Genomic DNA, 57,671 nt, shown 5'->3' on the forward strand with positions numbered 1-57,671 from the left:
AGCGGGTCGCCAATGCCCGCCACGACTTCCAGCACAAGCTCTCTCGACAGATCGTTGACGACAACCAAGCGGTGATCGTCGAGACGCTGAAGGTCGGCAACATGATGAAAAACGCCAGACTCGCCAAGCACATCGGCGATGCGTCCTGGCATGCCTTGACCACCAAGCTGGACTACAAGGCCAAGGAGCAGGGCAAGCATCTGGTCAAGATCGACCCGTGGTTTGCCAGCTCCAAAACCTGCCATGTCTGCCAGCACAAGAGGGACGCCATGCCGTTGAACGTCCGGTCGTGGGAATGCCCGACCTGCCACACACAACATGACCGGGATATCAACGCGGCGCTGAACATCAAGCATCAAGGCATAGTAAAGTTGAAGGCGGAAGGGCTGTCCGTCTCTGCCCATGGAGGCTTGCGTAAGTCCGGCACATCGCCGGCTGCTGCCTGAGAAGTGGGAAGCCTCGCCCGTGGCGCGTCAGCGCTTAGGGCGGGGAGCAGTCACGGATCTCTTTGGCATTGACCCCGAAGATGTCAAGGACAACATCGACCGTATGTTTGAGGTGGTACATCCCGACGATATCGAGCGGCTGGTACACAGTGTCCAGGTGTCGGAACGCACCCAGACATTCTGGAGCATTGATTATCGGGTTTGCCTCAATGGTGAAGTACGCTGGTTGCATGGACAATCCACCCCGGAACGCACCCTGGAGGGGGGCACCCTCTGGCACGGTTTGATCATGGATATCACCCGCCAGAAGCAACTGGAACATGAACTGCGGGAAATCAGTATCCGTGATGCCCTGACCGGCCTGTTCAACCGGCGCTACTTCTTTGAGGTGGTATCCCGGGAACTGGATCGGTTTGGCAGGACGGCCTCGCCGTTCTGTCTGATCATGATGGACCTGGATAAATTCAAGGCCATCAACGACGGCTATGGCCATGCCAAGGGTGACGAGACCCTGATCAGCTTTTCCGGTGTGTTGAAGAGACGTCTGCGCCGCACGGATGTCCCGGCCCGTCTGGGGGGGGGAGGAGTTCGTGGTCTTCCTGCCGGATACCTGGCTGGATCAGGCCTTCTGGCTGGCGGAGGAAATCCGGGCAGACCTTGCAACCATCCGCCTCACCAGCGAGGAAGGCATCCCCTTTGGTATCACGGCCAGCTTTGGCCTGACCCAGTGTCAAACTGCGGATCAATATCCCGATGACCTGCTGCGGCGGGCGGATTCAGCCCTGTATCAGGCCAAGCATCAGGGCCGAAACCGGGTCATCAGCATCCCCACCGCTGCCGCCCAAAAGACCTGAGGCTCACGGGGTCTGCCGGAGCAGTGCCTCCAGTCGAGCCACTTCGGTCTGGGCATTCACCAGGTCGGTGACGTCGTACTGCACACCCAGGAAGTAGATCAGTTTGCCGGAGGCATCAAACAGGGGGCGGATACTCAGACGATTATGAAACAGGGTGCCATCCTTGCGGTAATTGCGCAGGGTGACTTCCACCTCCCGCCGCTCCGACAGGGCCTGGCGAATCTCGTCGATGGCCGGCTGTTCCCGGTCTTCTCCCTGCAGGAAACGACAATTGTGACCGAGGATTTCCCGACGGGAATAGCCGGTCATCTGCTCGAAGACCGCATTGGCGTAGACAATCGGGTTATCCGGCAGATCCGGGTCCGAGAGGGTCACGCCGTTGACGCAGGTATCCAGGATCTGGGCCAGTACGGAAGGGATCAGGCCGGAGGCATCTTTTTCGGGGATGAAATCCATGGGCGATGACTCTGAAGGTTGAACGGGGCGGGTTTCAGGCTGCGGAGGGGGATGGCGGCTCGATCTCCGCCTCCACCAGTCCCTTGAGGTTGCGTACCGTGCGTTCGGTACCTTCCTGTACCGCCAGACGGATGAGCTTTTCGAAGGGGCGCAGGGGCAGACTCAGCTTCCCCATCTCGAAGCTGAAATGCAGTTCGGTATGCTGGTCCCTGGGTTCGAACTGGTAGTCGATGCGGTAAGGGTCGTTCACGCCACGAAAGGTGACCTGCCGCCCCGGCTCCAGTGCGATCACCCGAAAGTCGGATTCCGTGCGCCGGCCCTGGTCCACCCGCACCTGATGCCCAGTCCAGCCCACCTGCAAGGGGCCGCGGGTGAGCACCCGCAGGCTTTTCACCTCGGGAGACCAGCGGGGATAGTTGGTGACAAAGTCTTCCACCACAAAACGAAAGACCTGTTCCAGCGGGCGTTTTATCAGCGTGCGTGTCTGGGCCTTGACCATGGCCGGGGGTCTCCGGAAACCCGTATCGAGTTTGAGTATAGCGGCTGTGATGGGAACTGCCATCCCCACTGCCGGCACTTGCCCCCATGAGCGGCGATGGGCAGCGGAATATTACCCGGTGCGCCGCAAGGTCCAGAGCAACCACCCGCCAAAGCTGAGGGTCACGGCCAGCGCACCCAGATAGGCGTACCAGCCCAGGCCGTGATACAAAAATCCCGGCAGGAACGACCCGGTGGTACCGCCGGCATAGTAAAACGCAAGATACAGTCCGTTGACTACCCCCCGCTGCTCACCGTTGGCCTGATTGAGCACACCCGGCGCCAGAGAATGGATCAGGAACATGCCGGCGCACAGCACGAACATGCCCACGAACATCACCCACACCTGGGCACCGGTGAAGAACAGCAAAGCGGCCAGAAACACCGCACTGCCCAGCAACATGGCATTCACCGCGCCACCGATATGGGCGGCAATGCGCAGGGAGAGCAGGGAGGTGACCACCCCCATCAGGTAACCTGCATACATGAAGGCAATCCCGGTCTCGCTCAGTCCGGTACCCAGCTCCACCAGGCGGAAAGGCAGGAAATTGAGCAGCGAGGCAAAGGCACCGAAGGCGCAGAACACCACCAGGTAAAGGCGCAGGAAGCTGGGTTGCCGCAGCACCTGCAGGATGGTCCGCGGGTCCAGGCGCTGGAAGCTCACCGGCGGGTCGGCCTTCAGGCGTTGCAGCAGCAGGGCGCACAGGGCGATGGCCACGGCCAGGAACAGGAATGACCAGCGCCAGCCGAACTGGGTGGAGATCAGCCCGGAGATCATGCGCCCCAGAAAGCCTCCCAGCACGCTGGCGGCAATGTAGATGGCCATCACCCGGGCGATCTGTCCCGGCGGGGCGCTGGCGGCCAGGTAGGTCATCAGGGAAGTGAGCATGGCGGGAATGATCAGCCCCTGGGCCAGGCGAAGGGCCAGCAGCAGTTCAAAGCTGGTGACCAGATACACCGCCACCTGGGTGACGGCCAGCAGCCAGGTGGCGCCGATCAGCAGGCGCCTGGCCGACAGTCTCTGCAGCAGGAAACCATAGGCCACCGGCGCGATGGCCAGGGGCAGCAGGGCCACGGTGATCAGCAGCGAGGCCCTGGCCTCGCTGACGGCAAATGCCTCCGCCAGCACGGGCAGCAGGGGCTGGGGGGCATAGAGGGATGAAAAGACCAGAATCGCGCAATACTGCACGATGAGAAGATGACTGATGTGCAAGGGAGTGCTCCTGACGCAGGCGCAAGGCTGCGGGGCGGGGCGATGAACGTGAAGAACGGTATTGTACTGCCCCAAGGCTTGCCACACAGGATAAAACAGGACTCGCGTCCCGATCCCGGTGGCGCTAGAATCGAGAAGCAGGATCGTGGCGCCGGCACTGCAAAGCCGGGCAGTTCATCCACCCCAAGAGGAAGGAAGCACGCACATGGGAATTTCTCTCCAGAAAGGCGGCAATATCAGTTTGTCCAAGACCGACCCGAGCCTCAACAATGTGTTGATCGGGCTGGGTTGGGATGCCCGTTCCACCGATGGCGCGGATTTTGATCTGGATGCAAGCCTGTTCATGCTTAAATCCGATGGCAAGGTGCGCAGCGATGCCGACTTCATTTTTTACAACCAGTTACGATCCCCCTGCGGCTCGGTGGAGCATACCGGGGACAACCGCACCGGCGATGGTGACGGAGATGACGAAGCCATCAAGGTCAACCTGTCCAAGGTACCTGCCGATGTCCAGCGCCTGGTGGTCACGGTGACCATCCATGATGCAGACACCCTGCGCCAGAACTTCGGCATGGTGCACAATGCCTTCATCCGTATCGTCAACTCGGATACCGGCACTGAAGTGACCCGCTTTGATCTGGGGGAAGATGCCTCCACGGAGACCGCCATGGTCTTTGGCGAGATCTACCGTCACAACGGAGAATGGAAGTTCAAGGCCATCGGCCAGGGCTATGCCGGCGGCCTGCGGGCGCTGGCCATTCAGCACGGTCTGCAAGTCTGAGTACCCGTCACTGCCCCAACAGGGTTATGGCAACGGGCCATGTCCCGTTGCCATGGCCTGATGGATTTTTCAACAGATTATCCGTGGGGATGGGGCAAAAGCCTCCCGTGATTGGTGTCCCTTACCGGGCAGAGCCTCACGGCCCAGTGGGTGGAAAGCCCGCACCTATTCCGGCGGTTGCAATATCGTAGCCCCCATCCCTCCCCGCCCTAAAGGACGGGGTTTTCGCGGAGGCACTGATGATCATCACCCGCGGCATGCGCCTTCCTCTGTCCCAACTCACCCACCAATCTGCCTGGGAAGTGGGGATCACCATTCGTGGTATTGATACCGACATTGCCCTGTTTGGCCTGGATGCCGCAGGCCGGCTCTCCGACGACCGCTACATGGTGTTCTACAATCAGCCCCGCACCCCCTGTGGCGGTGCTGCAATCATGGTCCCTGCCGGAGATCAGGCCGGTTTTACCCTGGATACTTCCCGCTTGCCCGCCACTATTCATCGGCTGGTGATCACCGCTACAGTGGATGGTCCAGGCACCATGGGCAATATTCAGGACGGCTACCTGCGCATGCTGGAGCAGGGACGGGAACTGGGGCGCTTTGCCTTCACCCGAGAAGACTTTGGCGCCGAAAAAGCCATCATGCTCGGTGAGTTTTATCGCAAGGCAGGCACCTGGCGGCTGGCGGCTGTCGGGCAAGGGTTCAATGGCGGACTGGAAGCTCTGGTCAAGCACTTTGGGGGCGAGGTCATCGCCCCCACCACACCACCGCCCTCTCCTGCGGTTGATCTGAGCAAAATCACCCTGCGAAAGAAACACCAGTCGGTCAGTCTGGAAAAAAAAGCGGGTGCTGCCCATGGAGAAATCAAGGTTAACTTGAACTGGAATCGAACCGGCAGCATGTATGGGATGGACCTTGACCTGGGCTGCCTGTTCACCCTGGCTGACCGGCAACCGGGTGCCGTGCAGGCCCTGGGCAACCATTTTGGCAGCTACACCCATCGCCCCTGGATCGAATTGATGGAGGATGATCGCACCGGCGCCTCCAGCGACGGAGAAAATCTGCACATCAATGGCCGGCACTGGGGAGAGATTCAACGGGTTTTGATTTATGCCTCGATTTACGATGGCGCGGTCAACTGGGCCTCTACCGATGGGGTAGTCACCATTTCCCTGCCGGGTCAACCTGCTGTAGTGGTCGAACTCGACGAACACGACCACCAGCAACGATTATGTGCGGTAGCCATGCTGGAAAACGATGCAGGAAACATCCGCGTCACCCGACTGGTCACCTATCACGGTAACGAGGAAATGGTAGACCGGGCCTATGGATTCGGTTTGCGCTGGCGGCCCGGTTCCAAGGACTGAGCTTGCCCTGTCATAGCCGACAGGATGGAAATGTACCCACTTTCACTGGAGAAAACGGTCATGGGTGTGAATCTTGAAAAAGGTCAGAGAATTTCCCTGGATAAGGAAGCCGGCGGCACCCTGACCCGAATCCGTATGGGATTGGGTTGGGATGGTGTTGAGTCCGGCTCCGGGGGATTGCTCGGCATGCTGGGGCTGGGAAGCCGTCCCAAGGATATCGACCTGGACGCCTCCTGCATCCTGTTTGATGGCAAAAACGTGGTAGATGTCGTCTGGTTCCGTCAGTTGCGCTCCAGGGATGGCAGCATTGTTCACTCCGGAGATAACCGGACCGGTGCAGGTGAAGGGGATGATGAAACCATCACCGTAGACCTGGCTGCGGTTCCGGCCAATATCTCTACCCTGGTATTTACCGTCAACAGCTTCACCGGGCAGACCTTCAATGATGTGAAAAATGCCTATTGTCGTCTGGTTGATGACCGTACCAATCAAGAAGTCGCCAAATACAACCTCTCCGCCCAAGGCTCTCACACCGGCCAGATCATGGCCAGAATTTACCGTCACAATGGTGAATGGAAAATGCATGCCATCGGTGAAAACGGTCACGGTCGCACCGTGGACGACATGGTGCCCCAGATCATTCCCATGTTGTAAAGGGGCAGAGCCTTGCGGCCCTGTGGGTGGAAGGCCCACACCCTTTTTCGGCGACTGCAAGACCGCAGCCGCAATTCCTCCCGCGATTGAAATCGCGGGTTTCCTTGCGGAGAGATTATGAAAGTCAATTTCAAAGGCTTGACAGACGACGAGATTCAGGCCTCAAAGCTGAAATTCGGCGACAACAGCATTACCCAACAGGAGGGAGACACCTTTCTCTCCAAACTCATGGATAACCTCAAGGACCCCACCATTTTGGTCTTGGTGGCGGCCCTGGTGATGATTTCGGTTCTGGCCATTTTCGGACATGCAGAATGGTACGAAGGTGTGGGCATCTTCCTTGCCGTGGTGATCGCTACCGGCGTGGCCACGTTCTCCGAACACAAGAACGAATCTGCTTTCCAACGTCTGCTGGAGGAGGCCAGCCGGGTCAAGATCAGGGCCTACCGCAACGGTGAAAGCCGCTATGTGGCTCTGGATGATCTGGTGGTGGGTGATCTGGTGATTCTTGCACCTGGAGACAAGGTGCCCGCTGATGGGGTGATCATCCAGGGTGACCTGATGGTGGATCAGGCTTCCCTCACTGGAGAGGCAGATCATATTCACAAGGTCAGTCTGGCAGACCCGGAGCAGATACCCGATGCCAGTGCCCTCACCCCCCAGCATCCCTCCTCGGTGCTGCGCGGCAGCGTGGTGGTGGATGGTGAAGCAGTGGTGCATCTGCTCAGCGTGGGCGACCGGTCCATGTACGGCCAACTGGCCCAGGACATGCAAAGTGCCGACCGGGATTCCCCGCTCAAGGCCAAGTTGGGAGTTCTGGCGGAAAATATCGGTAAATTCGGCCTGATCGCCGCTATTTTGGTGGCTTTGGCCTTTTTGTTCATGAAATTGTTCATGGAACGCGGGCTGACCCTGACCACCTTGATGCCCTATTTTCTCGACAGCGCCAACTGGGGTGCCTTGCTCGGGGACATCATCACCGCCGTCATCCTGGCGGCCATCATTCTGGTAGTGGCTGTGCCCGAAGGGTTACCCATGATGATTGCCATTGTGCTGGCACTCAACATGAAAAAACTCCTCAGCGGCAATGTGCTGGTCAGAAAGCTCATGGGCATTGAAGCCGCCGGCAGCATGAACATCCTGTTCACCGACAAAACCGGCACCCTGACCCGGGGCATACTTCAGGTCTCCACAGTGGTCCGGGGTGATGGAGACAAAAAGGAAGACTATGCCAGTCTGCCACCGGCCCTGGGAAATATTCTGGTGGATGCCCTCAAGCACAATACCACGGCGGTACTGGAGTCTGATGCCGCCGGTAGGGTACGGGTGGTTGGTGGCGATCGGACCGAAAAGGCGCTGCTGGCCTTCATTGACCCGGCACTGCGGGAATCCGTTGAAGGGTTCCCCATCGTTGATTTCATCCCCTTCAATTCCGAACGCAAATTTTCTGCGGTGCAGGTTGAAGGTCGGCCTGGCGCCCCGGTGCTGGTCAAGGGGGCACCGGAACTGATTATCGACCGCTGTCGGTATTATTACGACGCAGAAGGCAAACCGGTTGACATCGGTCATGGAGAAGCCGTCAGAGCCACGATGGATGCACTGGCCCGCCAGTCCATGCGCCTGCTGGCCATTGCGACTGCGGCCACGCCTCTGGCAGAAGACCGGAGCATGCCCGAGGAAATGACCCTGGTGGCCATCATTGGGCTACGGGACGAATTACGCCCGGAATCTCGTGAATCCGTTGAGAGTGCGCAAAATGCCGGCATCCAGGTGGTGATGGTGACCGGAGACCGGCGGGAAACAGCAGAAGCCATTGGCCGGGATGTGGGCCTGATCCATTCCGACGGGGATCTCATCCTCAGCGCCGATGAACTGGAGCGCATGAGCGACGAGGAAGTCAAGGCTGTTCTGCCGACACTACGGATTGTGGCCAGGGCCTTTCCTCATCAAAAGGCCCGTCTGGTCCGGCTGGCCCAGGAACTGGGCATGGTGGTCGGCATGACCGGGGATGGGGTCAATGATGCTTCTGCCCTGAAGCGGGCTGATGTAGGTTTTGCCATGGGATCGGGCACCGAACTGGCCAAGGATGCGGGAGATATTGTCATTATGGATGACAATTTCTCATCCCTGACCCGGTCGGTGCTGTATGGCAGAACCTTGTTCAGATCCATTCGCAAGTTCCTGGTCTTTCAGTTGACCGTCAACCTGTCGGCCATTCTTTTGATGTTTTTGGGGCCGCTTTTTGGTTTTGAACTGCCGTTGACCATGATTCAGCTGCTGTGGATCAACCTGATCATGGATACCTTGGCGGCCCTGGCCTTCTCCGGCGAGGCGGCAATGCGCCGTTACATGGATGCTCGCCCCATTGAACGCACCGCTCCCCTGATCTCCAGTGATATGTGGTCTTCCATACTGGTGAATGGTGTCATCATTGCCATACTGAGCATCCTGTTCCTGACCTCTGCATTTGTCGAAGGGCTGTTCAGGAACGAGGCGGTTTTCCTCACGGCGTTCTTTGCCTTTTTTGTATTCATTCACAACTTCAACAAGTTCAATGCCAGGACAGAGCGTTTGAATATTCTGGAAAACATTCTGCAAAACCGGGGTTTTCTGGGTATTGTCGGACTGATTTTCCTGGTACAGATCCTGTTTACCTATCTGGGAGGAGATATTCTCAGGACTGTAGGACTGACGTTCCAGGAATGGCTGTATGTCGTGCTGTTCTCCCTGGTGATCATTCCCATTGATATGGCCAGAAAATTGATCCGTGACAAGGTCACTGGCGCCACACCTGCCTGACGGCAGAAGATGGAAGTGAGGATCAAGGTTGGTATTGGCCTGGGGTGTACCCCAGGCCTGTCCTTGCGTGTCATGATGATTGCTGTGCATCGGGCGCTGCATGAGGTGGGTCTTGGACCGGATGCGGTTATTGGCCTGGGTACCATCATGCAACGTCGTGACGAACCGGCTATCGTCCTCACGGCGCGCCATCATGGCTGGAACATTCAGGCGTTTTCCGCCGAAGCCCTGTCCCGGGTGCCCGTACCCAATCCTTCCGAGCGTGTCAGGCAGGTGATGGGCACACCGGCGGTGGCCGAGGCGGCGGCCCTGCTTGTGGTTGGAACACGGGATCCAAAGCACCTGCTGCTGGAAAAACTGATTCACCGCGACGGCGAGCGCAAGGCCGCCACGGTTTCCATTGCCCGTTGTCCTACGGATAACAATTAAAAGCTTCTCGCGCAACACGGGTGATTTTTACCCCGCGCCCATCACCGGCCACGCTCGCTGTGGCCACATCCCGATCAGGGTATTCATCCGAAGTTCCTTCCCAAGGACAGCCCCGATCTCCCCTCGGGGACTGCCAATCCCTGGATGGACTCGGGTTCCAGCTCGCTCCCCCTGCCCCCCCTGGTGTGCTCGGCCAGTGACTACCAGCAGCGTCGCGTTCTTTGCTGATCTTCTGCTTTCGGAAGCGAAAGCTTGCTGGCAGATTTTCCTCTTTATCTTTCCCAGACCTTTTTTGATATTTTCAATTTTTCCTTTTTAATCATTTGCAAGCATTTGTTTTTATTAAAAATTAATAATTTAATGCGTAGGAATTCCGGGTTAAGTGCGCAGGGATTCCTTAACGCGAGCCGGCTTTTCCGCTAGCACTCCAAAGCCGGCTGATTATAAAGAAAAGGAATCCAGATGCCACACGTGATGCCAACATTTGACTCCCTGATGAATCCGCTTCTTGAAGCACTGTTCGAGCTGGGGGGATCAGGATCTATTGATGAGATTTATGAAAAAATCATCGAAATGCAGAAAATTGATGATGAGCTGGCCTCAATTCCGCATAACCCAGAAAAAAGCAACCTGACCGAAATCGGTTATCGGATGGCTTGGGCGCGAACATATCTGAAGAAATATGGGTTTCTGGAGAACTCGAATCGGGGAGTCTGGGCGCTGACTCCGCTTGCCCGTGAGAAACGGAAAATTAATCCGAAGGATGTCGTGAAAAAGGTACGGGAAGCCGATAAAGAAGCTTCCCGAAAAAAGTTACGGAAAACTAGCCGTGAAGATGAAATTGAGCTGGCAGATAATGCAGAAATTGACAATGATTCCTGGCGAGAAAACCTTTATCAACTACTGACCAATGAAATAGCACCGGATGCTTTTGAACGACTAACCCAACGTCTCTTGAGAGAGTCGGGTTTTATCCATGTTGAGGTTACAGGTCGAACTGGAGATGGTGGTATTGATGGGAAGGGCATTGCCAGAATTCACGGATTTATGAGCTTTCATGTCATTTTTCAATGCAAAAAGTATCAGGGATCAGTTTCTGCGGGAGATATTCGTGATTTTCGAGGCGCAATGGTTGGACGCGCTGACAAAGGTCTTTTCATTACAACTGGAACTTTTACGCCAGCTGCAATCAAGGAGGCTACTCGTGACGGGGCGCCTCCAATTGATTTGGTAGATGGTGAACATCTTGCAGAAAAGCTTAAGGAGTTCGGTCTCGGAATCCAAACTGAGATGATCGAAAAGGTTACAGTGGACAAGCAATGGTTTCGAAATCTTTGAGCCGAATTTGGCCTAAAAATCTCAACTATCGACTGGATCAATACCGACCTTGACGCCCTCCCCGCCCTGAATGTCGCCTTCCAGATTCCTGCTTCATGGTCCGTTGCTCTTTGGGATTGCCCGCAGAGGCTTACACAGACTCCACAGGCTTAACCTCCCGTGCGCCCCACGGTAGTTTTCTCGTGCTCTGGCAGCTTGTCGGCTCCGGCCAGAATGGCCTTGCCTGCTTTAAGGATGTTCTTTGCAGCGTTCACATCGCGGTCGTCAGTCATAGGACCAGTACAGGCCCGTCAGGGCTGCCAGCAGATAGAGGGGCAACACCTAGGTACCCACCACCCCGTGCATGCTGGAGACGAACCCGCGCCCCGAGCGGCGAACACTGAAGGTGAACCAGCCAGCCAGTGCCTTCCAGGACCGGGGCCAGCGCAGGTAGATGCCCGACAGCACCAGGATGATCAGCATGATGGTGGCCGCCCCGGTGATCTGCTTGCCCACATCCCCCATCAGCAGCCAGCGATGCAGGCGCTGCAGAGTGCGGAAGAAGGCCTGCCCCTTGAGTTCGGCGCCGATCAGTTCACCCGTGTAGGGATTGAAGTAGTGATTGACCCCGCGGCGTGCCTGCGGCCCATCACCGGCCACGTTCACGGTGGCCGCATCCCGGGGATCGGAGGACAGGCTCAGGGCATTGATCTGCCGTTCCGGCAGGGCCTGCTGCGCCTGTCGCAGCAGGGCCTCCGGAGACAGGCGCTGAGCGTCCAAAGGCTCCACCCGCAGGACATCACTGTTGATGGCGCGGATGATCTCGCGCTCGAAGGTCAGCATTCCCCCGGTCACGCCGAGGATGATCAGCACGACACCGACCGTGATGCCCATGAACCAGTGAAGCTGGAACCAGAGTTTGCGTAGCATGGGGCGCCTCAGAAGTCGTAGGTGGCGGATAGCCACAGACTCCGACGGTCCAGATACACCCCGCTGGTGGCGGCGGCGGTCTGGGTGTACCGGTAGGCGTGGTAGGTCTGGCCATCGTGGACATAGCTGTCCGATTTGCCGAAATCCTTGTCCAGCAGGTTGTAGACGGTGCCGGTCAGGCGCACCCGGTCGGACATGCGATAGGTGGCACCCAGATTGAACACGGCGTAGCTGTCCAGCTTGTTACCCAATTGCTGATACAGGGAAAGGTTCTGACCGGAGGTGGGCAGCCCGCCGCTAAAGCGTTCACGGGAGGAATAGAACTCCCCGTCCAGGCGGGTCGACAGTCGGTTGCTGACGTCCCACAACAGTCGGGTGGTCAGGGCGTGCTCCGGCGTGTTGGTCAGCAGCAGGCCCTTCTGGTCACCGGAGCGGATCTCGGTGTCCGTGTAGGTATAGCCGCCACTGATCTCCCAGGCCGGGGCAAAGCGATAACGGGCGCTCAGTTCCACGCCCTGGGAAATGGCGCGGTCGATGTTCACCGACTGGGAGAACTCTTCCTGCTCGGTGAAGTTACCGATGCTCAGACAGCCCGGTATCCCGGCATGGGGCTGGTTGCCGTTCCCATCCACATACTGGCAGTTGAGGATCCCTTCACCACTGGCAATCCGATCCGTGAAGCGGGTATGGAAGAGCGTGACATCCGCGGACAGTCCGGTCCGGTTGTCAAAGCCCGCGCCCAGCTCATAGTTGGTGGTCTTTTCCGGCTTGAGATGGGGAGAACCGATGGTAATCGTCCGCCCCTGGTTGGTGAAACCGGTAATGCCGTCATGGAGCTGGTTCAGGGTGGGGGTCTTGTAACCCCGGCCGACACCACCCTTCAGGGTCCACTGATCATCAGCCTTCCAGACCAGATAGGCGCGGGGGCTGAAGTGTCCGTCAAAGGCATCATGGTTTTCATAGCGGGCACCCAGGGTGAGGGCCAGATCATGTCTGAGCCACCACTCGTCCTCGACAAAGACTGACCAGTTGCTCTGCTCGAAGGCCTGACTGCCTGCCGCGCCGTCTTCCAGCCTGGAATCCACATACTGTCCACCCAGGGTTAGCATGTGATCACCGGTGGGCATCACCCATTTGCCATCCACCACCAGGTCACGGTTCTCCAACAGCCGGGGTTCGCCACCCACGGCTTCATAGCCGTAGTCCGGCGCACTGCCCGCAGGCAGGGTGCGGCCAAGGGTTTCCGTGGTGATGCGGGTCACGCTGCCTTCCAGGGTGCCGGCCTCGAAATGACCGCGATAACCCAGCACGGCCTGATCCCGGTTGAAGCGCAGTTCATCCTCATAGCCCCAAACCGTGCCGGGCTGGGGGGCGCAGGTGTTGCGGTTGGTGCCATCCAGAGTGCCCAGACGGCAGTTGTCATTGGAATAGGTCTGCCGGGCACGTTCCAGATCCAGCCAGACCTGCTGATCGTCCACGGGGGTCAGGGTCAGACGACCGCCCAGGGAGTGGATCCGCGCCTCCGGCGGGCGGGGATCACGCCCGGCACTGTTTTCGATCAACCGGTCCGAGGCATCCCGGTCGAACAGGCGCCCACGCACCTGCAGACCCAACCGGTCTTCCACCAGCGGTCCGGTGGTGAAAACGCTGATGCTGGAGCTGTTGCCGGCACTGCGATCTTCCTGGAAGGTGTTTTCCACCGTGACGCTGCCCCCCCACTGTCGGCTGACCGGGCGGGTGATGATGTTGATCACCCCGCCCATGGCATCCGATCCATACAGGGTGGACATGGGGCCACGGATTACCTCAATGCGCTCAATGGCCGACAGCGGCGGCAGGAAGCTGGTGGAGGTCTCGCCGAAGCCATTGGGGGTGACATTGCCGGAGGTGTTCTGGCGGCGACCATCGATCAGGATCAGGGTGTATTCACTGGGCAGACCGCGGATGCCGATGTTCAGTCCGCCGGTTTTGCCGGTGCCCGCTCGCACATCCACCCCCGGCACATCCGCCAGGGCCTCGGCCAGGTTGGAAAAACGCTTCTGCTCCAGATCCTCCCGGGTCACCACCGAGATGCTGGCGGGAGCATCCCGCAGCGCCTGCTCAAAACCCGCGGCACTGATGACGTTGATCTCATCCAGCCGGAGGGTTTCCGAAGCCAGGACGGAACTGACCACACTCCCCAGGGCCAGGGCCACGGCGGTCTTGAGCATCAGGGGGCGAAGGATCAGGCATGAAGATGCCGACGGTTGGACAGGTGAAACCATGACGTGAAAACTCCCATTTCATACGGATTGAACAGCTCTGCCCCGACCTGGAAGCCTCCCGCTTTAGCGGTAGAACTGGCTGGGGCAACAAGAGGTATAAATAATAGCGTTAATGTTAATCAATATTAATTAATATTATAAGCGCCCATTTTTCTTCCACCAACACAGGGGGCGGATCAGCGTCTGTCTGCCGCTGACCAGGCCGTGACCGGCGGGTTGTTTCCCTTGATCACTCCACCACACCCTGCTCCGGCAACAGGCGATAGCGCCGTGTGCCGTCCGGGTATGCCGACTCCAGCAGCATGACGGTATCACCCACTGCGGGCAGACGACCCAGACCCTGGACCCGGGTTTCCTCGCCGGTTTCCAGACGGACCCGCAGGGTCACCAGGGTGACGGACTGACCGGAGCGCAGTCCGGTGGCGGTGCCTTCGTTGACCTCCAGCACCGTCGCGCTCACCTGTCCCGTGACCGGGGCACCCTGGGGCAGCAACCACAGCCCGGCCACCAGGGCAAACCCCATGACCACCACCAGAAACCTCAGGCGATTGCTCACATAGCGAAATCCATCCAGCATGATCACCGCCTCCGGGCACTACCAGAACATGAAGATCAGGAATGCCCCCAGCAGCAGCCGGTAGACGACGAAGGGCAAAAAGCTCATGCGGGCCAGCAACTTGAGGAACAGGTGAATGCACAGATAGGCGCTGACCCCAGCCACCAGGGCGCCGATCAGAATCATCGACCAGGCGACGTTTTCCTCCGGGGCCTGGATGAGCCCCCAGGTCTCATAGCCACCCGCCAGGGCGATGATGGGAATGGAAAGCAGGAAGGAGTAGCGGGCTGCCGCCTGACGGTTGAACCCCATGAACAGGGCGGCGGTCATGGTGGCACCGGAGCGGGAGACTCCGGGGATCAGCGCCAGGGCCTGGGCCAGGCCAATCACCAGCACATCCAGCCAGCCGATCTGGTATTCATCCCGGCGCCGCCGACCCACCCAGTCCGCCAGCCCCAGCAGCAGGGCGAAGATGATGGTGGTGAAGATGATCACCTCCACCGAACGCAGGCTGGTGGAGATCACATCGTGGAACAAAAGTCCCGCCAGACCCGCCGGAATGGTCCCCAGACCCACGGCCCAGGCCAGCTTGGCATCCGGGGTAAAGCCCCGCCCCACCAACGAACCGGCCCAGTGGGTGGCCATGCGGCGTAATTCCGCCCGAAAGTAGACGATCACGGCCACCAGACTGCCCACATGGGTGGCCACGTCGAAGGTGAGCCCCTGATCCTCCCAGGCGGTGAGCTCGGGCACCAGGATCAGGTGGGCAGCGCTGGAAATGGGAAGAAATTCCGTCAGCCCCTGTACCAGGGCAAGGACCAGGGTCTGGAAGAGATCCAAGGTAAGGCTCCGTTCATCAGTTCCGGGGGCACATTATGGCGAAATCATGCGTCCCCACGACACCCCGGACCGCTGATCCGACTTCTGCCACCGGTCTGGGGGGTCACCTGGATGCGGGTGGCAATGCGTTCCTTGAGTGCGGATACATGGGAGATCAGGCCGATCAGCTTGCCCTCTTCCCGCAGCCCCGCCAGGGTCTGCAGGGCCGTATCCAGGGCGTCGTCGTCCAGGGTGCCGAACCCTTCGTCCAGGAACAGGGAATCCACCCGTACCTGGCGCCCCGCCATACGGGACAAGCCCAGGGCCAGGGCCAGACTGACGATGAACCCCTCGCCGCCGGAGAGGTTCTTGGTGGAACGGATCTCGCCCCCCTGGTAGCTGTCGATCACGTTCAACTCCAGCGGCTGGGCCTGGTCGCGGATCAGCAGATAACGGTCCGTCATGTTCTGCAACTGCTGGTTGGCGTGGCCGATCATCAGGTCAAAAGTCAGCCCCTGGGCAAAGTTGCGGTATTTCTTGCCGTCGGCGGACCCGATGAGTTCATGCAGCTGATCCCAGCGGTCACACTCTCTTTGCTGTGCTTCGATGGCTGCTGTCTGCGCCCGGTAATGATGCCGCAGGGTGTCATTGTCTGTCAGGCGCTGACGCAGTCCGCCAATGGCCTGCTGTACCGATTGATGCTCATGTTCCTGTACCGTCAACTGTTCCTGCAACACCGCCAGGGGCTGATGGGTCAAGGCCTGTTTCCGGGCCGCTGCCAGCAGACGGCGGGTGTCCTCGGCACGGGCATTCAGCGCCGCCTGCGCCGCCTCCAGTGCCTGGGCCTGCAGGGTCAGTGCCCGGCGCTCGGGCTCCGGCAGACAGGCGGCCTGAAAATCAGCCTCATCCGCCAGACCCAGCGCCTCCAGGCGTTGCCGGAAGGCCGTCTCCGCCGCCTGTAGCCGGGGTTCCCGCTCTGCCAGGGTGTTGTGCAGATCCTCCAGCCGGATTCGCCACTGCCGACATTCATCCTCCATCCGCCGGACCTGTTCCCGAGCTGACTCCAGGGTTGCTTCCGCCGCTTCCACGGCGGCTTCCAGCTGTTGCTGTTCCGTCTCTGGCGCCTGTCCGACCTGCAACTGCTGGCGCTCGGCCCGAAGGGTCTGGATTGACTGGTTCAGGTCGTCACTTTGAATGGACCACCGACCCACGTCTTCGGCGCTGTCCTGAATCTGTCGGGCACGGTGGGTCATGCCGATCTCCAGAACCTTGAGTTCTCCCTCCAGGGTGGTCAAGGCCTGCCGCCGGGACTGCCATTGGCCATGACGCCGTTGAAGCTGTTCCAGCAGTGCGGGCAGATCCAAAGCAGTTCCTTCCCATGGCCCCCATCCGTCTGAAGCCGCCGCTGACTGATCCCTTCCGTGGGAAAGGAACTCCTGTCGTTTCCGGTCGATCTGTTCCAGATCCTTCCCCAGTTGCCCCCGGCAGATCTGCAAATCCGTAGCCTGTTGCCGCAGGGCTTTCAGTGTAGCCCTGACCTCTTCAAGGGTTTCCTGGGTCTGATCCACCGCAGGCACATTGCCTCGGGCATAGGGGTGATCCAGGGCGCCGCACAGGGGGCAAGGTTCACCATCCTGCAACTGGTCACGGGCCGATTCCAGATCCTTGATACGCTGCAACAGATTCTGCTGGGTTTCCAGCAATGTCGCTTTTTCCTCCAGCCCGCAGAGCCGCTGGGACAAGACTCCGGCCTCCCGGTTCAGGCGCTCAAGCCCTGCGGACAAGTCCTGTTCTTCCTGTTCCAGGGTCGCCCGCTGGGCACGAACCCGATCCCGACCCGCCTGCAACCGCCCCTCGACCCCGGTCTGCTCCGAGCGCAGCGCTTCCAGACGCTGCCTTGCAAGGGTCAATGTCTTGTCGGATTGAACCAGGGCAGTGTGGCGGTCGATGATCCGCACATCCAGTTCCCGCGCCTTCAACAGTACCGGCAGACTCATCTGCAGGGTCTGGCGGGCTTTGTCCCGTTGTGCCTGCGCCTGCCTTTGGGCATCTGCTGCCTGTTGTGCCCTGACCTCGATGGCCGGTAACCGGGTCTCGGCGGCAGCCTGCTGTGCCCGATCCCTGGCCTGAGCCTGGCGCAGCTGGATCAGGGCGGCATGATCCCCCGCCAACTCCAGAGCCTGCCGTGCCCGGTGCAGCCGCTGCTGATCCGGAGCAAAGGCCTGGATACGGGCCTCAAGATCCCCGGCTTCCTTTTCGATATGTCCCTGAGCCAGCTCCAGCTTTTCGATGCCCTCCAGCCAGGAGACGGCCTGGCGCTGCTGCTCCAGCCAGGTGCGCAACGCCGTCTCCCGGGCCTGATGTGCTGCCAGTTCCACTGACAACTGCTGCTCTTCCTCGGGACTGAGCAGACACAGACCTTCCAGCGCCGATTGCAGATGCTCAAGAATGCGGCGGGCCTCGCCGCGACGCTCATGCACAGCCATGGAGATGCGGCTGTAGATTTCCGTGCCGGTGATTTGCTCCAGGATCGGTGCGCGCTCATCCGGTGGCGCCTGCAAAAAGGCCGCAAAATCGCCCTGGGCCAGCAGCATGGAACGGGTAAACCGCTGAAAATCCATGCCCGTGGCCTGTTCGATCTGTTCCGCCACCCCCCGAAGCCGGGTCTCGAAGATCTCCCCGGTGTCCGCGTTGGCGATTTCATGGCGGGGCGCCTGCAACTCTCCGCCAGGTCGCCGCCGTGCCCGATGCTGGCTCCAATGACAACGATAGCGTCCTGTCGGCGTTTCGAAGGTGACTTCGGCAAAACACTCCCCCGTGTGCCGAGACATGACCTCGTTGCCGCTGCGGTTGACCCGGTGCAGACGGGGCGTGCGTCCGTACAGACCCAGGCAGATGGCGTCCAGTAATGTGGTTTTGCCGGCGCCGGTGGGGCCGGTGATGGCAAAGATGCCATCGGCGGTAAAAGCGGGATGGGTCAGGTCGATCTCCCATTCACCGGCCAGGGAATTGAGATTCTTGAAACGTATCTGCAGGATGCGCATGGAGCAGAGTCCTATTCCGCAAGGGGGTCGGCATCATCAAGGGCGGCCACGATCTCCCCATAGGCCAGACGCAGGGATGGCCGCTGGGTGTCTGGCACCTCATGCCGGGTCAGGCAGCGCTCGAAGACATCATGGACATCCAGATCATCCAGGGTTTCCTGAAGGTGGCACCGGGCCAGCACCTGGTTCATGAGCCGGGTATTTTTCAGCCGCAGCACCTCCAGCCCACTGCCCGCCAGAATCTCATCCAGCCGTGCCCGCAGGTTACCGACTACCGCCTCTCCCTCGTAAATGACCTCCAGCCAGGCCCGGGAGTCGGCGGCCACCAGTTCCCGCAACCGGGCCTGGATCACCTCCCAGTCCCCCCGCACCCTGGCCAGGGGCTGGAACACCGGAACCTGTGGACATTCCACCCTCAGGGTGCCGTCGGTCTCCAGTTCCACCAGGCAGACATACTTGGGCTGCCCGGCCTCGCCAAAGCCCATGGGCAGGGGTGAACCGCTGTAGCGTACCCGTTCCGAGTCCTGCACCTTCTGGGCCGTATGCAGATGGCCCAGGGCCACATAATCCAGACCATCCGGGAAAATATCCCGGTCCACATGGGCCAAAGACCCCACATACAGATCCCGAACACCATCACCGTCCATGGTCCGGCCTCCGGCGGTGAACAGATGGCCCGTGGCCAGCAGGGGCGGATGCCCATCGAGTGCCTCCCGGCGCCGACAGGCCAGTTCCACCACGGTGCGGTAATGGTCACGGATACCTTCCATCAGTTTCCGGTCCTTGTCCTCCAGACTTTCCCCCGCCGTCACCCGACGGATATCCCGATCCCGCAGATAAGGCACGGCACAGACCACCAGTTCTGCCGTACCTGTCTGCGGGTGATGCAGGACCAGCACCTCATCGGCCAGGTTATCGGGCACAGCACCAATCACGTGTACATCCAGTACCTTCAACAGTTCGCGGGGGGCGTCCAGAAAAGTGGGGGAGTCATGATTGCCGGCCACCACCACCACATGCCGACAGCAGGAACCGGCCAGTTGGCACAAAAACCGGTAGTACAGGGACTGGGCCAGGTGGCTGGGGGTGCTGGTATCAAATACATCTCCAGCCACCACCAGCACATCCACCCCGGCATCCTCGATAAGCCCGGCCAGCCAGTCGAGAAAACCCTGGTATTCTTCATACCGTTGCCGACCAAAAAGGCGACGGCCCAGATGCCAGTCGGAGGTGTGGAGGATTTTCACTGGCAGTGCTCCAGAAAACCCCGGCGTTCGCTGGGGAAAAGAGTCCGGCAAAGACCCTCGGTGGTTTGTGTTATTTTTTACCGGAAAGTCGCTGGCAACCGCAACGGCTTCCCCATCCACCCCATGTATCCCGACCCCGAAAGAACATGCAGGATGCCCAGAACAGAGTGAGCGGCCATCCCTTTTTAACCCAAACCATGCAGGAGGACGCGAACAGGGCCCCGTGATCGTGCCGTACACGATCCGTACTCCCGCCCCGATCTGAACGGGGTTTCTCGCGCAAAACGATGAAGGTCATGATCGTGGACGATGAACTGCCAGCCCGGGAACGGCTGAGTTCGCTGCTGGAAAGCATGGATGATTGTCAAGTGGTGGCCACCGCCTCCAACGGCATACAGGCCGTGCGACTGGCTCAGGAACAAGAGCCGGATATCGTGCTCATGGACATCCGCATGCCGGGCATGGATGGCCTGGAGGCCGCCCGGCATATTGCCGACATGGCCACACCGCCGGCGGTGATTTTTGTCACCGCCTACGAGGAGCATGCTTTTGAAGCCTTTGAAACCCATGCGGTAGGCTACCTGCTCAAACCCGTGCGCCGGGAACGCCTGCAGGAAGCCCTGGATCAGGCCCGTCGCCCCAACCGCGCCCAGATCGGTCATCTGCGCAACCCGGCCACCGGGGGAAAAAAACAGGCCCGTGGACATATCTGCGCCAGGGTACGGGGCAATCTGGAATTGATTCCCCTGGAATGCGTCCACTACTTTCAGGCAGACCAGAAATACGTCACGGTGCGCCATGACGGTGGCGAGGTGCTGATCGAGGAATCCCTCAAGGCCCTGGAAGAGGAATTTGCCGACGGGTTTTTACGCATCCATCGCAATGCCCTGGTGGCCAGAGACCGGTTCGGGGCCATGGAAAAAAATGCCCAGGGTGGCTTTGAAGTGGTGCTCAAACACACCGCAGAGCGGCTGGAGGTCAGCCGCCGCCATGTGGCCCAGGTCCGCCGCTTCCTCAAGTCCCTTTGAACCCCAAGCCGTGGGTCTGATGCCCCATCGGCACAGATTGAATGCAAGGAATAGCGGCTCTGGTCAATGAAAGTTGACACAGACATCTATGCCGTGTGTGTTGAAAGGCAGACATAATGTATGGTTGCGTTGTACGATACCGCAAACCATCTTAACGGCCCATTTTCACGAGCCTCAAAACCCGAAGATGCCAAAAACCGAACTCAAGATCGCCACCCGCAAAAGCCCCCTCGCCCTCTGGCAGGCCGAGGAAGTGGCTGCCCGAGTCACGAAGCTGTTTCCCCAGGTCCAGGTGACCCTGGTGAAACTGTCTACCCAGGGGGACCGTATCCTGGACACTCCGCTGGCCAAGGTGGGCGGCAAGGGACTCTTCGTCAAGGAACTGGAGACCGCCATGCTGCAGGGGGAGGCAGACATCGCTGTGCATTCCATGAAAGATGTCCCCATGGAACTGCCCGAAGGTCTGGAACTGCCGGTGATCATGGACCGGGAAGACCCCTGCGATGCCTTTGTCTCCAATACCTACAAATCCCTGGACGAACTGCCCGAGGACGCCCGCGTCGGTACGTCCAGCCTGCGCCGCCAGTGCCAGATTCGCGCCCGGTACCCCGGTTTCAAGGTGCTGGATCTGCGTGGCAACGTGAACTCACGTCTGGCCAAGCTGGATGCGGGTGAGTACGATGCCATCATCCTGGCCGCCGCTGGTCTCAAGCGTCTGGGTTTTGAGGATCGCATCACGGCCATTCTCACCCCGGAAGAGAGCTTGCCGGCCATCGGCCAGGGGGCTATCGGTATTGAATGCCGTAGCAATGACCCGGAAGTCATGGCGCTGATCGCCCCCTTGAATGATCCAGACACCTACTTGCGGGTGACCACCGAGCGGGCCTTCAACCGTCGCCTCAACGGTGGCTGTCAGGTGCCCATCGGTGGCTATGCCGTTCTGGGGGACGATGGCCTGATTCATATGCGTGGGCTGGTGGGCGAGCCGGATGGCTCCATGGTCTATAGCGGCGCCCTCAGCGGTCCCCACGATCAGGCCGAAGCCCTGGGTATCGCTCTGGCGGAGCAGCTGCTGCGGGAAGGGGCCGATCGGGTTCTGACTGATCTGGGGTTGACCCCCGCGGCACCACCGCCGGCCCAAGACAACCAGGCGTGACCTTGATGGCGTCCGCGGACATGGCAGCCATGGCAACGGACCTGCCCCTGCAAGGCATCACCGTCATGGTGACCCGGCCCGCCCATCAGGCGGCGCCGTTTTGCAGGATGGTGGAGGCCGCCGGCGGGCAGGCGCTGCGGTTTCCGGTGCTGGCCATCGGTGATCCCAGTGACGTGGATGGCCTTGATGCCCTGATCGACCGGCTGGACGAATTTCATCTGGCGGTGTTCGTCAGCCCCAATGCCGTTGAGCGGACCATGCACCGGATTCAGGCCCGGCGGACCCTGCCTCCAACGCTGCAACTGGCTACGGTGGGCATCAAGTCGGCCCAGGCGCTGGCCCGCTTCGGGCATCAGGTGGACATCTGCCCACCCAACCGGTTCGATAGCGAGGCATTGCTGGAAACGCCGGAACTGCAGGATGTCCGGGGCTGGAATGTGGTGATCTTCCGTGGTAATGGGGGCCGTGAACTGCTAGGTGCTACACTCACTGCTCGGGGCGCGAGGGTCACCTTTGCCGAGACCTACCGCCGGGGCATACCGGACGCCGATACCGGACAGCTGTTGCATCAATGGTCACGGGGGGATATCCATGTGATCACGATCACGAGCGCCGAGGGGTTGCGCAACCTGTACGCGATGGTTGGCCAGGCCGGGCGGCTCTGGCTGCGCGACACCCCCCTGGTGGTGGGCTGTGGGCGTATGCTGGACACGGCCCGGGAGCTGGGCTTCACCCGCACCGCAGTGGTGGCCGACGACCCCAGCGATGAATCCATGCTGGTCGCCGTGCAGAAATGGGCTGAAAAGAGGAACCAAACGCATGAGTAGAGCTAGATCCAAAGACAGGGCCAAAGGCAAGCATAAGCCACAGGCAACCGGAGCCAAGGCACCGGACGAATTAAAGGCAACATCTTCCAGCAGGGAGCAGCCGCTGACCGGTACAGTTGTCGGCAAGGACACCGCTGCGTTTAATGCAGATGCCAAGGACCGTGATCCCATCGAGGGTAACGTCCGCAGCGTACCTGCTTCTTCTGAGCAACCGGCGGGAGCGGCCGGCGCCACCGGGACTCATCAACCCGGATCAGGCAAGCCCGAATCTCCCGCATCCGAGACAGCCGCGGCCGGGGGCAGCACAGCCGATGCACCCAAGGCCGGGGCCGAACCATCCCAAACCCCAAAGCCCGAGGCATCAAAACCCGTGGATAACAAACCAGAAAATCCCAAGACCTACTCGCCAAAAGCCGGGTCCGAAAAATCCGAACCGATGAAGACCACAGCCCAAGCCCCCAAAACCGGGGCCGCCGCTGCCGCCAAACCGGCCAGTGGGCCGGGTGCCAGTGGTGGCGGTCGCGTTCCGCCTACCCCGCCGGCTTCCGGTGGCAACGGTAATGGCCGGGGTGGCAAGATGCCGCTGATTGTCGGCGGTGTGGCCCTGGTACTGGCCCTGGGTATCGGCATGAATGCCGCATCCAATGCCAACAAGGCCCAGGACATGGTCAATGCCACCAATGACCGCCTGAGCAGCGCTCTGCGGGAACTCAACCAGATGCAGGAGCGCACCCAGGCCCTGCCGGATACCATCAGCCGGCTGGAGCAGGAAGTGCGTGACGAACTGGCTCAGGCACTGGACAAGGCCCGCAACGATGTTGCCGGTATTGAACAGCGTCAGGCCCGGCGCCTGGAAACCCTGGAGGAAGGTCTGACCGCCCTGCAGGATGATTCTGCCCGGCCCCATCGGGAATGGCAGGTGGCCGAAGTCCGCTACCTGATGCGTATTGCCGATCATCGCCTGAGCCTGATGGGTGATGCCCAGGGCGCCATGGCTGCCCTCAAGGCCGCCGACGACATGCTCAAGGCCATCGGTGACCCGCGCTTTGGTGAAGTCCGCGACGCCATCGCCGCCGAGCAGCAGGCCCTGGCCAACTACGACGGTACCCAGGTCAGCCAGGTGGTTGCCGAACTGGAGCAGATCACCGCCGAACTCAAACCCATGCCGCTGAAGATGCCCGAAGCGGAAAACGGTGCAGCCACCCGGTTGCTGATGGTCAACGGTGAACCCACCGAAGACGCCCCCTGGTGGGAGCGGGCCTACTTCCAGGTCATGAATGAACTGCATCAGCACGTCACCGTGCGTCGTCACGCCCAGCCGGTTCGTTCCATGCCCGATGCCGATGCTGAACTGTTCATGCGTCAGGTACTGGCCCTGCGTATCGAATCCGCCCGTCTGGCTGCCCTGCGTCTGGACACCGAAGACTATCGTGCCAACCTGAAGGGCGCCCAGGAACTGCTGGTGGACTACTTTGCCTCCGAACCGGTGGCACCTTTACTCAAGCGTCTGCAGGATCTGGAACAGCGGGAACTGCGCGCCGAACGGCCCGATATCAGTGGCTCTCTTGAGAAGCTCAGCGGGCTGGAGGGGTAAGCAATGAAATCCTTGATTGTCATTTTTCTGGTTTTGATCGTATCCGCCGTGGCCACCCTCATGTTCATGGAGGAGCCCGGTTATGTCCTGTTTGCCTATGCTGATATGAGCGTACAGACCACCATGGCCTTCTTCATTATCGCCCTGGTGGTGATCCTGGCCGTGGTCTATGGTCTGATCCGCTTCCTGGTGGGGCTGTTTGGCCTGCCCGGTCGCATGAGCGAAAAGCGCCAGCAAAAGAAGGCTGTGGCCTGTCAGCGCGGTCTGGCTCTGGGTCTGGCCGAGATGACCGAAGGTCGCTATGCCAAGGCCGAAAAGCTGCTGGTCCAGTCCGCCAAGCGGGGTGATGCGCCCATGCTGAACTATCTGTCCGCTGCCCGTGCAGCCCAGATGCAGGGGGCTTATGACCGTCGTGACGAATATCTGCGTCAAGCCTCCCAGTCCGGCAGCAATACGGAAGTGGCCGTGGGTCTGACCCAGGCTGAACTGCAGATTGCCCACGGCGAACATGCCCAGGCCATCAGCACCCTGCGTCACCTGAACGATGTGGCCCCCGGCAATCAGCAACTGCTGCGCCTCAAGGCCCGCCTCTGCCAGGAAGTGGGGGACAGTGAATCCCTGATGGGGCTGATGTCCGATCTGCGCAAAGCCAAGGCTTTTGACGGCGAGACCCTGGAGAAGCTGGAAGTTGAAGCCTTCACCGCCCAGGCGCGTGACATTGCTGCCGCCAATGAACTGGGCAAGCTGGAAGGCATTTGGGTGAACCTGCCCAAGGCGTCCCGCAACAATGCCGGCATGGTTGTCGCCTACGCGCAGGCTCTGGTGGCCATGAACGAAGCCGATCGCGCCGAGGCTGTCCTGCGGGCTGCCATCAAGCAGCATTGGGACGAAAGCCTGGTTCGTCTGTACGGCAGGCTCAATCTGAGCGATGTCAGCCGTGCCATCGGCTACGCCGAAGGCTGGCTGCGTGACCATCGCCGCGATGCCACCCTGCTGCTCACCCTGGGTCGTCTGTGCAAGCAGGCCAAGGTGTGGGGCAAGGCCCGTGGTTACCTGGAATCCAGCATCAGCGCCCGGCCTAACCCGGAAGCCTATCGTGAACTGGGTGAACTGCTAGAGCAGGTGGGTGAAGAGAAGCTGGCCCAGGATGCCTTCCGCAAGGGTCTGCAACTGGCTGTGGATGGCGCTGAAGCTGAAGCCGCTCCGGTGGCTGCCATTCAGCCCACCACCAAAAAGGGTAAAAAGGCCGCCAAGGGTGGCACCGCTGCCCTGCCCAGCCTGAGTTCCGGCACCGCCTGAGTCATCAGGCACTACCGGTAACCTGTCCCCCCATCGGGGACAGGGCCGGCTCTGGATCTAACCCATGGCCGCCTGGAACCCTTCCCGGCGGCTTTTTTTTTAGAGGAGGACGCGATCCCTCCCCGCCCTGAAAGACGGGGTTTGTCGCGCAACATGATGAAACCAGTACTGATTGTAGGCTGCGGGTATGTGGGGGAGCGGGTGGCCCGGCGACTGATCGACGCCGGTCATCGGGTCACTGCGGTGGTAAGACATCCAGAGCGGGCGGAATATTTACAGGCTCAGGGCATCGACACTCAACTTGCCGATCTGGATACCGATGCAAATTTTGAAGCCCTGCCCCTGACGGGGGCATTGGTACTGCACAGCGTACCGCCTCCCAATGAGGGAACCCAGGACCCTCGCACTGCCAATTTCGTGGAATGGTGCCGCCGGCTGCCACCGGATAATATCGTCTACATCAGCACCACCGGTGTCTACGGGGATCAGCAAGGTGGACAGGTGGATGAACTCACCGAACCCAACCCACAAACCGATCGAGGCCGCCGGCGTCTGGATGCTGAACAACGACTGACAGCATTAATGCAGGAAACCGGCATTCCGGTCGTCATCCTGCGTGCCCCTGGCATCTATGGTCCGGGGCGCTTACCCCTTGATCGCATTCTCAAAGGCGAGCCGGTGATCTGCCCCGAGGAAGCCAGTCCAGGTAACCGGATTCATGCCGATGATCTGGCCAGCCTGTGCGTGGCGGCACTGGATCATGGCGCAGGAGGCAAGGTGTATAACGTGGGTGATGGTGACCATCGATCCATGACGGAATTTGTCCAGGCCACCGCCGATGCCGCAGGTCTGGAACGGCCACACTGCGTGACATTTGCCCAAGCAGAGCAAGTGATCCCGCCGGGCATGATGTCTTATCTGCGGGAATCCCGGGTGGTCCTATGTGGTCGCGCAACGGTAGAATTGGGTGTGGATCTGCGCTATCCGCGGATGGAAGCCGGCATCAAGGCTTCGCTGGAAGAAACACGGCGCTGATCAATCAATGACGGACGACGCCATCAAGGCGCCGTCCATTTCTCGAAGATGATAAAACGGGAAACGATTACATCCGTTCCGCGGCCATCTCCTGAACCTGTTGCAACATGGCCGGGTCACTCTGCAGGGTCATGGCCACCTGGTTGTACTCTTCCACACTCATGCCCTCATCCCGCACGGCATTGATCATTTCCTCCTGGGCTTCCTGCTGCAGCGCCTGGGCCTGGGCCTCGTCATTCACGTCTTGAAGCTGATGGGCAAAATCATCACGGATGTGCTGCACCGCAACGAAAGCGTCCACAAAACGATCCAGGGTATGCGGGTCCACTGTGACCCCCTGCTGCTCCATGCCCGGCGGCTGGGCGCCAAAATTGCCCTCCTGTTGCTGAGCCACGGCGTGGGAACCAGCACCCAGCAACAGAGCGGCGGTCAGGGCAATGGGCAAACGGCGAAGGAAAGGGTGCGTCATGAGACGTCTCCTGTGGTTCATGAATGTCGACATGGATAGTGCAGACATCATGCCAAACACAAAAAACCCTTCCAAAAAAATATAACTTATTGATTAATAATATTTAATTAAACCGTTGCCCGCCAGGCTCATGGTCATTCGGTTTGGCTCAAAATGACACATGAGTCATCCTTACATGTGCGCCAGGGATACACCTTTTCAGACTTCCCGATGATCAAAACCATCACCAGCCTGTGCTGATGATCCCTCCAGACGCCGGTACAGGGTCCGGCGTCCGATGCCCAGCAGACGGGCGGCCTGACGCTTATTGCCTTGCAACCGCTGCAACACCCACTGGATATAACGGGATTCCACCTCGGCCAGGGTCGGTATGGGATCATCGTCAGACCAAAGGGCCGTGAATGCTGTGGCAGGGGCGGGTTCAATGCGGGGAGGGTCCAGCCGTTCGGGTAAATCGTGAACCTCGATGGTGTCACCACCACAAAAAGTCACTGCCCGCTCCATCAGATTAGCCAGTTCCCGCACATTACCCGGAAAATCATGCTGGCGCAGACGGGCCATGGCCTCAGGAGAGATGCCCCGGATATCACGGTCCATGGCGGTGCTAAAACGGGCCAGCAAACGGGCAGCCAGACGGTCAATATCTTCCCCCCGTTCCCGCAGGGGGGGCACCCGCAAACAAAAGGTCTCCAGCCGATAGAACAAATCCTCGCGGAATTGCTGATGTTGAATCATGGGTCCAAGATCCCGATGGGTGGCCGCCACAACCCGGACATCTGCATCCACTTCCCGATTGCCCCCCACCGGACGAACCCGACTATCCTGCAGGACGCGCAGGAGCTTGGCCTGCATGGCCAGGGGCATTTCACCGATTTCATCCAGTAGCAGGGTGCCCCCGTGGGCCTCCACAAACAGGCCGCGCCGGGCCTGGCGGGCGCCACTGAACGCCCCGGCTGCATGACCAAACAGCTCACTTTCCATTAATTCACCGGGAATGCCCGCACAATTGATGGCCACAAAAGGGCCATCTGCCCGGTCGCTTTCCCGATGAATGGCCCGGGCCACCAATTCCTTGCCCGTTCCGGATTCCCCGGTCACCAGGACCGGCCCGCTGGCCCGGGCCAGCCGCCGTACCTGGTCATATAGCGCCTGCATGGGCGGACTGTTGCCGATCATGCCGTGAAAATCATCCGCTTGCAGTAGGGCCTGATAACGGAGAACCTCGGCCTGCAGGCGCCGGTTATCCAGAACCCGCCGCACCCGAATCACCAGATGATCCAGATCCACCGGCTTGGTGAGAAAATCATCCGCCCCCAGTTTGAGGGCTTCCACGGCCTGGGGAATCGTGCCAAAAGCCGTCAGCATGATGAAGGCTGGCGGCAGGGGCAAACGCCGGCAATGGGCCAGCAGGGCCAATCCATCAGCACCGGGCAGACGCAGGTCGCTCAGTACCAGCGCCACCGGGATCGAGGCCAGTATCTCCTGTGCCGCGGCAGCGTCTGCTGCCCCCTGCACCTGCAAACCGGCATCCTCCAGTTCATCCATCACCAGTTCCCGATGGCCCGGATCATCTTCCACCACCAGCACCGGGTCTACCGAAGACCGGGACATGTCATAACCTCTCCGCAAGGAAACCCGCGATTTCAATCGCGGGAGGAATTGCGGCTGCGGGACTGCAGTCGCCGAAAAAGGGTGTGGGCCTTCCACCCACAGGGCCGCAAGGCTCTGCCCAGTAAAGGGCTGCCCCGTAAAGGGCACCAGTAACGCAGGGCTTTCGCCCTGTCTCCCCTCGCCAATGTCTGCAACCGGCTCCCGCTTGCGCGGCGACTGGAACCTTCGGCGCTTTACCTTTCGCCAGCATGATCCCAGCCTTCCAGAGCGGCAGACTGAGGAAGCATCTGCCGGTGGGTCTTGACGACCTGTTGCAAACGTAGCCCCTTTCGAGCGTCCTGCTCAGGCGGGCTCAGGCTGGTCAACCCGGCTTGCTCTCACAAGCCCCCGACTTCAGTCGGGGGTAGTTGACCAGATTCTCCGCGAGCAACACCATCCTGCACATCAGGGCTGGTATCCAATGGAGGCCCCATTGGCAAACGGATCACCACTCTGGCTCCCCCCAGAGGACTGTCCATCACGACAATGTCCCCCTGATGTTCCGTCACCGCACTATGGGCAACAGAAAGACCAAGCCCCGTTCCGCTGCCCACAGGCTTGGTGGTGAAAAAGGGTTCAAAAAGATGGCGATGATGGGCCGGATCGATGCCGGGTCCATCATCATCCACCCGCAGTTCCAGGTGATCGCCGACAATATCCCAACTCACCTGCACTCGCCTTCCCTCATGGAGGGCATTTCTGAGCAAGTTGGTCAGCGCCTGTTCCAGTCGGGGGCGATCCATGGGCAGGACTGGACCGTCATCCTGTGTCAGCACTGTCAGGGCCACCTGTGCCTGCTGGATTTCATCGGCCACCTGAAACAAGGCCGCCTTGACCAGACGCCCCACCGGTTCGGGACGGGTACGACTGGGATTACAACGGCCAAAATCCAGCAATTGACGCACAATCCGGTCCATGCGCTGCACTTCCCGGCGAATATTGATCAGTGCTTTGCCGCTTTTGCCATTGGCCGGAACATGGCGCAGGGCACGCTGGGCCTGTCCATTGATCACCCCCAAGGGTGTACCCAACTCATGGGCTACACCGGCCGCCAGCCGCCCGATGGCCGCCAATTTTTCTGATTGACGCAGACGGGCCTCCAAATTGGCCTGTCGCCGCCGCTGGATTTCCAGTTCTACCCCGGAACGATGGATGCCTTCCAGCATCCGGTTCATGGCCTCTGTGAGCAAGCGCAACTCATGGGGACCGGCTGGTTGCGCCCTGATCAGGCGATCCCCCTGGCCCACCCGCTCCATGACAGCCAGTAAACAGTCCACATGCCGCCCCACGGCCCGCTGATGCCCCCAGAATACCACCGCCAGCAGCAACAGACTCAGGGCGCCCAGGGCAAGCAATGCCCTGGAACGCACCTGGGCCAGATCGTCCCTGAAATCACTGCCATGACGGGTCACTTGCAGCAAACCGTTGATGCGACCACCGGCATCGGTCAAAGGCATGAAGAAGGAATACACCTGATCTCCGCCCCGGTCATCATAGGCGCCATGGGTGCCGGTCACCGTAGCCAGCCGTGCATCCCGTCGCCGTTCCATGGAAGGGCTGCGGGGGCCACTGGCGGCAATCAACTCGCCGGATTCATCGTAGACATAGGCACCATACACCTGATCAATGCGAAAAGCCGAATCCAGAGCCTGCTGAATCCGGCTGCGGCGATCATGGGTGAGGGCATCGCTCAAGGGAAGCTGAATGGCCCGGGCCACCAGTTCGATATCCTGTTGCATCCGCAACTCCACCTGGGATTCCAGGCTGCGCAGGCCAGACCAACCTGCCAACATGATCACCAGCAACAGGGGAAACAGCACAAAGCCCAACACCGCAGTGCGCAAACTGTAGGGGGGGGTGGGAAACATTGGAAAATGCTCTATGCAGCAGCACTTGGAGTCTCCAATCTAACACACCCGGCTGAGTCAATCCTTGCGGGGCGGATGGCCCATGTCGCTACGGTAACCGATGCGAAATCCTCCCCAGTGCCGGCCCTTGACATAAATGGGCACCGACAGATCGTGCATCACCTCTCCAGTGTCTCGCTTATAGGTTTGCAACAGATAGGGTTTTTGGTGACTGCCACAGCGAGAACCGGTTCGGTCCTTGAAGATGCGCTTGGTGCGGTTATGGATCAGATCATGTTGATAATCCCCGGTCAGGGGCTGACTGTAGCGGCGGTTATGGGTGGGGAAGTAACCCCGATCATCCACCGCACCGGCATAGGAAACCTGCTCGTGACGTTCTAAAATCGGTTCCTGGATGGCAGGCAGCACCTTGTCGGTGAATTCATCAAAGCGGGTTTTGTACTTCACCGGATCGGTACCGGGGACGGGTTTGTAATTGCGATCAAACAGGTCATCCAGACGGATGCGCCCCTTGTCACAGGCCTCGGCAAAAACACGCCCTATGGCCGTGGCGGCCTGCTCTGCTTCCCGGCGCATCTGATCATGGACACCCCCTAACCCCAAATCTCCGAGCATTTCGTAGATCATTTCCGCCCGTTCTGAAAGCCGATCCGCCTCGGTAGAGAGACGGATCACGTCTTCCTCTGTTTCGGTGAGGTGCACGCTGACAGTCTGAATGGATGCAGTCACCTGGTCCAGGTGATCATGGTTTTCCTGGCTGCCGGTGACAACGGTCTGGATACACTGATCCGCCAGGGCAGAATGCTCCAAAATGGCCGAGAGCTTTTCGTCCACCGTTGCAGTACGTCGGGCACTGTCTTCCACGGTGGTCACCAATTGTTGAATGGTGGCCACCGCGTGGCCCGTTTCCGTATGAATTTCGTGGACCATCTGGGCAATTTCACTGGTGGCCGATGATGTCCGGGTGGCCAGACTGCGCACTTCATCGGCCACCACCGCAAAACCTCGTCCCTGCTCACCCGCCCGGGCTGCTTCGATAGCCGCATTGAGCGCCAGCAGATTGGTCTGTTCGGCAATGCCGCTGATCACTTCGGTAATCCGCTGAATTTCGCCGGCCCGATTCTCCAGATTATTCATCAGTGACGATGCTTCCTGCATCTGTTGCTTCATGGCTTCCATGTGATTGAGGGTATCGAGCACACAATGATGGCCTTCCTCACTGGCTTGATTGGTGCGTCGAGAGCTTGCCACTGCTTCACCGGAGCGCTCAGCGGCACTCTGGACCGTGGCGGAAATCCGGGTCGAGGAATCGGCAATCCCCTGCATGCTGGTGACCTGGGCATGGACCCGCTGCTTGAGGGTATTGCAGGAGAAAGAGACCTCGGCAGCCGATACAGCAATCAGGGCACCGGTTTCTGCCAGTTTATCGCTGAGCCCACGATAACGCAGCAGTTGTCTGGCCACGGCTTCGATACGCGGGTCTGTACCCTCAGCCAGAGGAATACCCTGCAATTGCCCGTAGAGGGTCTGCAGATCCCGCTCCTTGGGCATGAACCAGACCTGCCACAGTACCAACAGGGTGATCACCACAGCAACGACAGCACCGGTCACGGTAGCCACCGGACCTGGTCCCAGCAGCCAATAGGCCAGCAAGGCAGATAACACCGCAGCCCCACAACAGGCCAACCCCCATGAAAGGCGAATCAAGATCGATCGCTCCATCTTCAAACAATCCCCCAGGCAGCATGATCAACGAAATCATGGGCAACGGGGTGATCCCCATGGGCTAAAACATCATGGGTCAGTACCCCATCCCGTGTTGATCAGGGTTATGCTAAAAAATAATATTTAATTGCCATTATAGCGGCATCAGGGGGATAAGCTTGAGTCGGCGGATCTCTCGATGCTCTATAGGCCATCCTCCAGTCCCAGATCCTTCCAGATCTCATCCACCCGTTTTTTCACCGCCTCGCTCATGACAATGGGGGTTCCCCATTCCCGAGTGGTTTCACCAGGCCATTTGTTGGTGGCGTCAAAACCCATCTTGGACCCCAGCCCCGATACCGGGGAGGCAAAATCCAGATAATCAATAGGGGTATTGTCGATGGTGACCGTATCCCGGCCCGGGTCCATGCGGGTGGTCATGGCCCAGATCACATCCTTCCAGTCACGGGCATTGATGTCATCGTCCACCACGATGACAAACTTGGTGTACATGAACTGGCGCAGGAAGGACCACACCCCCAGCATCACCCGCTTGGCATGCCCGGCATACTGCTTGCGGATACTGACCACCGCCAGACGATAGGAACAGCCCTCCGGCGGCAGATAAAAGTCGGTAATTTCGGGGAACTGCTTCTGCAGGATGGGCACGAACACCTCGTTCAGGGCCACCCCAAGAATGGCCGGCTCATCCGGTGGCCGTCCGGTATAGGTGCTGTGATAGATGGGGTTCTTGCGGTGGGTGATGCGTTCCACGGTGAACACCGGGAAGTTGTCCACTTCGTTGTAATACCCGGTGTGATCTCCGAACGGCCCTTCCGGCGCCATGTCATCGGGGTGAATCACCCCTTCCAGGATGATCTCGGCGGTGGCCGGCACCAGCAACTCGTTACCGATGCAGCGGGTCAGTTCGGTGCGATCCCCCCGCAGCAGTCCGGCAAAGGCATGTTCCGACAGGGTATCGGGCACCGGAGTCACCGCGCCCAGGATGGTGGCCGGATCGCAGCCCAGCACCACGGAGACGGGGAAGGGCTCGCCGGGATGGTCGATCTGCCAGTCCCGAAAATCCAGGGCACCGCCCCGGTGGGAGAGCCAGCGCATGATCACCCGGTTGCGTCCGATCACCTGCTGGCGGTAGATGCCCATGTTCTGCCGTTCCCGCCGCGGTCCCTTGGTCACCACCAACCCCCAGGTGATCAGGGGCCCGGCGTCGCCGGGCCAGCAGGTCTGCACCGGCAGGTTGCCCAGGTCCACGTCGTCGCCGTCCAGCACCACCGCCTGACATTCGCCGCCCCGCACCTTCTTGGGCGCCATGTCCAGCACCTTCTTGAAGATGGGGAGCGTCTTCCAGGCTTCCTTGAGGCCCTTGGGCGGGTCCGGCTCCTTGAGGAAGGCCAGCAGCTTGCCCACTTCCCGCAGGGCCTCCACTGAGTCCTCCCCCATGCCCATGGCCACCCGCCTGGGGGTGCCAAAGAGATTGCCCAACACCGGCATGTCATACCCGGTGGGACGCTCGAACAGCAGGGCAGGGCCGCCGGCCCGCAGGGTACGGTCGCAGATCTCGGTCATTTCCAGATTCGGATCCACGGGAATCTGGATACGCTTGAGTTCTCCCTGGGCCTCCAGGCCGGAGACGAAGTCACGCAGGTCGCGGTATTTCATGGGTTTTCCAAAGGTTCACGGATGATGACGGCCGGACATCCGGGCTTGAACACAAATTCAAAGATCAAAACAGGCCAGCACCGGGGCATGATCCGACGGCCGCTCCCAGCCCCTGGGGCCGGGATCAATACGGGCGCCGGTACAGTGGGCGGCCAGCGCCGGATTGGCGAGGATCAGATCAATGCGCAGCCCCAGATTGCGCCGGAATGCCGCCGCCCGATAATGCCACCAGCTGAAGCTGGCGGGGGGCTGGTCAAACCGACGATACACGTCCTCAAGCCCTGCGGCCAGCAACCGGCGCAGGGCGGCCCGTTCCGGTTCGGAGCACAGGATGCGGTCCCGACAGGCCAGGGGATCGTGCACATCCCGATCATCGGGGGCAATGTTGAAATCCCCCAGTACCACCACCCGGTCATGACGGGCCAGTTCCGCCGTCACGAACGCCGTCACCCGGTCCAGCCAGTCCAGCTTGCGGGCATACTTGTCCGAACCCACTTCCGAGCCGTTCACCACGTACAGGTTGATCACCCGCACCCCGTTCACCGTCGCGGCCAGGATACGTCGCTCCGGATCATCGACACCCGGCGGATCGGTCACCGGATCCTCTGCTGGCACGCGGGTCAGCAGGGCGACGCCGTTGTAGGTCTTCTGCCCGGCATACCGGCAGTGATACCCCGCCGCCCGCAGCGACTCCAGGGGAAAGCCCTCGTCCACCGTCTTGGTTTCCTGCAACGCCAGCACATCCGGCTGTTCCGCGGCCAGCCAGTCCAGCACATGGGGCAGACGCACCCTCAGGGAGTTGACGTTCCAGGTGGCGATCTTCATGCCGCCGCGTCCACCAGTCCTGAATGGCGCAACAGGGCATCAATCCGAGGATCCCGGCCGCGGAAGGCCCGGAACAGCTCCAGGGCAGGGCGGGCGCCACCCTGTTCCAGGATGTCCCGCAAAAAGGCGGTACCCACCTCCGGATTGAACAGACCTTCCTCCTCGAAGCGGGCAAAAGCGTCGGCGGACAGGACCTCGGCCCATTTGTAGCTGTAATAACCGGCTGCATAGCCGCCGGCAAAGATGTGGGAAAAGCTGTGCTGAAAGCGGTTGAAGGCGGGGGGCATCAGTACCGCCACCTGACGGCGCACATCATCCAGAATGTCCTGAATACGCCCCCCCAGGGCGGGGTCATATTCCCCGTGCAGGCGCATGTCGAAGAGGGCGAATTCCAGCTGACGCACCATCTGCATGGCGGCCTGGAAATGCCGGGTGGCCTGCAGCTTGTCGAACAGGGTCCCGGGCAGCGGCTCGCCGGTTTCATGATGACCGGCGATGAGATCCAGGGCTTCCCGCTCCCAGCACCAGTTCTCCATGAACTGGCTGGGCAGTTCCACCGCATCCCATTCCACCCCGTTGATGCCCGCCACGTCCGGATAGTCCACCCGGGTGAGCATGTGATGCAGCCCGTGGCCGAACTCATGGAACAGGGTCAGCACCTCGTCATGGGTGAAGAGGGCGGGCTTGTCGCCCACCGGCGGGGTGGAATTGCAGGTCATGTAGGCCACCGGCAACTGCAGGCGCTCGCCGTCCCGCAGACGGTTCAGACATTCGTCCATCCAGGCACCGCCGCGCTTGCGGGCACGGGCATAGAGATCCAGATAGAACCGGGCCCGGGGCGTGCCGTCCGGGTCCTGAATCTCGTAAAAGCGGACATCAGGGTGCCAGACCGGAGCCTCCGTCACCTGCGTGATCCGCACCTGATACAGGCGCTCCACCAGCTGGAACAGCCCCTGCAACACCCGATCCACCGGGAAGTAGGGCTTGAGATCCTCCTGAGAGAGATCATAAGCATGCTGGCGCAGCTTTTCCGAGGCATAGGCTAGGTCCCACGCCTGCAGGTCTTCCAGCCCCAGGTGTTCAGCGGCGAAGGCGCGCAGGGCTTCCAATTCCTTGCGGGCGGCCGGACAGGCCCGCTGGGCCATTTCCGACAAAAATTCCACCACCTGTTCCGGGGATTCGGCCATTTTGGTGGCCAGGGACAGATGGGCATAGCTGGGATACCCCAGCAGCCGGGCCTGCTCATGGCGCAGGGCCAGGATCTGTTCCATCACCTGGGCGTTGTCGAAACGGGGGTCATGGGGGCCCTGGTCGGAGGCCCGGGTGACATAGGCCGTATAGACCTCGCGGCGCAGGTCACGATCATCGGCATAGGTCATGACAGCGTAGTAGGACGGGAATTCCAGGTTGATCAGATAACCGTCTTCCTTATGCTGGCGGGCATTCTGCAACAGCATCTCCAGGGCGGATTCAGGCAACCCCCTGAGATCTTTCCCATCGGCAACAATCCGTTTCCAGGCCTGGGTGACGTCCAGGACGTTTTCCTCGAACCGGGAAGTAAGCTGGGACAGTTCCTGGGCAATGGCCTTGTAGCGGGCCTTCCTGTCTTCGGGCAGATCGACGCCGGAGAGGTGAAAGTCTCGCAGGGCATTGTTGATCACCCGTTGCTGGGCTGGGGCCAGCTCGGCGAATCCGGGACCCTCGGCAATGCTGCGAAAGGCCTGGAACAAGGCCAGATTCTGCCCCATTTCCGTGGCATAGTCGGACAACTTGGGCAGGCAGGCATTGTAGGCCTGGCGCAGTTCATCGCTGTTGACCACGGAGTTCATGTGCCGCACCGGTGACCATATCCGGTTGAGGCGGTCTTCCAGCAGGGACAGGGGATGGACCAGGGTCTCCCAGGTGAAGGGACCGGGTTGGTGCAACAGGGCCTGGATGGCGGTCCGGTTGTCGGCCAGCACCTGATCCACGGCGGGTTCCACGTGTTCCGGACGAATCTCGGCAAAGGGGGGAAGGCCCTGCATGTTCAGTAGTGGATTACTCATAACCTCTCCGCAAGGAAACCCGCGATTTCAATCGCGGGAGGAATTGCCGCTGCGGGACCGCAGTCGCCGAAAAAGGGTGTGGGCCTTCCACCCACAGGGCCGTGAGGCTCTGCCCAGTAAAGGGCTGCCCCGTAAAGGGCACCAGTAACGCAGGGCTTTCGCCCCATCTCCCCTCGCCAATGTCTGCAACCGGCTCCCGCCTTGCGGCGGCGACTGGAACCTTCGGCGCTTTACCTTTCGCCAGCATGATCCCGGCCTTCCAGAGCGGCAGACTGAGGAAGCATCCGCCGGTGGGTCTTGACGACCTGTTGCAAACGTAGCCCCTTTCGAGCGTCCTGCTTAGGCGGGCTTAGGCTGGTCAACCCGGCTTGCTCTCACAAGCCCCCGACTTCAGTCGGGGGTAGTTGACCATTTTGCGCGAGTCACCCTGCTCACGTCCTCCTGTGCGAATTGAACATTTGACATTTTCCCGCTCTGGCTCCGAAGCAAGGGGATGGCTGCGGCAAGTCCCTCATCACCATGGCCCTGCAGCCCGCTGTAGCAGGAGCCAGGCCAAACCACCGGCTGCCCCCAAAAAACCCAGGGCACTGAACCGGGTCAGCCAGACATAGCGCCGGACCAGATCAGCCTCGGATATGGCCGAGAGGATATAGGGCCGGCGTCGCTCGGGACCACGGGCCATAATATGGACCGCAGGCCCATCGGCCCGTTCAGCCCGCCGCATCAACGCCTGCTGCAGGGCTGCCTGCCGGACACGCTCCCAAGCCGCCATGTCGATATGGCCCTGAAGGTCGATGTTGAAACGGGCCAGAATCGCTGGATCTTTTTTCCATTCCCTGAGAATTTCGGACACCTCTTCGTTCAGGGAACCGCCTTCTTCACCAGCTTGCCGGGTACGAAAATAACCAATGGCGTAAAGATCTTCGTCCAGATGCAAGCGCCGTTCCGTGTAACGATAACGACCCAATCCCGAAAACAATCCGCCAGTGCCTGCCCCCTGAACCGGACGTGGCCCGTGGCCGTGCCAGACATCCCGATGCACACAAACCACCTGGGCACCCTCCGGGTCAATCAAACATTCTCCGGTATCATCCTGCAGTAAAAACAGATCCTCACTGCGCCCCTGCTCGATTCTGGACCATCGCTGTTTGCGACCGGAACCATCCCGCCGCTCCACACGATAGTCATACCAGGCGCACGGGGTGCCCGTCAGGGGGGCTGTGATGCTGGGCCCTGGCAGTAACCGGGCCTGTCCAATCAGTTCCACATAGCCTTGGGCAGCGGAACGCACGCGAGAAGTGGGGGTGTCGGCAATCAGACGCTTGCGATAAGCCCCGCGCAGGAAGCCCCACAAAGCAGCCACCAGAATCAGCACCAAAACAGCCACCCAGAAAAAATACTCTCCGCTATCCATGCGCTGCACCGAAAGGGCCATGGTGTCCTGCATTGCGTGTCTGGCCCCCTAACCAAACAATGCGCGGATATTCACGTCCTGCAGTTCCTCTGCAGAAAACTCCAGCAGGTCAAAGGGACCAAAGCCAAACAGCCGGGCAATGATGACATCGGGGAATTGCTCAATACGCACATTGTTGCGATTGACGGATTCGTTGTAATACTCCCGGCGATCACTGATGGCGTTTTCCAGACCGGAAATCCGGGACTGCAGATGTGTGAATGTCTGATCTGCCTTGAGTTCCGGATAGGCTTCCGCCAAGGCAAAAAGATGACCCAGACCCAGCCGTAACACCCCCTCGGCCTGTCCCAGGGCCTGCATATCCTGATTCTGCTGGGCATTGGCCACCTGACTGCGGGCGCGCATTACTTTTTCCAGGGTATCCTGCTCGTAGGACATATACTGCCGGCAAACCTCCACCAGTTTGGGCAGTTCATCGAAACGCTGCTTGAGCAGGACATCAATGTTGGACCAGGCCTTGGACACGCCATGCTTGAGGCTGACCAGATTGTTGTAGATGATCACTGCGTACAGGAGGATCAGAAAGAAGATGCCAAGCACGATATAGACGCCAATGTCCATGGTCATCGCCTCGTGGTCTGAGTAAAGCTTGTATTCTGCCTGATTCAGGCCGGAGCGGGAAACGATGGGCACTCGGCGCGGTTCAGATGTCCAGATTGGATACCGTCAGGGCATTGGCTTCAATAAACTCCCGGCGCGGCTCGACCTGATCGCCCATCAGGGTGGTAAAGACTTCGTCAGCCCGCACCGCATCCTCCACCTGCACCTGCAACAAACGGCGGGTTTCGGCGTTCAGGGTGGTCTCCCAGAGCTGTTCTGGATTCATTTCTCCCAATCCCTTGTAACGCTGAATGCTCAGGCCCCGGCGGGCCTCTCCCATGAGCCAGCACATGGCCTCGCGGAAATTGCTCACAGGCTGTTGGCGCTCACCCCGCTGGATCCGGGCATCGGCGTCCAGCAGGCCATCCAACCGTTGGGCCAGTTCCCGCATGACACGAAATTCGGCGGACTCAAAAAAATCCGCTCCATAGGTGTCTTCCAGGCGCGCCCCGTGCATCATCCGGCCAATCCGGGCCTGATACCCCCCCCGCTCATCCGGCACAATGGTCATCTCGTAACGGGTGGCGCCGGCAGCATCGCTGTGCAATCCCTCCAGCAGACCGGCAAACCAGCTTTCCAGGCGCGCCTGATGGTTGCGGTCTTCGTCAGTCAAAGGTGCAGCGAAGATCATCCGCTCCAACAGCCGGGGGTCATGCCGGCGGCCCAGGCGCTCTACAGCCGCCATGACACCGTTATAGCGCCGGGCCAGCTCCTCCAATGCGGGACCACTGATGGGCGGCGCCTCGGAATTGACCACCAGACGGGCATCATCCAGTGCCAGGTTCAACAGCAGGTTGCTCATTTCCAGCTCGTCCTTGACGTAGCTCTCCTGTTTGCCTCGTTTGACTTTGTACAAAGGCGGCTGAGCGATGTAGATGTGGCCCCGTTCCACCAGTTCGGGCATCTGCCGATAAAAGAAGGTCAGCAACAGGGTACGAATGTGAGAACCGTCTACGTCCGCATCGGTCATGATGATGATGCGGTGATAGCGCAGCTTGTCCGGGTTGAACTCGTCCTTGCCAATGCCGCATCCCAGAGCCGTAATCAAGGTACCCACCTCGGCAGAGGAGAGCATCTTGTCAAACCGGGCCTTCTCTACATTCAGAATCTTGCCTTTAAGGGGGAGCACGGCCTGGGTGCGCCGGTCTCGTCCCTGCTTGGCAGAACCACCGGCTGAGTCCCCTTCCACGATGAACAGCTCTGACAGGGCCGGATCTTTTTCCTGGCAGTCGGCCAGTTTACCGGGTAGGCCAGCCACGTCCAGGGCGCCCTTACGGCGGGTCATTTCCCGCGCCCGTCGTGCCGCCTCACGGGCACGGGCAGCGTCAATGATCTTGCCGGTAATGGTTCTGGATTCGCCGGGGTTTTCCAGCAGGAAGGTCTGCAAGGTCTCGCCCATGACCGACTCCACCACCGGCTTGACCTCGGAGGACACCAGCTTGTCCTTGGTCTGGGAGGAGAACTTGGGATCAGGCACCTTGACCGACAGCACAGCGGTCAGTCCTTCCCTGGCATCGTCACCACTGGTATTGACTTTTTGCCGCTTGATGATCCCTTCGGTTTCCATGTACTGGTTCAGGGTGCGGGTCAGGGCAGAGCGAAACCCTGCCAGATGGGCACCACCGTCCCGCTGGGGAATATTGTTGGTGTAGCAGAAAATATTTTCCTGGTAGGAATCGTTCCACTGCAAGGCAATCTCTACCGCAATGCCATCCCGCTCGGCATTCAGGTAAATCACCGTGGGATGCAGGGGCGTTTTGTTGCGGTTGAGATGTTCCACAAACGCCCGAATACCGCCCTGGTACTCGAACACATCCTGCTTGCCATCGTCCCGCTCATCCTGCAGCTGAATACGGACACCAGAGTTGAGGAACGACAACTCCCGCAGGCGCCGGGAAAGGATGTCGTAGTGGTATTCGGTGTCGCTGAAGATTTCCGGGCTGGGTTTGAAATGGATGGTGGTTCCGGTGCGCTGAGTCTCGCTCACCGCCTTGAGGGGGGCATCAGGTACCCCAAGGTGGTAGGTTTGCCGATAGGTGCTGCCATCCCGGTAGATGGTCATCTCCAGCCATTCAGAAAGGGCGTTGACCACGGAAACACCAACCCCGTGCAATCCCCCGGATACCTTGTAGGAATTGTCGTCGAACTTTCCCCCGGCGTGAAGCACGGTCATGATGACCTCGGCGGCGGAGCGCCCCTCCTCCGGATGGATATCCACAGGAATACCACGACCATCATCGGTGACACTGACCGAACCATCGCTGTGAATGGTGACCGTGATTTCCGAGCAGTGCCCGGCCAGGGCTTCGTCGATGGCATTATCCACCACCTCGAAAACCATGTGATGCAACCCGGTGCCATCATCCGTATCGCCGATGTACATGCCCGGACGCTTGCGGACGGCATCCAGGCCTTTGAGCACCTTGATGTTGGATGAGTCGTAGGTGGTGGGCATTTGATCGGTCATCAATTTTGCGCGAACAATCCCGCCATTGAGGTCGGGGGGAAGCGCATCGTGCCTGGCACGATCACGCGGCCTGGATCGCAGTCTCCTGTCTCGGTGAGGAGGCCATTATACCCCATCTGGGTCCATGAGCGTAGCCATGGCCTGTGTGTTTTTAAACGGCCCGAATGTTCCACGTGGAACATTCAGACTACCGGATCAATTGTCCCTGGCCTCACCCGAAACAAGGTCCACTCCGACCAGTGGTGATCGGTGACCTGATGTGAATCGATGGCGGTGACAAACACCTGGCAGGCTAACCCCCTGAGCAGGTTCAGCACCCCCTGACGTCGAGAGTCATCCAGTTCTGAGGGCAGGTCATCCACCATCACCACCACTGTGCCCCCTGTGGCCTTCTGAAACGCAGCCACCTGGGCTAAGCGAAGCAACAGGACCGCAGATTTCTGTTGCCCCCTGGATGCCCCTTCTGCCAGTGGAACACCGTCCCGATGTAACAACAGATCAGCGCGATGAGGGCCGGACAGGGTGTACCCCATGATCCGCTCCCTGGGGCGGGCAGTTTGCAGCACCCCCCTCAGATCGACCCCCTCCCGCCAGCCCTGGCGATAAGTGAGGGTCATCCCTTCCTCAGCAAATCCCTCCCCTTCCAGGATGCGCAGTTCACAAATCAGCCCATCGAGGTAAGTGCGACGTGCCTGATCCATGGCTTCGCCGGATTGTGCCATGACCCCTTCCCAGATATCCAGATCCCGGTCACTCAATCCTGACCTGAGGGCCTGGTTACGTTGCATGAGTGCCCTTTGGTAATGCTGCCAGTGAACCATGGTAGCCGGAGAGTGATGAAAAATACCCCAATCGAGAAAACCCCGGCGCTGGGCAGGATGACCAGTCAGCAGTTCATGGCTGTCCGGGTGAATCACCTGTACAGGCAGTCCCCGGGCCAGCTCTGATTGATTACGAATCGTTCTTCCATTGATTCTCGCTGTGGTTTTTCCCATGCCTTTGCGAATGCCTAATGACATGGGCAGACCGTGACGCACCACCCGTCCGGTGACCATCAGATCCCGGGCACCCCGACGGATAACCGGTTCGATACGGGGTGTCCGAAAGGAACGGCCCGTGGCCAGAATGTGGATTGCTTCCAGCACAGTGGTTTTGCCGGAAGCGTTTTTACCCACAATCAGATTCAGGCCGGCACAGGGTTGAATCCGGGATTTCTCAAACACCCGGAGGTTGAAGATATCCAGCCGTGTCAAACCCATGCACAGCCGACTACAGACGCATGGGCATGATCACGTACAGGGCGTCTTCAAAGCCCATGTCCCGAATCAGCACAGAAGAACCAGCGTCCTTGAACGTGGCCTGCAGATGCTCTCCCTTCAGGTGAGTCACCACGTCCATCAGGTAGGTGACGTTGAAGCCAATCTCCAGTGGATGCCCCCTGTATTCCACTTCCATCTCCTCCTCTGCCTCTTCCTGGTCCGGGTTGTGGGACTGAAGTTTCATGTTGTCCGTGGACAGCTCGATACGCACACCCCGGTACTTCTCGTTGGACAGAATCGCTGTGCGCCCCAGTGCCTGACGTAGCAGTTCACGGTCCACCTGCAGAACCTGTTCACCCTCCCTGGGAATCACGCGCCTGTAGTCGGGAAAGCGTCCGTCGATCAGCTTGGTGGTGAAACACAGACCGGCTACTCGAACCCGAAGATGGTTGGCGGCAATCTGGATTCGAACCGGGTCATCCCGGTATTCCAGCAGCCGTGACAGTTCCAGCACGCCCTTTCTGGGGATGATCACCTGATGAACCTGTTCCGTGTCCAGAATGGATTCCAGGGCGCAGAGGGACAGACGATGACCATCGGTAGCCACCATGCGCACTGTGCCCTTCTCCATCTCCAGCATCAGACCGTTGAGGTAATAGCGGGCATCCTGGTTGGCCATGGCAAAGGCAGTGCGGTCGATCAGGGTCAAGAACTCTTTTTCCGTCAAGGAAAATTCGATCAACCCCTGAATTTCATCCAGGTTGGGGAAATCCCCTACCGGCAGGGTGGTGAGAATGAAACGGGAACGTCCCGATGAGATCACCGCCCGCTCGCCTGCCACCTGGATACGGATTTCCGCGCTTTCAGGCAAGGCGCGACAGATGTCCAGCAGCTTGCGGGCAGGCAGGGTGATGTCCCCCGCTTCCTCGGCAGTATGTTCGATCTCTGCCACCAATTCCACCTCCAGATCCGTTGCCGTCATTTTCAGGTGGGTGCCATCGCACCGCAACAGCACGTTACCCAGGATCTGCATGGTGTGGCGTTTTTCCACAGCACCGATGACCTGCTGGAGGGGCTTGAGCAGCACTTCTCGTTGGATATTCAGCTTCATTTTTGGGCATTTCCTCTGTCGACTATTATTAATTATTTCTTTTTTTTTAATTATAGTAATAGGGGGCGGCAAAATCTGTGGATAACTTCGGGAAAATCTTTATTTTTCAATAATTTAATACCTTTAAAACCTGTGGAAAAACTGTGCATAAGTGGCCAAAATCCTGTGGATAACATTGTGGATAAAATGTGGATAAGTCGGGGAAAAAAGTTGTCCACAGTTTATCCACAAGGTTTTCCACAGGGTTATCCACAGATTTTGGGCCACTTATCCACAGGCACTGTGGGCACTTTCACCCTGTGGATAACTTTATCCTCAGGTGGTGAGCGTGCGCAGCAGGGTGATGAAATCCTCGTTGACCTGGGCGTCGGATTCCCGTAGCTCTGCCACCTTCCGACAGGCATGGAGCACCGTGGTATGATCCCGCCCTCCAAATGCCTTGCCGATCTCCGGCAGACTGCAGGTGGTCAGTTCCTTGGTCAGTGCCATGGCCACCTGTCTGGGGCGGGCAATGATCCGGGTGCGCCGTGTGGACAACAGATCGGTCACCCGAATCTTGTAATACTCGGCCACCGTCTTTTGGATGTTGTCCACGGTGCACTGCTTGTCCTGCAGGGTGAGCAGGTCGTAGAGGGCTTCCTTGGCAAATTCCAGGGTGATGGGGCGGCCTGTGAAATGGGCATTGGCCACCACCCGGCGCAGCGCCCCCTCCAGCTCACGGATGTTGGAGCGGATGCGCTTGGCGATGAAAAAAGCCACCTCACTGGGTAATACCGTGCCGGCTTCCTCTGCCTTGCGCTGGAGAATGGCCACCCGGGTTTCCAGTTCCGCCAGTTCGATGGCCACGGTCAGACCCCAGCCGAACCGGGACTTGAGCCGATCCTCCAGGCCATCCACCTCCTTGGGGTAGCGATCGCAGGTTAGAATCACCTGCTGCTGGCTTTCCAGCAGGGCGTTGAAGGTGTGGAAAAACTCCTCCTGGGACCGCTCCTTGCCGGCGAAGAATTGAATGTCGTCGATCAGCAGGGTATCCACCGAGCGGTAATAGCGCTTGAACTCGTCGATGGAGTTGTGCTGCAGTGCCTTGATCATGTCCGCCACAAACCGTTCCGAGTGCAGGTACACCACTTTTGCATCAGGGTTATCCCGCAGGATGGCATTGCCAATGGCGTGCATCAGGTGAGTCTTGCCAAGACCGGTGCTGCCGTAAAGAAACAAGGGGTTATAGGCTTTGCCCACACTGGCGGCCACCTGCAGGCTGGCGGCCTTGGCCAACTGGTTCGATTTCCCCTCGACAAAGCTGTCGAAGGTGAAATTGGGGTTGAGATTGTGGGTGAACTGGGGCGAGCCAGGGGCCGGTATCGGCGCGGCAGGGACCGGTTTGCCGGACCTGTGGATATCCGCAGGTGCTGCCCGCCGACTGGCCAGGGCCTGGGGTGAGGCAGGGTGGGCCACTGTTGGACGCCGGTTGCTGCCCACCTCCAGCAGAACGCGCATGGCGTCATTGCCCTGGAGTTCGTTGACGATGCAGACCATGCGCTGGAAAAAATGGTCCTTGACCCAGTCCAGCACAAATCGATTGGGGGCAAGCAGCCGTAATATGCCTGGCTCTTCCACCACCTGCAGTGGACGAATCCAGGTGTTGAGTTGCTGTTCGGAGAGTTCGCTCTCCAGACGCGATACGCACTGCTGCCACAAGGAGTTGCCAACCAAGGGTATCTCCAGTGGTGGGGAATTGGGGGGTGGGTAAGTCTAACCGTTGAGATTCCGGGTTATCCACACCTTTTCCCGACCTGTTTCCACAGGTTAACGACGGGGCTGATTGACACCCATGTCAATCACGGGTACTTTTACGCGCCTTAGATTGGGCGCTTTTTATCGCCCGTAAATAGAACCTAGCCACGGTCCGCCACCATGAAAAGAACATTCCAACCCAGTAATCTGCACCGCAAGCGTACCCACGGTTTCCGCGCCCGCATGGCCACCCGTGCTGGCCGCAAGGTGCTGGCGGCCCGTCGTGCCCGGGGTCGTGCCCGTCTTTGCCCCTGATTGCCAGTTTGGGCCGAAGGGACAGGGATTCCCTCGTCAGGTCCGGCTGGTTCGGGCCGATGACTACCGGCAGGTGTTCAGGGATGCCCGGCGGATATCCCAGCCGCCCTTCACCGGATTGTGGATACATGCGCCGATGACGGGACCACGTCTGGGGTTGGCGGTTGCCAAAAAAAGCGTCCGCCAGGCCACCCAGCGTAATCGGATCAAACGCTTGATCCGGGAATCCTTTCGCCGACATCGTGCTGTCATGGCCCCCATGGACATGGTGATCCTGTGCAAGCCGGGTGCCCAGCACTTCAACAATGCCGATCTGCAACAGGCCCTGGAACGACTCTGGAGACGGATGAGCAGCCAATGCGAAAAATCCTTATCTTCCTGATCCAGGTCTATCGCTATACGCTAAGTCCTTTTATCGGGCAGCATTGCCGGTTTACCCCCTCCTGTTCCTGTTACGGTATGGAGGCTATCGAGAAACACGGCGCCCTGCGGGGTCTTTGGCTCACCATCCGCCGACTGGCCCGTTGCCATCCTTTCTGCGAAGGCGGGTACGATCCCGTACCGGAACCCGTCCCAGGTCATCACAAACAGCCGCGAAATCATGGATAATCTTCGACCGATCCTGTACCTGTCACTGGTTTTCCTGCTGTTTTTGATCTGGCAGGCCTGGCGCGTGGACTATGGTCCCCAGCCCCAATTTGATCCCCAGCGGGCTGAAGCCACCCTCAATGGCGAGACGTTCCGTGACGATGTTCCCGATGCCCCGGCTTCTGAGGCCATGGATGCACCGGTGGGCATGGACCCGGTACTGTCTCTTGACCGGCAGCGTATCCGCGTCGTGACCGATACCCTGGATGTGCTCATCGATACCCGTGGCGGTGATCTGGTGCGTGCTGATCTGCCCACCTATCCGGTGAGTCTCAAGCAGCCGGACAATCCGGTGCGGATTCTCGATGAGCGGTTGCGGGATTATGTGGCCCAGTCCGGCCTGATCCATGACCGTGTGCCCGGTATCGAGCATGCCGACCGTGCTCCATCCCACCATGCCATATTCCAGGCCGAGCGCAGCGAATACCGGATGGAAGACTGGCAGGATGAACTCGTGGTCCCCCTGACCTGGGAGAGCGAGGACGGCATTCGTGTCACCAAAACCTACACCTTCCGTCGCGGCGATTTCCTGGTGGATGTGGATCATCGGGTGGAAAACCACAGTGACACCACCTGGACCGGTCGTCAGTACCGTCAACTGCGCCACGGCCCTACGCCGCCCAGGGACTCCTGGTTCCTGTACACCTTCACGGGGGCCGCGCTCTATGATGGCAAGTACATCAAGGAATCCCTCGAAGACCTGGGTCCGGGGGTGCAGGATCGCAATATTTCCGCCGGCTGGATTTCCATTATTCAGCATTACTTCCTGACGGCCTGGGTGCCTTTTGCCGATGAGGTGAACCTGCTCTACAGCCGCGCCGTCGGTACCCCCGAGCGGCCTCAGTACATCATCGGCCTGCGCTCCGAGCCGGTGAGTATTGCCCCTGGTGCCTATGACGTCCTGAAATCCCGCATCTGGATCGGCCCCAAGGAACAGCAACCCCTGTCCAAGATTGCCGACGGCCTGGAACTGACTGTGGACTACGGCATCTTCACGGTGCTGGCCAAGCCCCTGTTCTGGCTGCTGCGGGTGATCTACGACTTTGTGGGTAACTGGGGTTGGGCCATCATCATCCTGACCCTGATGATCAAGCTGGTGTTCTACAAGCTGTCGGAGGCCAGCTATCGTTCCATGGCCAAGATGCGTGCCGTGCAACCGAAAATGATGGCACTCAAGGAACGCTTTGGTGACGACAAGCAGCGCATGAACCAGGCGCTGATGGAGCTGTACAAAAAGGAGAAGATCAATCCCCTGGGCGGCTGTTTGCCCATCCTGATCCAGATTCCCGTGTTCATTGCTCTGTACTGGGTGCTGCTGGAGAGTGTGGAGCTGCGTCAGGCGCCGTGGATTTTCTGGATTCAGGACTTGTCCATCCGTGATCCCTTCTTCGTGTTGCCCCTGCTCATGGGTGCCAGCATGATTGCCCAGTACAAGCTCAACCCGGCCCCCATGGACCCGGTACAGCAGAAGATCATGATGGCCCTGCCCATTGTCTTCACCGTGTTCTTTGCCTTCTTCCCGGCGGGGCTGGTGCTGTACTGGCTGGTCAATAACCTGTTGTCCATTGCCCAGCAGTACTACATCACGCGCCAGATTGAAAAAACAGCCAACATCAAGGGCGGCAGCAAGAAATAACCCCACGCCCTGCTGGCTCCTCGGTGGCCCGTCTGAAGCGGGCCGGCGATCTTCGAAAAAATCACCACCGTCGTGATTCGAAGACTGCCGGTGTGCTCCAGCCGGGCCATTGTTATGGAATACACCGCCATGCACCGCAACCTCGATACCATTGCCGCCATAGCCACCGCGCCAGGACGGGGCGGTGTGGGGATCGTGCGGGTTTCCGGTCCCCATGCCGCCGAGGTGGCCCGGTGTTGTCTGGGCAGGTTGCCCAGCCCTAGACAGGCGCTCTACGGCCCTTTCATGGACGCCCAGGGAGAGGTGATCGACGACGGCATTGCCCTGTATTTTCCCGGCCCCCATTCCTATACCGGCGAGGATGTTCTGGAACTGCAGGGTCATGGCGGCCCGGTGGTCATGGATCTGTTACTGGGCGCTTGTCTGGCCATGGGCTGTCGCATGGCCCGGGCCGGGGAATTCACCGAACGGGCCTTTTTAAACGACCGGATGGACCTGACCCAGGCGGAGGCGGTGGCCGATCTCATTGACGCCGGTTCTGCCGCTGCGGTGCGCAGTGCCCGGCGCTCACTGGATGGGGGATTTTCCCGTCAGGTCAATTTGATCCTGTCGGCCCTGACCGAACTGCGGGTGTTTGTGGAAGCGGATCTGGATTTCTCTGAAGAGGAACTGGATCTGCTGGCAGAAGGGGATATCCAGTACCGGATCGAGTCTTTGCTGGATCAACTGGCCACCCTGACCGAACAGGCCCGACAAGGCAATTTACTGCGGGAAGGCGCCCATCTGGTGATCGCCGGGCGTCCCAATGCGGGCAAGTCCAGCCTGCTCAACCGCCTGGTGGACCGGGAAGCGGCCATTGTCACTGCCGTTCCTGGTACCACCCGGGACGTGCTGCGGGAACATCTGAGCCTGGATGGCCTCCCCCTGCATCTGGTGGATACCGCCGGCCTGCGGCAATCGGATGACCCGGTGGAACAAGAAGGCATCCGCCGGGCCTGGGCTGAGATCGAGCGGGCTGACCTGGTGCTGCTGGTGGTGGATGCGACCCAGGGAGAGGGGGAGGAGGAAAAAGAGATCCGTCGTCGCTTGCCCCCCCGATTGCCGGTCATCACTGTCTATAACAAGCTGGACCAGCTCACCCAGCTGCCGGCGGATGCCAGTGACGTGCTGTTCATTTCGGCCCGTACCGGCGAGGGTATCAGCACCCTGCGTGAGGCTCTCAAGGCCCAGCTTCACTACAATGGTCACCCGGAAGGCCTGTTCACCGCCCGTCGTCGCCACCTGGATGCCCTGGCGCGTACCCGTGACCATGTTCAGGCCGCCAATGATCAGTTGATCATCACCCGTGCCACGGAACTGATAGCCGAAGAATTGCGTCTGGCCCAGGAGACTTTGGGAGAAATCACTGGCCGGGTCAGTGCTGATGATCTGCTGGGAGAGATTTTTTCTGCCTTTTGTATCGGAAAGTGAGACGCTGTATCGGATGTCAGGCGTCCCCAGGTTGTTAGGCTTGGTCCTTTTTAACCATTGTCGAGACAGACAGGTGCCCCACAGACCCATTGATGGCTCCGGCAATCATGCCGGGGCATTTGACACGGCGGAGATGATGTAATGACTGTCGGCGTGTTTGTTACAGGCACCGACACCGGAGTAGGCAAGACCGTGGTGGGTTGCGCTCTGGTCCGGGCCTTGATACGTCAGGGACAGCGAATGACGGTGCGCAAGCCGGCTGAATCGGGTTGCGAGGAGAGAAATGGAAGGCTTTGGCCTGCAGACGGCGCCGCTTTAATGGCCGCTGCAGGCGGCGATCTGGAACAGATTACCCCCTACCGCTACCGTGACGCCCTGGCTCCAGACCGGGCGGCCCGACTCACCGGGCAACCCCTTTATCTGGCGGACCTGATTCAGGTCTGCGTCAGTGCTGTCCCCCCGACTGATCTGCTTTGGGTAGAGGGCGCCGGTGGTTTTTATTCCCCCCTGACCGAGGACGGCCTCAATGCGGATCTGGCCCAGTCCCTGGGACTGCCTGTATTGCTGGTGGCCCCGGATCGCCTGGGGGTCATTAATCATGTTCTGCTGACTGCAGAAGCGATTCAGCGTCGCCGATTGACCCTGGCCCTGGTGGTGCTCAATCACTGCGTCGATCCTGCTCCCATCGGGATGGACAATGCCGCTGATATTGCCAGACGGTTATCCGTTCCGGTGATGGGTTTTCCGGCTATCCAAGACGGGACAGCGGATGACCGGGCTGATCAGATTGCCACAATGCTATCCACCGTTCTCGGGCGGGGTGGCAGGATGGTGGGATGAGGGCAAAAAAAAGCAGCCTGCTCAGGCTGCTTTTTAAAAAGTGGTGCCGGCAATAGGAGTCGAACCTACGACCTTCGCATTACGAATGCGCTGCTCTACCAACTGAGCTATGCCGGCGGATATCGCAAAAGCATTTCCCCGAAATCCTGCCGGGCGAAGCTCGCGGCAGACTGGCGGAAAGGCTGCTAAGTTTAGTGCATGAGGCGTCAGGACTCAACACAACCGTTCAACGGAGGAGGCATCACCATGAGCCAGTTCAACGACAAGGTTATTGTCATCACCGGCGCGGCGGGGGGCATCGGCGAGGCCACCGCCCGTCTGCTGTACGCCCAGGGGGCCAGGCTGCTACTGACGGACCGGGAGGCGGATGGGGTGGAGGCGCTGGCCGCGGCGCTGGGGGAGCGGGCGGCGGGGATGGCCGTGGATGTCAGTCGACGGGAGGAGAACCAGGCCATGATCCAGGCGGCGGAACAGCGTTTCGGGGCGGTGCACGGCGTATTCCTCAATGCCGGCATCGAGGGCCGTGTGGGGCCGTTGGCATCCACCACCGATGAGGATTGGGAGCGGGTCTTCGCGGTCAATCTGCACGGGGTGCGTCATGGCCTGCAGGCGGCGGTACCGGCGCTGCGTCGGGCCGGAGGAGGCGCCATCCTGATCACCGCCAGCGTGGCCGGCGTCCGGGGCGCGGCGGGGCTGAGCCCCTATGTCAGCAGCAAGCATGCGGTGATGGGGATGATGCGCTGCGCCGCCGTGGAACTGGGGCCGGAGGGCATCCGGGTGAACACGGTCAACCCCGGTCCGGTGGACAACCGGATGATGCGCTCCATCGAGGAGCAGGCAAACCCGGGACACGGCGACGAGGTCAAGCACGACTTCGTCACCCGCATCCCCCTGGGGCGCTATTCCACCAACGAGGAGATCGCCGCCGTGGCCGCGCTGCTGCTGTCCGACGCCGGCAGTGGCATCACCGGCGCCCATTATCTGGTGGACGGGGGCATGACCGCCCACTGACGGGGGGTGTCCCGCGACGGATCAGTCTTCCAGGTAGGTGTAGCCAGACAGGCCGTTGTCCAGTTCCTGGAGGATCTGCCGCTGCATGGCCTCGTCCAGGCCCGCGGCCGCCACCTTGGTGCGATAGGCGCCTGCCAGCAGCTCGGTGTCGAAGTGCACGTAGCGCAGCAGCTCCTCCACCGTGTCCCCCTGTTCCGGTTCCACCACTTCGTAGCCACCGTCCCGGGTCAGCACCACGTTGATGGCGTCGGTGTCGCCGAACAGGTTGTGCAGATCCCCCAGGATCTCCTGGTAGGCCCCGACCATGAAGATCCCCAGCAGATATTGTTCCCCGGGGCGGAATTCGTGCAGGGGCAGACTGGGGACGATGGTCTCGCCGTCCACGTAGCGGTCCACGTGGCCGTCGGAGTCGCAGGTGAGATCCTGCAGTACCCCAAGCCGGGTGGGGCGCTCGTTGAGCCGGTGCAGGGGCATGATGGGGAAGATCTGGTCAATGGCCCAGACGTCCGGGATGGACTGAAACACGGAGAAGTTGCAGAAATACTTGTCCGAGAGCTTTTCCGTGAGTTCGTCGGCGATATCCCGGGGCAGGCGCTGGGCATGACCGGTCAGCAGGCGTCGGCAGGTGGCGAAATAGATCTGCTCCGCCAGGGCCCGGTGCTCCAGGTCCAGCAGGCCGTGGGTGAACATGGATTGGACTTCCCGCAGCCAGTCCACCATGGTGTGGAAGACTTCGGTGGGGGCACTCTCGGCAGTGCGTTCGAACAGGCTCCACATGTCCAGCAGTACCGCCGGGGCCTCCTCGTCGGGGGGCTGGATGTCGGCGGCCACCGGCGCACGCTCGGTGTCGATCACATTGGTGATCAGCACCGCGTGATGGGCGGTCATGGCACGACCGGACTCGGTGAAGATCTCCGGTGGCGGCAGGTCGTATTCCCGGCAGGTGTTGGCCAGGATGCGCACCAGGCTGTCGGCATAGTCCTGCAGGCTGTAATTGATGGAGCACAGGTTGCGGGAGCGGGTGCCCTCGTAGTCCACCCCCAGGCCGCCGCCGGCGTCCACCACCTGGATGGGGGCGCCCAGGCGATGCAGTTCGGCAAAGAAGCGGGAGGCTTCGTACATGCCTGACTGGATGTCGCGGATGTTGGCGATCTGGGAACCCATGTGGAAATGCAGCAGCTGCATGCAGTCCAGCATGTCGTGGTCCCGCAGCTGGTCCAGCAGCTTCAGGGCCTGGGCGGCGGAGAGGCCGAACTTGGCCTTTTCGCCGCCGGTGTTCTGCCACTTGCCCTTGCCCATGGAGGCCAGCCGCACCCGCATGCCCAGGGAGGGGCGGACCCCCAGGTCGCGGGCGGCCTTGATGACACCGTTCAGCTCCGAGGGTTTTTCGATGACGATGTAGACCCGGTGTCCCAGCAGCTGGCCGATCATGGCCAGACGCAGGTATTCCCGGTCCTTGTAGCCGTTGCAGACGATGACCCCGCCGGGGCGGGCCAGGGCCAGCACCGCCATCAGTTCCGGTTTGCTGCCTGCCTCCAGGCCCACCCGCTCGCCGCCACAAGTGAGGATGCGCTCCACCACGCTGCGTTGCTGATTCACCTTGATGGGATAGACGGCGGTGTAGCGGCCGGGGAACTCGTTGTCCTCGATGGCCTGATCGAAGGCCTCGGTGAGTCGCTTCACGCGGTCGCAGAGGATGTCCGGAAAGCGCACCAGCACCGGCACGTCGATGTTCAGGCCGGATACATGGTTCACCAGTTCGAACAGGTCCACGCCCGGATGCCGGGCATGGGCGGGCGGCCGGACGATCACGCGGCCCTGCTCATTGATGTGAAAGTAATCGCCGTTCCAGTGGGGGATGTTGTAGGTCTGGCGGGCGTTATCCGTCGTCCAATCTGTCATGATGGGCCTTGTCGATCAGCGCGAATGGAGGGGCGGTGTCATTGGGACCGCCGCCCCGGTAAAGCGGGCGTATGATACTCCCTATGCCGTGCCGCCGGGGAGCCTGCAACGGGCTTTTCGACCGCCGGTGGCCTGATGGGTTTCATCCGGCCTTCAGGCGGTCCAGCCGCAGTCGCTCCCGCTCGTCGAACAGGCGCCGGGACCCCAGCCAGATGGCCCCCAGGGTACCGAATCCGGTGCCCGCGGTGATGAGAAACATCACCAGAATCTGGTATTTCACCGCTTCCATGGGCGGTGTGCCCGCCAGGATCTGACCGGTCATCATGCCGGGCAGACTGACGATGCCCGCCGCCGCCATTGCATTGATGATGGGCATCAGGCCGCTGCGGGCGGCGTCCAGGCGGATGTCCCTGATCGCCTCGGTCCAGGTCTGCCCCAGGATCAGGCGGCCCTCGATCACCCGGCGTTGTTGCCAGGCGGACTGGGTGAGACGGTCCAGGCCCAGGGCGATCCCGGTCATGGTGTTGCCCAGCAGCATGCCCAGCAGGGGGATGGCGTACTGGGGCTCCCACCAGGGGGCCGGGCCGATGATGACGGTCAACGCAAACACCGTGGCGGTGAAGGCGGACACGAACATGGCCAGGGTGCCGATGCCGTAGGCCCACCAGCCGGTGAATCGTCGCCCCTGTCGGGCCACCACTTCCCGGCCCGCCACCAGCAGCATCACCAGTGCCATGATGGCCACCCAGTGCAGGGCGGCATGCTCGAACAGGGTCTTGAGCACCAGGCCGATCAGCAGCAGTTGCACCACCGTGCGGGCGGCCGAGACCAGCAGGCTCTTCGACAGCCCCATGCCCACCCGGCTGGTCAGCGCCGCCAGGGCAATCACCAGCAGGGCCGCCAGAGTAAGGTCCAGGGGTGACAGGGCGATGACGTTCATCCGTTTGACTCCATCAGTTGACCGCTTTCCATCAGGAGGAGGCGGCCGCCCAGGCGGCTACGCTGCTCCGCGTCATGGCTGACCCACAGGGCGGGCTACCGCTGGGCGCCAGTCGGCAACAACCTCTACGAAATCCGTGATCGCAAGAGCGACGAGGTGAAGTGGACGGCCACCCGGGTCGACCTGGTGTTCGGTTCCAACTCGGTCCTGCGTTCCTACGCCGAAGTCTATGCCCAGGACGACAACCGGGAGAAGTTCGTCAAGGACTTCGTCAAAGCCTGGGTCAAGGTGATGAACGCGGATCGATTTGATCTGAAGTAAGCCATCGCGTGATGGAGGCACCGCCTCCATCATGCTCCCAAAAACCCTCGGGCGCGGCCGTCTTGGCCGCGCTTTTTTTCAGCCACCTTCCGGGCCAGCTGCCCCGCACACCTGGACCTGCCTCAATACAGATACTGCTGAAAATCCACAAAGACTTCCCGAATATTGCCCACGGGTCCCAACTCCTGCACGGCATCGCCGACGCTGTGGTACTTCAACTCGATCAACTGCGGCAGCTTGGCCGTGTCCAGCTCGCTGACGCCCTGGGCCACATAGTGATCGAGGACGAATCTCAGGAACTCCCGCTGTCTGTAGTCATGGCCATGGAAGATGCGTTCCTTGTGGGCATCCACTCGCTGGGCCCGAGTCACCGGCGCCATGTTGAAGGCGATGTAGGCCAGCACATCGTAGAGATCACTGTGCTCGGCCTCGATCAGCTTGCCCACATCGGCCAGCTGTTGCCTGCCGTAGCCCTTCTCCTCGAGTCCCTCCAGCAGCTTCTTCCGGGTATCCGGGCGGCCCCACAGACGGCGCAGTTCGTCCTCGTCCTTGAACAACTCGGGCAGATCACCGAACAGACGCTGAATGAACTCGGCTGCGGAGATGGGCTTGCCGTCCGGACCCCAGAAGCTCGTGGCAGTCATGTGCTGGAGGGTGCGTTCCTTGCCATCGGCCAGCCGGATCTTCACCTTGCGGCGTGTCTCGCAAAGGCAGGGCCTCTCGCCGCATACCTCGCAAGGTTCCGGCGGTGCCTTCTCGCACACACAAGGCCGCTCGCCACAAACATCGCATCCCTCAGGCGGTGGCCTGGTGCAACGGCAAGGGCTGTTTCCGCATTGCTCGCAGGGCTCGGGGGGCAGCGGCTCCCCATCCCACTCCGGATCACTGAAGTGCTCGTAGGCCTTCACAAAATCGTGGATCGTGAAATAGTCCTTGCCATCGAACAGCCGCGTGCCCCGACCGATGATCTGCTTGAACTCGATCATGCTGTTCACCGGCCGCATCAGCACGATGTGGCGGACATTCCTGGCGTCCACGCCGGTGGAGAGCTTCTGCGAGGTGGTGAGGATGGTCGGGATGGTCTTTTCGTTGTCTTGAAACTGCTTCAGGAAGCGTTCGCCCTCCTTGCCATCGTTCGCCGTGACGCGCTCGCAATAATGGGGATCGGTGCTGGTCTTGAGCTGATTGATCAGGTCGCGGACCGCCAGGGCATGTTCCTGGGTGGCGCAAAACACCAGCGTCTTCTCTCGCGGGTCGATCTGTTCCATGAACAGCTTCACCCGATACCGTTCACGTTCCGCGATCTCGATGACGCGGTTGAAGTCATCTTCCCTGTAGCGCCGCCCCGCTTCCACCTCACCCTCGATCACCTGGTCATCGGGCGTGTAGACATAGTCATCCAGGGTCGTGGCGATCTGCCGGACCTTGAAAGGCGTCAGGAAGCCGTCGTTGATGCCCTCCTTCAGGGAATAGATGTACACCGGCTCTCCGAAGTAGGCGTAGGTATCGGCGTTGTGGGCGCGCCTGGGGGTGGCGGTCAGGCCAAGCTGCACGGCAGGCTGGAAATACTCCAGGATGCCCCGCCAGTTGCTCTCATCGTTGGCGCCGCCCCGGTGGCATTCATCGATGATGATGAAATCGAAAAAATCCGATGGGTAGTCCCCGAAGTTGGGCGCAAGATTGCCCGCCGCATCGCGCCCGGTCATGAAGGTCTGGAAGATCGTGAAGAAGACGTTCCCGTTCTTGGGCACCCGGCCCTTCTTGCGGATGATCTCCGGATCGATACGAACCAGGGCGTCCTCGGGAAAGGCAGAAAAATCGTTGAAGGCCTGATTGGCCAGGATGTTCCGATCCGCCAGGAACAGAATGCGCGGGTGCCGACCAGGCGTGCCCGTGGCGCGTGCCGTCAGACTCCAGCGGGCATGAAACAGCTTCCAGGCGATCTGGAAGGCGATGGCGGTCTTGCCGGTGCCGGTGGCCAGGGTCAGAAGGATGCGATCTCGACCCGCCGCAACGGCCTCCAGCGCCTGGTTGATGGCGTTGTGCTGATAATAGCGCGCCTGCCAGAACCCACCCTTGTCCTCGAAGGGCACCGCGCCGAAGCGTTCCCGCCAGGTGTCTTGAACACCGGCACCCATGCCAAAGGTCTCCACCCACAGCCCATCGGGAGAGGGCCAGGCATCCACCGGCCCCTCCGTGCCCGTGCCCATGTCCACCCGGTAGATGCCGTCGCCATTGGTGACGTAGGCAAATCGGGTCTGCAAGCGCTCGGCATACCGCTTGGCCTGGGCCAGTCCCTCGGTCACCGGCAAGCCGCGCTTCTTGGCCTCGATCACCGCAAGCTTCTGGCCGCGATAGATCAGCACATAGTCGGCGATGTCCTGCCTGGCCCGTTTGCCGCCGCCCTGCAGCCGACCGAGGGTGATCACCTCACGCCGCACCCGGCTGGCCTCCATCACACCCCACCCCACCTCCTTCAGGGCCGGGTCGATGAGTTCAGCGCGGGTTTCGGCTTCGTTCATGGGTGCGCAAGTGCCTCGACAGTATGAATATCCTCTTCCACGACCTGTTCATCCAGTCGGAAGCCGGTACCGAAGTGTTCGCGCAGGCGGGCAGCGAAATCTTCAAAGCTGAGATCGGCCAGCGAGGCGGCAGCGGCAAAGCTCAGCTTGTGGGCATGGTAGAGGGCGGCGGCGAGGAAGAAGTTGGCCGACTCTCTGCCAAAGGGCTCCAGCACTTCTTCAAAGTCGGAATTGATGGCCAAGGGCATGGCGTACTCCTCCGCAGATAGATACTCGTTGATAAAAAAGACTATCTCTTGCCATTATGCGTTCCAGCCAGCATGTTCATGATCAGACGGATCATGGTCTCCTTGTGGGCGGCATCGGACTCGGCCACCAGCAGGGTCAGTGCCGCAAGGCCCACGTCGTTGATCACCGGCTCACCTGCCGCATTCAGCAGGCGGCCATTGCGGTGGAGGAAGTCCACGAACAAAAAGGCCGCGCTGCGCTTGTTGCCATCGGAGAACGGGTGGTTCTTGATCACGAAAT

Annotated in this window: 48 protein-coding genes, 1 tRNA gene and 2 pseudogenes (1 of these 51 running past the window's edge); 23 read left to right on the plus strand and 28 right to left on the minus strand. The window is 60.3% G+C overall.

The window, feature by feature from the left end; translation table 11 throughout:
* From BMX62_RS09955 to BMX62_RS13150, 3 genes and pseudogenes are all read left to right on the plus strand, one after another.
* Positions 1–446 (plus strand): RNA-guided endonuclease TnpB family protein (locus tag BMX62_RS09955; RefSeq protein WP_143339737.1); only part of this gene is annotated, 446 nt, incomplete at its 5' end.
* A 103-nt stretch (positions 447–549) separates the two neighbouring features.
* Positions 550–957, plus strand: a pseudogene (locus BMX62_RS13400) (sensor domain-containing diguanylate cyclase); the annotation flags it as partial.
* 46 nt (positions 958–1,003) lie between these two features.
* Positions 1,004–1,300, plus strand: coding sequence for a GGDEF domain-containing protein (locus BMX62_RS13150; RefSeq protein ID WP_238375948.1), 297 nt, complete (start codon positions 1,004–1,006; stop codon positions 1,298–1,300).
* A gap of 3 nt (positions 1,301–1,303) precedes the next feature.
* Here BMX62_RS13150 and BMX62_RS09965 read toward each other — a convergent pair whose 3' ends face one another.
* The 3 genes from BMX62_RS09965 to BMX62_RS09975 form a co-directional block, all read right to left on the minus strand.
* Complete coding sequence (locus tag BMX62_RS09965; protein WP_090208191.1) at positions 1,304–1,756, minus strand: PAS domain-containing protein; 453 nt, start codon at positions 1,754–1,756, stop codon at positions 1,304–1,306.
* A gap of 34 nt (positions 1,757–1,790) precedes the next feature.
* Positions 1,791–2,255 (minus strand): SRPBCC family protein, encoded by a 465-nt coding sequence (locus BMX62_RS09970; RefSeq protein ID WP_090208194.1) that lies wholly within the window; start codon positions 2,253–2,255, stop codon positions 1,791–1,793.
* 111 nt (positions 2,256–2,366) lie between these two features.
* Positions 2,367–3,506 carry an MFS transporter gene (locus BMX62_RS09975; RefSeq protein ID WP_090208197.1) on the minus strand — a complete coding sequence of 380 codons (1,140 nt, stop codon included), beginning with the start codon at positions 3,504–3,506 and terminating at the stop codon, positions 2,367–2,369.
* 205 nt (positions 3,507–3,711) lie between these two features.
* Here BMX62_RS09975 and BMX62_RS09980 point away from each other — a divergent pair, with 205 nt between their 5' ends.
* From BMX62_RS09980 to BMX62_RS10005, 6 genes are all read left to right on the plus strand, one after another.
* Positions 3,712–4,287, plus strand: coding sequence for a TerD family protein (locus BMX62_RS09980; RefSeq protein ID WP_090208200.1), 576 nt, complete (start codon positions 3,712–3,714; stop codon positions 4,285–4,287).
* Between the two features lie 239 nt (positions 4,288–4,526).
* The gene (locus BMX62_RS09985; protein WP_090208203.1) at positions 4,527–5,654 is read left to right on the plus strand and encodes a TerD family protein; all 1,128 of its coding nucleotides are present in this window, start codon (positions 4,527–4,529) and stop codon (positions 5,652–5,654) included.
* A gap of 60 nt (positions 5,655–5,714) precedes the next feature.
* A complete protein-coding gene (locus BMX62_RS09990; RefSeq protein ID WP_090208206.1) occupies positions 5,715–6,308 on the plus strand; it encodes a TerD family protein in 594 nt (197 codons plus the stop codon).
* A gap of 117 nt (positions 6,309–6,425) precedes the next feature.
* On the plus strand, positions 6,426–9,107 hold the full coding sequence (locus BMX62_RS09995) for a calcium-translocating P-type ATPase, PMCA-type (RefSeq protein ID WP_090208212.1): 2,682 nt from the start codon (positions 6,426–6,428) through the stop codon (positions 9,105–9,107).
* Positions 9,108–9,122: 15 nt separating this feature from the next.
* Entirely contained in the window at positions 9,123–9,536 is a 414-nt protein-coding gene (locus BMX62_RS10000) for a cobalamin biosynthesis protein (protein ID WP_202906249.1), read from the plus strand.
* 462 nt (positions 9,537–9,998) lie between these two features.
* Entirely contained in the window at positions 9,999–10,874 is an 876-nt protein-coding gene (locus tag BMX62_RS10005; protein ID WP_238375949.1) for a restriction endonuclease, read from the plus strand.
* A gap of 321 nt (positions 10,875–11,195) precedes the next feature.
* Here BMX62_RS10005 and BMX62_RS10010 read toward each other — a convergent pair whose 3' ends face one another.
* The 6 genes from BMX62_RS10010 to BMX62_RS10035 all read right to left on the minus strand — a co-directional run bounded on the left by BMX62_RS10010 (position 11,196) and on the right by BMX62_RS10035 (position 19,713).
* Positions 11,196–11,783: a PepSY-associated TM helix domain-containing protein gene (locus tag BMX62_RS10010; RefSeq protein WP_090208214.1), complete on the minus strand. Its 588-nt coding sequence runs from the start codon at positions 11,781–11,783 to the stop codon at positions 11,196–11,198.
* An 8-nt stretch (positions 11,784–11,791) separates the two neighbouring features.
* Positions 11,792–14,047: a TonB-dependent receptor domain-containing protein gene (locus BMX62_RS10015; RefSeq protein WP_202906250.1), complete on the minus strand. Its 2,256-nt coding sequence runs from the start codon at positions 14,045–14,047 to the stop codon at positions 11,792–11,794.
* 229 nt (positions 14,048–14,276) lie between these two features.
* A complete protein-coding gene (locus BMX62_RS10020) occupies positions 14,277–14,624 on the minus strand; it encodes a hypothetical protein (RefSeq protein WP_090208219.1) in 348 nt (115 codons plus the stop codon).
* An 18-nt stretch (positions 14,625–14,642) separates the two neighbouring features.
* Positions 14,643–15,443 (minus strand): undecaprenyl-diphosphate phosphatase, encoded by an 801-nt coding sequence (locus BMX62_RS10025; protein ID WP_090208223.1) that lies wholly within the window; start codon positions 15,441–15,443, stop codon positions 14,643–14,645.
* Between the two features lie 44 nt (positions 15,444–15,487).
* Positions 15,488–18,466: an AAA family ATPase gene (locus BMX62_RS10030; RefSeq protein ID WP_090208226.1), complete on the minus strand. Its 2,979-nt coding sequence runs from the start codon at positions 18,464–18,466 to the stop codon at positions 15,488–15,490.
* Positions 18,467–18,477: 11 nt separating this feature from the next.
* Positions 18,478–19,713, minus strand: coding sequence for an exonuclease SbcCD subunit D C-terminal domain-containing protein (locus BMX62_RS10035; protein ID WP_090208228.1), 1,236 nt, complete (start codon positions 19,711–19,713; stop codon positions 18,478–18,480).
* A 287-nt stretch (positions 19,714–20,000) separates the two neighbouring features.
* Here BMX62_RS10035 and BMX62_RS10040 point away from each other — a divergent pair, with 287 nt between their 5' ends.
* From BMX62_RS10040 to BMX62_RS10065, 6 genes are all read left to right on the plus strand, one after another.
* Positions 20,001–20,741, plus strand: a complete 741-nt coding sequence (locus tag BMX62_RS10040) for a LytR/AlgR family response regulator transcription factor (protein ID WP_090208231.1) — start codon at positions 20,001–20,003, stop codon at positions 20,739–20,741.
* 187 nt (positions 20,742–20,928) lie between these two features.
* The gene (gene hemC, locus BMX62_RS10045; RefSeq protein WP_090208235.1) at positions 20,929–21,897 is read left to right on the plus strand and encodes a hydroxymethylbilane synthase; all 969 of its coding nucleotides are present in this window, start codon (positions 20,929–20,931) and stop codon (positions 21,895–21,897) included.
* A gap of 5 nt (positions 21,898–21,902) precedes the next feature.
* Positions 21,903–22,724, plus strand: a complete 822-nt coding sequence (locus BMX62_RS10050; RefSeq protein ID WP_202906251.1) for a uroporphyrinogen-III synthase — start codon at positions 21,903–21,905, stop codon at positions 22,722–22,724.
* Positions 22,725–23,094: 370 nt separating this feature from the next.
* Positions 23,095–24,318, plus strand: a complete 1,224-nt coding sequence (locus BMX62_RS10055) for a uroporphyrinogen-III C-methyltransferase (protein ID WP_162273530.1) — start codon at positions 23,095–23,097, stop codon at positions 24,316–24,318.
* A 3-nt stretch (positions 24,319–24,321) separates the two neighbouring features.
* Complete coding sequence (locus BMX62_RS10060; protein WP_090208243.1) at positions 24,322–25,617, plus strand: heme biosynthesis HemY N-terminal domain-containing protein; 1,296 nt, start codon at positions 24,322–24,324, stop codon at positions 25,615–25,617.
* Between the two features lie 153 nt (positions 25,618–25,770).
* Positions 25,771–26,652 carry an SDR family oxidoreductase gene (locus BMX62_RS10065; RefSeq protein ID WP_238375950.1) on the plus strand — a complete coding sequence of 294 codons (882 nt, stop codon included), beginning with the start codon at positions 25,771–25,773 and terminating at the stop codon, positions 26,650–26,652.
* Between the two features lie 67 nt (positions 26,653–26,719).
* On the opposite strand, the gene BMX62_RS10070 is transcribed toward BMX62_RS10065, so the two are convergent.
* From BMX62_RS10070 to dnaA, 13 genes are all read right to left on the minus strand, one after another.
* Entirely contained in the window at positions 26,720–27,121 is a 402-nt protein-coding gene (locus tag BMX62_RS10070) for a DUF4168 domain-containing protein (RefSeq protein ID WP_090208246.1), read from the minus strand.
* A gap of 198 nt (positions 27,122–27,319) precedes the next feature.
* Positions 27,320–28,732, minus strand: coding sequence for a sigma-54-dependent transcriptional regulator (locus BMX62_RS10075; RefSeq protein WP_090208249.1), 1,413 nt, complete (start codon positions 28,730–28,732; stop codon positions 27,320–27,322).
* A gap of 377 nt (positions 28,733–29,109) precedes the next feature.
* Positions 29,110–30,639 (minus strand): ATP-binding protein, encoded by a 1,530-nt coding sequence (locus BMX62_RS10080; protein ID WP_090208252.1) that lies wholly within the window; start codon positions 30,637–30,639, stop codon positions 29,110–29,112.
* Between the two features lie 57 nt (positions 30,640–30,696).
* Positions 30,697–32,346, minus strand: coding sequence for a methyl-accepting chemotaxis protein (locus tag BMX62_RS10085; RefSeq protein ID WP_090208255.1), 1,650 nt, complete (start codon positions 32,344–32,346; stop codon positions 30,697–30,699).
* 201 nt (positions 32,347–32,547) lie between these two features.
* Positions 32,548–34,023 carry a 4-hydroxy-3-polyprenylbenzoate decarboxylase gene (gene ubiD / locus BMX62_RS10090; protein ID WP_090208258.1) on the minus strand — a complete coding sequence of 492 codons (1,476 nt, stop codon included), beginning with the start codon at positions 34,021–34,023 and terminating at the stop codon, positions 32,548–32,550.
* Positions 34,024–34,080: 57 nt separating this feature from the next.
* The gene (gene xth, locus BMX62_RS10095; RefSeq protein WP_090208261.1) at positions 34,081–34,848 is read right to left on the minus strand and encodes an exodeoxyribonuclease III; all 768 of its coding nucleotides are present in this window, start codon (positions 34,846–34,848) and stop codon (positions 34,081–34,083) included.
* Entirely contained in the window at positions 34,845–36,893 is a 2,049-nt protein-coding gene (gene prlC, locus BMX62_RS10100) for an oligopeptidase A (protein WP_090208267.1), read from the minus strand. The genes xth and prlC overlap by 4 nt, the downstream gene beginning before the upstream one ends.
* Positions 36,894–37,407: 514 nt before the next feature.
* Positions 37,408–38,328, minus strand: coding sequence for a GIDE domain-containing protein (locus BMX62_RS10110; protein ID WP_162273531.1), 921 nt, complete (start codon positions 38,326–38,328; stop codon positions 37,408–37,410).
* Between the two features lie 27 nt (positions 38,329–38,355).
* Positions 38,356–38,928, minus strand: a complete 573-nt coding sequence (locus BMX62_RS10115; protein WP_090208340.1) for a LemA family protein — start codon at positions 38,926–38,928, stop codon at positions 38,356–38,358.
* An 82-nt stretch (positions 38,929–39,010) separates the two neighbouring features.
* The gene (gene gyrB / locus BMX62_RS10120) at positions 39,011–41,434 is read right to left on the minus strand and encodes a DNA topoisomerase (ATP-hydrolyzing) subunit B (protein WP_090208277.1); all 2,424 of its coding nucleotides are present in this window, start codon (positions 41,432–41,434) and stop codon (positions 39,011–39,013) included.
* A gap of 182 nt (positions 41,435–41,616) precedes the next feature.
* A complete protein-coding gene (recF, locus tag BMX62_RS10125; RefSeq protein ID WP_090208279.1) occupies positions 41,617–42,693 on the minus strand; it encodes a DNA replication/repair protein RecF in 1,077 nt (358 codons plus the stop codon).
* A 10-nt stretch (positions 42,694–42,703) separates the two neighbouring features.
* On the minus strand, positions 42,704–43,804 hold the full coding sequence (gene dnaN, locus BMX62_RS10130; protein WP_090208282.1) for a DNA polymerase III subunit beta: 1,101 nt from the start codon (positions 43,802–43,804) through the stop codon (positions 42,704–42,706).
* 315 nt (positions 43,805–44,119) lie between these two features.
* Entirely contained in the window at positions 44,120–45,517 is a 1,398-nt protein-coding gene (gene dnaA, locus BMX62_RS10135; protein WP_090208286.1) for a chromosomal replication initiator protein DnaA, read from the minus strand.
* Between the two features lie 201 nt (positions 45,518–45,718).
* On the opposite strand from dnaA, the gene rpmH reads away from it, so the two are divergent.
* The 6 genes from rpmH (at position 45,719) to bioD (ending at position 50,447) form a co-directional block, all read left to right on the plus strand.
* Entirely contained in the window at positions 45,719–45,853 is a 135-nt protein-coding gene (rpmH, locus tag BMX62_RS10140; RefSeq protein WP_090208289.1) for a 50S ribosomal protein L34, read from the plus strand.
* 73 nt (positions 45,854–45,926) lie between these two features.
* Complete coding sequence (gene rnpA / locus BMX62_RS12905; RefSeq protein ID WP_238375952.1) at positions 45,927–46,235, plus strand: ribonuclease P protein component; 309 nt, start codon at positions 45,927–45,929, stop codon at positions 46,233–46,235.
* The gene (gene yidD, locus BMX62_RS10145) at positions 46,211–46,462 is read left to right on the plus strand and encodes a membrane protein insertion efficiency factor YidD (protein ID WP_238375951.1); all 252 of its coding nucleotides are present in this window, start codon (positions 46,211–46,213) and stop codon (positions 46,460–46,462) included. The genes rnpA and yidD overlap by 25 nt, the downstream gene beginning before the upstream one ends.
* Complete coding sequence (yidC, locus tag BMX62_RS10150; RefSeq protein WP_090208294.1) at positions 46,455–48,137, plus strand: membrane protein insertase YidC; 1,683 nt, start codon at positions 46,455–46,457, stop codon at positions 48,135–48,137. Before yidD ends, yidC begins: the two co-directional genes overlap by 8 nt.
* 129 nt (positions 48,138–48,266) lie before the next feature.
* Positions 48,267–49,607 (plus strand): tRNA uridine-5-carboxymethylaminomethyl(34) synthesis GTPase MnmE, encoded by a 1,341-nt coding sequence (mnmE, locus tag BMX62_RS10155; protein ID WP_090208344.1) that lies wholly within the window; start codon positions 48,267–48,269, stop codon positions 49,605–49,607.
* A gap of 141 nt (positions 49,608–49,748) precedes the next feature.
* A complete protein-coding gene (gene bioD, locus BMX62_RS10160; RefSeq protein ID WP_090208297.1) occupies positions 49,749–50,447 on the plus strand; it encodes a dethiobiotin synthase in 699 nt (232 codons plus the stop codon).
* Positions 50,448–50,488: 41 nt separating this feature from the next.
* Here the strand turns inward: bioD and BMX62_RS10165 are convergent.
* Positions 50,489–50,564 (minus strand) — tRNA-Thr (locus tag BMX62_RS10165).
* A gap of 129 nt (positions 50,565–50,693) precedes the next feature.
* On the opposite strand from BMX62_RS10165, the gene BMX62_RS10170 reads away from it, so the two are divergent.
* Positions 50,694–51,458: an SDR family NAD(P)-dependent oxidoreductase gene (locus BMX62_RS10170; RefSeq protein ID WP_090208300.1), complete on the plus strand. Its 765-nt coding sequence runs from the start codon at positions 50,694–50,696 to the stop codon at positions 51,456–51,458.
* 21 nt (positions 51,459–51,479) lie between these two features.
* Here the strand turns inward: BMX62_RS10170 and speA are convergent, their stop codons facing one another.
* Both speA and BMX62_RS10180 read right to left on the minus strand, forming a co-directional pair.
* Positions 51,480–53,360 carry a biosynthetic arginine decarboxylase gene (speA, locus tag BMX62_RS10175; protein ID WP_090208303.1) on the minus strand — a complete coding sequence of 627 codons (1,881 nt, stop codon included), beginning with the start codon at positions 53,358–53,360 and terminating at the stop codon, positions 51,480–51,482.
* Between the two features lie 142 nt (positions 53,361–53,502).
* Positions 53,503–54,300: an ABC transporter permease gene (locus tag BMX62_RS10180; protein WP_090208306.1), complete on the minus strand. Its 798-nt coding sequence runs from the start codon at positions 54,298–54,300 to the stop codon at positions 53,503–53,505.
* A gap of 96 nt (positions 54,301–54,396) precedes the next feature.
* Between BMX62_RS10180 and BMX62_RS10185 the strand changes: the two are divergent.
* Positions 54,397–54,621 (plus strand): annotated as a pseudogene (locus BMX62_RS10185) (catalase-peroxidase); the annotation flags it as partial.
* 122 nt (positions 54,622–54,743) lie between these two features.
* Here BMX62_RS10185 and hsdR read toward each other — a convergent pair.
* The 3 genes in view from hsdR to BMX62_RS10200 are tightly spaced (at most 41 nt apart) and all read right to left on the minus strand, a layout consistent with a single transcriptional unit that may run on beyond the window.
* Positions 54,744–57,143 carry an EcoAI/FtnUII family type I restriction enzme subunit R gene (gene hsdR, locus BMX62_RS10190; protein WP_090208308.1) on the minus strand — a complete coding sequence of 800 codons (2,400 nt, stop codon included), beginning with the start codon at positions 57,141–57,143 and terminating at the stop codon, positions 54,744–54,746.
* A complete protein-coding gene (locus BMX62_RS10195) occupies positions 57,140–57,391 on the minus strand; it encodes a UPF0175 family protein (protein ID WP_090208311.1) in 252 nt (83 codons plus the stop codon). The genes hsdR and BMX62_RS10195 overlap by 4 nt, the downstream gene beginning before the upstream one ends.
* Positions 57,392–57,432: 41 nt before the next feature.
* A protein-coding gene (locus tag BMX62_RS10200) for a virulence RhuM family protein/type II toxin-antitoxin system death-on-curing family toxin (RefSeq protein ID WP_090208314.1) crosses the window boundary here: on the minus strand, positions 57,433–57,671 show its end. The gene runs 775 nt beyond the window's last position; 239 of the gene's 1,014 nt are visible here — the last part of the coding sequence; its start codon lies beyond the right edge, outside the window; it ends in the stop codon at positions 57,433–57,435.

It is taken from the genome of Ectothiorhodospira magna (assembly GCF_900110965.1).
In the GTDB taxonomy this organism is placed as follows: domain Bacteria; phylum Pseudomonadota; class Gammaproteobacteria; order Ectothiorhodospirales; family Ectothiorhodospiraceae; genus Ectothiorhodospira; species Ectothiorhodospira magna.

Excerpts from the sequence above, each read along its gene's own strand:
- BMX62_RS13150 (WP_238375948.1), top strand. The coding sequence starts at position 1,004 with ATGTCCCGGCCCGTCTGGGGGGGGGAGGAGTTCGTGGTCTTCCTGCCG.
- BMX62_RS09965 (WP_090208191.1), bottom strand. The coding sequence starts at position 1,756 with ATGGATTTCATCCCCGAAAAAGATGCCTCCGGCCTGATCCCTTCCGTA.
- BMX62_RS09970 (WP_090208194.1), bottom strand. The coding sequence starts at position 2,255 with ATGGTCAAGGCCCAGACACGCACGCTGATAAAACGCCCGCTGGAACAG.
- BMX62_RS09980 (WP_090208200.1), top strand. The coding sequence starts at position 3,712 with ATGGGAATTTCTCTCCAGAAAGGCGGCAATATCAGTTTGTCCAAGACC.
- BMX62_RS09985 (WP_090208203.1), top strand. The coding sequence starts at position 4,527 with ATGATCATCACCCGCGGCATGCGCCTTCCTCTGTCCCAACTCACCCAC.
- BMX62_RS09990 (WP_090208206.1), top strand. The coding sequence starts at position 5,715 with ATGGGTGTGAATCTTGAAAAAGGTCAGAGAATTTCCCTGGATAAGGAA.
- BMX62_RS09995 (WP_090208212.1), top strand. The coding sequence starts at position 6,426 with ATGAAAGTCAATTTCAAAGGCTTGACAGACGACGAGATTCAGGCCTCA.
- BMX62_RS10005 (WP_238375949.1), top strand. The coding sequence starts at position 9,999 with ATGCCACACGTGATGCCAACATTTGACTCCCTGATGAATCCGCTTCTT.
- BMX62_RS10010 (WP_090208214.1), bottom strand. The coding sequence starts at position 11,783 with ATGCTACGCAAACTCTGGTTCCAGCTTCACTGGTTCATGGGCATCACG.
- BMX62_RS10015 (WP_202906250.1), bottom strand. The coding sequence starts at position 14,047 with ATGGTTTCACCTGTCCAACCGTCGGCATCTTCATGCCTGATCCTTCGC.
- BMX62_RS10020 (WP_090208219.1), bottom strand. The coding sequence starts at position 14,624 with ATGCTGGATGGATTTCGCTATGTGAGCAATCGCCTGAGGTTTCTGGTG.
- BMX62_RS10030 (WP_090208226.1), bottom strand. The coding sequence starts at position 18,466 with ATGCGCATCCTGCAGATACGTTTCAAGAATCTCAATTCCCTGGCCGGT.
- BMX62_RS10040 (WP_090208231.1), top strand. The coding sequence starts at position 20,001 with ATGAAGGTCATGATCGTGGACGATGAACTGCCAGCCCGGGAACGGCTG.
- hemC (WP_090208235.1), top strand. The coding sequence starts at position 20,929 with ATGCCAAAAACCGAACTCAAGATCGCCACCCGCAAAAGCCCCCTCGCC.
- BMX62_RS10050 (WP_202906251.1), top strand. The coding sequence starts at position 21,903 with ATGGCGTCCGCGGACATGGCAGCCATGGCAACGGACCTGCCCCTGCAA.
- BMX62_RS10060 (WP_090208243.1), top strand. The coding sequence starts at position 24,322 with ATGAAATCCTTGATTGTCATTTTTCTGGTTTTGATCGTATCCGCCGTG.
- BMX62_RS10065 (WP_238375950.1), top strand. The coding sequence starts at position 25,771 with ATGATGAAACCAGTACTGATTGTAGGCTGCGGGTATGTGGGGGAGCGG.
- BMX62_RS10070 (WP_090208246.1), bottom strand. The coding sequence starts at position 27,121 with ATGACGCACCCTTTCCTTCGCCGTTTGCCCATTGCCCTGACCGCCGCT.
- BMX62_RS10075 (WP_090208249.1), bottom strand. The coding sequence starts at position 28,732 with ATGTCCCGGTCTTCGGTAGACCCGGTGCTGGTGGTGGAAGATGATCCG.
- BMX62_RS10080 (WP_090208252.1), bottom strand. The coding sequence starts at position 30,639 with ATGTTTCCCACCCCCCCCTACAGTTTGCGCACTGCGGTGTTGGGCTTT.
- ubiD (WP_090208258.1), bottom strand. The coding sequence starts at position 34,023 with ATGAAATACCGCGACCTGCGTGACTTCGTCTCCGGCCTGGAGGCCCAG.
- xth (WP_090208261.1), bottom strand. The coding sequence starts at position 34,848 with ATGAAGATCGCCACCTGGAACGTCAACTCCCTGAGGGTGCGTCTGCCC.
- prlC (WP_090208267.1), bottom strand. The coding sequence starts at position 36,893 with ATGAGTAATCCACTACTGAACATGCAGGGCCTTCCCCCCTTTGCCGAG.
- BMX62_RS10110 (WP_162273531.1), bottom strand. The coding sequence starts at position 38,328 with ATGGCCCTTTCGGTGCAGCGCATGGATAGCGGAGAGTATTTTTTCTGG.
- BMX62_RS10115 (WP_090208340.1), bottom strand. The coding sequence starts at position 38,928 with ATGGACATTGGCGTCTATATCGTGCTTGGCATCTTCTTTCTGATCCTC.
- gyrB (WP_090208277.1), bottom strand. The coding sequence starts at position 41,434 with ATGACCGATCAAATGCCCACCACCTACGACTCATCCAACATCAAGGTG.
- recF (WP_090208279.1), bottom strand. The coding sequence starts at position 42,693 with ATGGGTTTGACACGGCTGGATATCTTCAACCTCCGGGTGTTTGAGAAA.
- dnaN (WP_090208282.1), bottom strand. The coding sequence starts at position 43,804 with ATGAAGCTGAATATCCAACGAGAAGTGCTGCTCAAGCCCCTCCAGCAG.
- rpmH (WP_090208289.1), top strand. The coding sequence starts at position 45,719 with ATGAAAAGAACATTCCAACCCAGTAATCTGCACCGCAAGCGTACCCAC.
- yidD (WP_238375951.1), top strand. The coding sequence starts at position 46,211 with ATGCGAAAAATCCTTATCTTCCTGATCCAGGTCTATCGCTATACGCTA.
- yidC (WP_090208294.1), top strand. The coding sequence starts at position 46,455 with ATGGATAATCTTCGACCGATCCTGTACCTGTCACTGGTTTTCCTGCTG.
- mnmE (WP_090208344.1), top strand. The coding sequence starts at position 48,267 with ATGCACCGCAACCTCGATACCATTGCCGCCATAGCCACCGCGCCAGGA.
- bioD (WP_090208297.1), top strand. The coding sequence starts at position 49,749 with ATGACTGTCGGCGTGTTTGTTACAGGCACCGACACCGGAGTAGGCAAG.
- BMX62_RS10170 (WP_090208300.1), top strand. The coding sequence starts at position 50,694 with ATGAGCCAGTTCAACGACAAGGTTATTGTCATCACCGGCGCGGCGGGG.
- speA (WP_090208303.1), bottom strand. The coding sequence starts at position 53,360 with ATGACAGATTGGACGACGGATAACGCCCGCCAGACCTACAACATCCCC.
- BMX62_RS10180 (WP_090208306.1), bottom strand. The coding sequence starts at position 54,300 with ATGAACGTCATCGCCCTGTCACCCCTGGACCTTACTCTGGCGGCCCTG.
- hsdR (WP_090208308.1), bottom strand. The coding sequence starts at position 57,143 with ATGAACGAAGCCGAAACCCGCGCTGAACTCATCGACCCGGCCCTGAAG.
- BMX62_RS10195 (WP_090208311.1), bottom strand. The coding sequence starts at position 57,391 with ATGCCCTTGGCCATCAATTCCGACTTTGAAGAAGTGCTGGAGCCCTTT.